This window comes from Desulfotruncus arcticus DSM 17038 (genome assembly GCF_900113335.1).
Classification (GTDB): Bacteria; Bacillota; Desulfotomaculia; order Desulfotomaculales; family Desulfallaceae; genus Desulfotruncus; species Desulfotruncus arcticus.
Genome location: NZ_FOOX01000001.1, coordinates 403699 through 461369 on the forward strand (window position 1 = coordinate 403699; position 57671 = coordinate 461369).

At 44.2% G+C, this 57671-nt stretch carries 51 protein-coding genes (1 of these 51 running past the window's edge); 43 read left to right on the plus strand and 8 right to left on the minus strand.

Going from position 1 to position 57671, the window contains the following annotated elements:
- From BM056_RS02040 to BM056_RS02075, 8 genes are all read left to right on the plus strand, one after another.
- Nucleotides 1-345, plus strand: partial view of a phenylacetate--CoA ligase family protein gene (locus BM056_RS02040; RefSeq protein WP_238456265.1) — the 3' portion only. Its footprint begins 954 nt before the window's first position; the window shows 345 of its 1299 coding nt (coding positions 955-1299); its start codon lies beyond the left edge, outside the window; the stop codon is at nt 343-345.
- Nucleotides 346-420: 75 nt separating this feature from the next.
- A complete protein-coding gene (locus BM056_RS02045) occupies nt 421-852 on the plus strand; it encodes an ACT domain-containing protein (protein ID WP_092468207.1) in 432 nt (143 codons plus the stop codon).
- A gap of 131 nt (nt 853-983) precedes the next feature.
- A complete protein-coding gene (locus tag BM056_RS02050; RefSeq protein ID WP_092468209.1) occupies nt 984-1559 on the plus strand; it encodes a 5-formyltetrahydrofolate cyclo-ligase in 576 nt (191 codons plus the stop codon).
- Nucleotides 1560-1747: 188 nt separating this feature from the next.
- On the plus strand, nt 1748-2233 hold the full coding sequence (gene nuoE / locus BM056_RS02055) for an NADH-quinone oxidoreductase subunit NuoE (RefSeq protein WP_092468211.1): 486 nt from the start codon (nt 1748-1750) through the stop codon (nt 2231-2233).
- Nucleotides 2234-2249: 16 nt separating this feature from the next.
- Nucleotides 2250-4202 (plus strand): NADH-quinone oxidoreductase subunit NuoF, encoded by a 1953-nt coding sequence (gene nuoF / locus BM056_RS02060; protein ID WP_092468213.1) that lies wholly within the window; start codon nt 2250-2252, stop codon nt 4200-4202.
- 49 nt (nt 4203-4251) lie between these two features.
- The gene (locus BM056_RS02065) at nt 4252-5175 is read left to right on the plus strand and encodes an NADH-quinone oxidoreductase subunit G (RefSeq protein WP_092468215.1); all 924 of its coding nucleotides are present in this window, start codon (nt 4252-4254) and stop codon (nt 5173-5175) included.
- A gap of 24 nt (nt 5176-5199) precedes the next feature.
- Nucleotides 5200-7887 (plus strand): formate dehydrogenase subunit alpha, encoded by a 2688-nt coding sequence (fdhF, locus tag BM056_RS02070; RefSeq protein ID WP_092468218.1) that lies wholly within the window; start codon nt 5200-5202, stop codon nt 7885-7887.
- A 291-nt stretch (nt 7888-8178) separates the two neighbouring features.
- The gene (locus tag BM056_RS02075) at nt 8179-9798 is read left to right on the plus strand and encodes a long-chain-fatty-acid--CoA ligase (protein WP_092468220.1); all 1620 of its coding nucleotides are present in this window, start codon (nt 8179-8181) and stop codon (nt 9796-9798) included.
- Nucleotides 9799-9882: 84 nt separating this feature from the next.
- Here the strand turns inward: BM056_RS02075 and BM056_RS02080 are convergent, their stop codons facing one another.
- Nucleotides 9883-11001 (minus strand): HD-GYP domain-containing protein, encoded by a 1119-nt coding sequence (locus tag BM056_RS02080; RefSeq protein ID WP_092468222.1) that lies wholly within the window; start codon nt 10999-11001, stop codon nt 9883-9885.
- A gap of 203 nt (nt 11002-11204) precedes the next feature.
- Between BM056_RS02080 and BM056_RS02085 the strand changes: the two genes are divergently transcribed.
- The 7 genes from BM056_RS02085 (at nt 11205) to BM056_RS02115 (ending at nt 20060) form a co-directional block, all read left to right on the plus strand.
- Entirely contained in the window at nt 11205-12908 is a 1704-nt protein-coding gene (locus tag BM056_RS02085; RefSeq protein WP_092468224.1) for a Na/Pi cotransporter family protein, read from the plus strand.
- A 365-nt stretch (nt 12909-13273) separates the two neighbouring features.
- A complete protein-coding gene (gene acs, locus BM056_RS02090; RefSeq protein WP_092468226.1) occupies nt 13274-15292 on the plus strand; it encodes an acetate--CoA ligase in 2019 nt (672 codons plus the stop codon).
- 188 nt (nt 15293-15480) lie between these two features.
- A complete protein-coding gene (locus tag BM056_RS02095; protein WP_092468228.1) occupies nt 15481-16797 on the plus strand; it encodes a histidine kinase in 1317 nt (438 codons plus the stop codon).
- On the plus strand, nt 16787-17566 hold the full coding sequence (locus BM056_RS02100; RefSeq protein WP_092468230.1) for a LytR/AlgR family response regulator transcription factor: 780 nt from the start codon (nt 16787-16789) through the stop codon (nt 17564-17566). The genes BM056_RS02095 and BM056_RS02100 overlap by 11 nt, the downstream gene beginning before the upstream one ends.
- Nucleotides 17567-17667: 101 nt before the next feature.
- Nucleotides 17668-18006, plus strand: coding sequence for a hypothetical protein (locus BM056_RS02105; RefSeq protein ID WP_092468232.1), 339 nt, complete (start codon nt 17668-17670; stop codon nt 18004-18006).
- Nucleotides 18007-18120: 114 nt separating this feature from the next.
- The gene (gene acpS / locus BM056_RS02110; RefSeq protein WP_238456266.1) at nt 18121-18510 is read left to right on the plus strand and encodes a holo-ACP synthase; all 390 of its coding nucleotides are present in this window, start codon (nt 18121-18123) and stop codon (nt 18508-18510) included.
- Complete coding sequence (locus tag BM056_RS02115) at nt 18507-20060, plus strand: NAD(P)H-hydrate dehydratase (RefSeq protein WP_238456267.1); 1554 nt, start codon at nt 18507-18509, stop codon at nt 20058-20060. Before acpS ends, BM056_RS02115 begins: the two co-directional genes overlap by 4 nt.
- A gap of 47 nt (nt 20061-20107) precedes the next feature.
- On the opposite strand, the gene BM056_RS02120 is transcribed toward BM056_RS02115, so the two are convergent.
- Nucleotides 20108-20791 (minus strand): 4Fe-4S binding protein, encoded by a 684-nt coding sequence (locus BM056_RS02120; protein WP_238456268.1) that lies wholly within the window; start codon nt 20789-20791, stop codon nt 20108-20110.
- A gap of 148 nt (nt 20792-20939) precedes the next feature.
- On the opposite strand from BM056_RS02120, the gene BM056_RS02125 reads away from it, so the two are divergent.
- From BM056_RS02125 to BM056_RS02140, 4 genes are all read left to right on the plus strand, one after another.
- Complete coding sequence (locus tag BM056_RS02125) at nt 20940-21284, plus strand: hypothetical protein (protein WP_092468236.1); 345 nt, start codon at nt 20940-20942, stop codon at nt 21282-21284.
- A 350-nt stretch (nt 21285-21634) separates the two neighbouring features.
- Nucleotides 21635-22636 (plus strand): ABC transporter substrate-binding protein, encoded by a 1002-nt coding sequence (locus BM056_RS02130; protein WP_092468238.1) that lies wholly within the window; start codon nt 21635-21637, stop codon nt 22634-22636.
- A gap of 41 nt (nt 22637-22677) precedes the next feature.
- On the plus strand, nt 22678-23628 hold the full coding sequence (locus tag BM056_RS02135; RefSeq protein ID WP_092468240.1) for an ABC transporter permease: 951 nt from the start codon (nt 22678-22680) through the stop codon (nt 23626-23628).
- Nucleotides 23625-24419, plus strand: a complete 795-nt coding sequence (locus BM056_RS02140; protein WP_092468242.1) for an ABC transporter ATP-binding protein — start codon at nt 23625-23627, stop codon at nt 24417-24419. Before BM056_RS02135 ends, BM056_RS02140 begins: the two co-directional genes overlap by 4 nt.
- A gap of 316 nt (nt 24420-24735) precedes the next feature.
- Here the strand turns inward: BM056_RS02140 and BM056_RS02145 are convergent, their stop codons facing one another.
- Nucleotides 24736-25251: a hypothetical protein gene (locus tag BM056_RS02145; protein ID WP_092468244.1), complete on the minus strand. Its 516-nt coding sequence runs from the start codon at nt 25249-25251 to the stop codon at nt 24736-24738.
- A gap of 266 nt (nt 25252-25517) precedes the next feature.
- Here BM056_RS02145 and BM056_RS02150 point away from each other — a divergent pair, with 266 nt between their 5' ends.
- The 14 genes from BM056_RS02150 (at nt 25518) to lpdD (ending at nt 42475) form a co-directional block, all read left to right on the plus strand.
- A complete protein-coding gene (locus BM056_RS02150) occupies nt 25518-25706 on the plus strand; it encodes a ferredoxin (protein ID WP_092468246.1) in 189 nt (62 codons plus the stop codon).
- Nucleotides 25707-25915: 209 nt separating this feature from the next.
- Nucleotides 25916-27064 carry a glycosyltransferase family 4 protein gene (locus BM056_RS02155; protein WP_092468248.1) on the plus strand — a complete coding sequence of 383 codons (1149 nt, stop codon included), beginning with the start codon at nt 25916-25918 and terminating at the stop codon, nt 27062-27064.
- 19 nt (nt 27065-27083) lie between these two features.
- Nucleotides 27084-29354 (plus strand): hypothetical protein, encoded by a 2271-nt coding sequence (locus BM056_RS02160; RefSeq protein WP_092468250.1) that lies wholly within the window; start codon nt 27084-27086, stop codon nt 29352-29354.
- A 211-nt stretch (nt 29355-29565) separates the two neighbouring features.
- Nucleotides 29566-29946 carry an adenosylmethionine decarboxylase gene (speD, locus tag BM056_RS02165; protein WP_092468251.1) on the plus strand — a complete coding sequence of 127 codons (381 nt, stop codon included), beginning with the start codon at nt 29566-29568 and terminating at the stop codon, nt 29944-29946.
- Nucleotides 29947-30098: 152 nt separating this feature from the next.
- Complete coding sequence (locus tag BM056_RS02170; protein ID WP_092468253.1) at nt 30099-30869, plus strand: polyprenyl synthetase family protein; 771 nt, start codon at nt 30099-30101, stop codon at nt 30867-30869.
- Nucleotides 30870-30997: 128 nt separating this feature from the next.
- The gene (locus BM056_RS02175) at nt 30998-31876 is read left to right on the plus strand and encodes a UbiA-like polyprenyltransferase (RefSeq protein WP_092468255.1); all 879 of its coding nucleotides are present in this window, start codon (nt 30998-31000) and stop codon (nt 31874-31876) included.
- An 11-nt stretch (nt 31877-31887) separates the two neighbouring features.
- Nucleotides 31888-32985, plus strand: a complete 1098-nt coding sequence (gene mqnE / locus BM056_RS02180; protein WP_092468257.1) for an aminofutalosine synthase MqnE — start codon at nt 31888-31890, stop codon at nt 32983-32985.
- A complete protein-coding gene (locus BM056_RS02185; protein WP_092468259.1) occupies nt 32982-33821 on the plus strand; it encodes a menaquinone biosynthetic enzyme MqnA/MqnD family protein in 840 nt (279 codons plus the stop codon). The genes mqnE and BM056_RS02185 overlap by 4 nt, the downstream gene beginning before the upstream one ends.
- Entirely contained in the window at nt 33814-34908 is a 1095-nt protein-coding gene (gene mqnC, locus BM056_RS02190; protein ID WP_092468261.1) for a cyclic dehypoxanthinyl futalosine synthase, read from the plus strand. The genes BM056_RS02185 and mqnC overlap by 8 nt, the downstream gene beginning before the upstream one ends.
- A gap of 203 nt (nt 34909-35111) precedes the next feature.
- Nucleotides 35112-37262, plus strand: a complete 2151-nt coding sequence (locus tag BM056_RS02195) for an acetate--CoA ligase family protein (RefSeq protein ID WP_092468263.1) — start codon at nt 35112-35114, stop codon at nt 37260-37262.
- 277 nt (nt 37263-37539) lie between these two features.
- Nucleotides 37540-38982, plus strand: a complete 1443-nt coding sequence (gene selA, locus BM056_RS02200; RefSeq protein ID WP_092468265.1) for an L-seryl-tRNA(Sec) selenium transferase — start codon at nt 37540-37542, stop codon at nt 38980-38982.
- Complete coding sequence (gene selB / locus BM056_RS02205; RefSeq protein ID WP_092468266.1) at nt 38979-40898, plus strand: selenocysteine-specific translation elongation factor; 1920 nt, start codon at nt 38979-38981, stop codon at nt 40896-40898. The genes selA and selB overlap by 4 nt, the downstream gene beginning before the upstream one ends.
- 24 nt (nt 40899-40922) lie before the next feature.
- Nucleotides 40923-42077, plus strand: coding sequence for a class I SAM-dependent methyltransferase (locus BM056_RS02210; protein WP_092468268.1), 1155 nt, complete (start codon nt 40923-40925; stop codon nt 42075-42077).
- A complete protein-coding gene (gene lpdD, locus BM056_RS02215; protein ID WP_092468270.1) occupies nt 42074-42475 on the plus strand; it encodes a prenylated flavin chaperone LpdD in 402 nt (133 codons plus the stop codon). The genes BM056_RS02210 and lpdD overlap by 4 nt, the downstream gene beginning before the upstream one ends.
- 60 nt (nt 42476-42535) lie before the next feature.
- Here lpdD and BM056_RS02220 read toward each other — a convergent pair whose 3' ends face one another.
- Entirely contained in the window at nt 42536-42766 is a 231-nt protein-coding gene (locus BM056_RS02220; RefSeq protein ID WP_092468272.1) for a hypothetical protein, read from the minus strand.
- 94 nt (nt 42767-42860) lie between these two features.
- On the opposite strand from BM056_RS02220, the gene BM056_RS02225 reads away from it, so the two are divergent.
- A complete protein-coding gene (locus tag BM056_RS02225; RefSeq protein WP_337833477.1) occupies nt 42861-43346 on the plus strand; it encodes a DUF456 domain-containing protein in 486 nt (161 codons plus the stop codon).
- Here the strand turns inward: BM056_RS02225 and BM056_RS25960 are convergent.
- Complete coding sequence (locus BM056_RS25960; RefSeq protein WP_165613322.1) at nt 43343-43516, minus strand: hypothetical protein; 174 nt, start codon at nt 43514-43516, stop codon at nt 43343-43345. The two genes, BM056_RS02225 and BM056_RS25960, sit on opposite strands and share 4 nt — an antisense overlap.
- Before the next feature lie 239 nt (nt 43517-43755).
- Nucleotides 43756-44265, minus strand: a complete 510-nt coding sequence (gene rnhA / locus BM056_RS02230) for a ribonuclease HI (RefSeq protein ID WP_435050941.1) — start codon at nt 44263-44265, stop codon at nt 43756-43758.
- A gap of 223 nt (nt 44266-44488) precedes the next feature.
- Here rnhA and BM056_RS02235 point away from each other — a divergent pair, with 223 nt between their 5' ends.
- From BM056_RS02235 to BM056_RS02275, 9 genes are all read left to right on the plus strand, one after another.
- A complete protein-coding gene (locus tag BM056_RS02235) occupies nt 44489-45580 on the plus strand; it encodes a BMP family ABC transporter substrate-binding protein (protein WP_092468436.1) in 1092 nt (363 codons plus the stop codon).
- A 163-nt stretch (nt 45581-45743) separates the two neighbouring features.
- Nucleotides 45744-47267, plus strand: a complete 1524-nt coding sequence (locus BM056_RS02240; RefSeq protein WP_092468274.1) for an ABC transporter ATP-binding protein — start codon at nt 45744-45746, stop codon at nt 47265-47267.
- Between the two features lie 149 nt (nt 47268-47416).
- On the plus strand, nt 47417-48343 hold the full coding sequence (locus BM056_RS02245; RefSeq protein ID WP_337833480.1) for an ABC transporter permease: 927 nt from the start codon (nt 47417-47419) through the stop codon (nt 48341-48343).
- A gap of 6 nt (nt 48344-48349) precedes the next feature.
- The gene (locus tag BM056_RS02250) at nt 48350-49282 is read left to right on the plus strand and encodes an ABC transporter permease (protein ID WP_092468278.1); all 933 of its coding nucleotides are present in this window, start codon (nt 48350-48352) and stop codon (nt 49280-49282) included.
- A 21-nt stretch (nt 49283-49303) separates the two neighbouring features.
- Nucleotides 49304-49873, plus strand: a complete 570-nt coding sequence (locus BM056_RS02255) for a xanthine phosphoribosyltransferase (protein ID WP_092468280.1) — start codon at nt 49304-49306, stop codon at nt 49871-49873.
- 297 nt (nt 49874-50170) lie between these two features.
- Nucleotides 50171-53011, plus strand: coding sequence for a phosphoribosylformylglycinamidine synthase subunit PurL (gene purL, locus BM056_RS02260; protein WP_092468282.1), 2841 nt, complete (start codon nt 50171-50173; stop codon nt 53009-53011).
- Nucleotides 53008-53790 (plus strand): phosphoribosylformylglycinamidine synthase I, encoded by a 783-nt coding sequence (gene purQ, locus BM056_RS02265; RefSeq protein WP_092468284.1) that lies wholly within the window; start codon nt 53008-53010, stop codon nt 53788-53790. Before purL ends, purQ begins: the two co-directional genes overlap by 4 nt.
- A gap of 217 nt (nt 53791-54007) precedes the next feature.
- On the plus strand, nt 54008-54466 hold the full coding sequence (locus BM056_RS02270) for an N-acetyltransferase (protein ID WP_092468286.1): 459 nt from the start codon (nt 54008-54010) through the stop codon (nt 54464-54466).
- A 66-nt stretch (nt 54467-54532) separates the two neighbouring features.
- Nucleotides 54533-55285: a thiamine pyrophosphate-dependent enzyme gene (locus BM056_RS02275; protein ID WP_092468288.1), complete on the plus strand. Its 753-nt coding sequence runs from the start codon at nt 54533-54535 to the stop codon at nt 55283-55285.
- On the opposite strand, the gene BM056_RS02280 is transcribed toward BM056_RS02275, so the two are convergent.
- A complete protein-coding gene (locus BM056_RS02280; protein WP_092468290.1) occupies nt 55282-57171 on the minus strand; it encodes an NADH-ubiquinone oxidoreductase-F iron-sulfur binding region domain-containing protein in 1890 nt (629 codons plus the stop codon). The genes BM056_RS02275 and BM056_RS02280 overlap by 4 nt on opposite strands.
- Entirely contained in the window at nt 57110-57664 is a 555-nt protein-coding gene (locus tag BM056_RS02285) for an NADH-quinone oxidoreductase subunit NuoE family protein (protein ID WP_092468292.1), read from the minus strand. The genes BM056_RS02280 and BM056_RS02285 overlap by 62 nt, the downstream gene beginning before the upstream one ends.
- Between the last annotated feature and the right edge of the window lie 7 nt (nt 57665-57671).

Consider the following 57671-nt stretch of genomic DNA (forward strand, 5'->3'; position numbering starts at 1 on the left):
ATGCAGCGCGTGACCGGGCGTACTGATGACATGTTGATTATCAGGGGAGTTAACGTTTTTCCGTCTCAGATTGAAAGTGTATTGCTTGAATTTGGCGACACGGAACCACATTACCTGTTGGTGGTCGATCGCAAAGGCACGTTGGACGACCTGGAAATTTGGGTGGAAATTAGTGATAAATTTTTCTCAGATAAAGTAAGGGCATTGGAGGACCTGGAAAAGAGGCTTAAAGCCCGGATTCTTAGCATACTGGGCATTTCCGCCCGCATCAAATTAGTCGAACCGCGGACAATCCCGCGCAGTGAAGGTAAAGCCAAAAGAGTTATGGATAAACGGGAACTATAAGGAAATGGGACACACCTCTTCGGGGAATGTCCCCAACGTATGAATATCCCAAACGAATAGAAAGGGGGATGTCAGGTGAAAGTTAAGCAGATATCAATCTTTTTAGAAAATAAATCGGGCCGCCTGGCACAGGTAACCAGGGTTCTTGGCGATAATAACATCAATATTAGAGCCCTTTCCATTGCCGACACCACCGATTTCGGTATTTTGCGCCTAATAGTAAATAACCCCGACACAGCTTACCAGATCTTGAAGGAAGCCGGTTTTACCGTTAGCACCACCGATGTTATAGCAGTAGAAGTTAAGGACGACCCGGGTGGATTGGCTAAAGTTCTGGAAATATTGCAAAATGTCAGCATTAATATAGAATACCTTTACGCTTTTTTACAAAAAGCAACCAATGCGGCCCTGGTGGTTTTCCGAGTTGAACAGCTTGACGAGGCAATCAAGGTTTTACAAGAAAACAATGTTAGCATTCTTGAAGACAGTAAAGTATACTCGTTATAGACTACCATATCGGACGTCGTTATAAATCCTTTCTAATGTATTTTATAGGAAGGATTTATTTTTTTACAGAAGAATAATAACCATAGAAAATTGAAAAATTTCTCTGGAAAAGTATTTATGGAGGAATTAACGTGTCTAAAAACGAATTAAGAAATAATGTTATCGCAATACGTAACGCCCTTTCAGCCCAAGAAATTGAACAGAAAAGCAAGACAATTATCAAAAAATTATTTACTCTTTCGGAATATCAAAATGCCAACACCATCATGGCTTATGTTGATTTCCGCAATGAAGTGCCAACATCCGGCATAATTCAGGACGCACTGGCCAACGGCAAAAAGATAGCTATACCGATAACCGATATTAAAAACAAAAAGCTCACTCCTTCATTGCTGCATGATTTCCCGGGCGATCTGGCACCCGGGGCATGGGGGATTCTGGAACCCAGGCCGGAATGTATCAGACCCATAGATCCCGAAGAAATTGACCTGGTGATAATTCCCGGGGTGGCTTTTGATGAAGCTGGGAATAGGCTTGGTTATGGCGGTGGCTTTTATGACCGTTTTTTACTGCGTACCCGCAGGGACGTCATTCTTTTAGCACTGGCATTTGAATTACAAATTCAGTCTCATGTGTATCCTGATAAACATGATATTCCGGTACAGTTGCTTGTAACTGAAGAGAGATTAATGGATTTTCGCTGTTAATAACTTATGAACCTTTTAGAAGTCAGTAGTCAGAAATCATATTCCGAGAACCTGTTCGGGACATGCCAACCGCTGGATTCTAAATTCTGACTCCTGACTCCTGAATTCTGAATTCTAATAATTATAGCTCGGGCTAAATATCCTGGGCTAATGTATTGTTGTCGAAACAATGAGAGGAGGGAAATGGTTTGTCGGCATGCAAGTGTGAGCAAAACCTGGAAGCCAACTATCAGAAATTGCAAGAAGTGTTTGACAAATACCGAAATGTAAAGGGTGCACTAATTCCTCTGTTGCAGGAAGCGCAGGAAGTTTTTGGCTACCTGCCCGGTGACGTCATGAAAAAAATCTCACAGGAAATTGGAGTGCCTTTCAGTAAAACTTTCGGTGTAGCGACTTTTTATTCCCAATTCCACCTGAAGCCCCGCGGGCGCAATATTATCAGGATGTGCCAGGGTACTGCCTGCCACGTGCGTGGTGCTGCCAAGGTATTTGATGCGGTTTCCACAGACCTTGGGGTAGGCAAAAATGAAACAACCGAAGATCGCCGCTATACGCTTGAAACTGTGGCCTGCCTGGGCGCATGCGGTCTGGCTCCGGTTATGATGGTTAACGATGACACGCATGGCCGCTTAACCCCTGACAAGGCCGTTTCTGTAGTTAAAAAGTACGAATAGGAAGGAGGCCTGGCAATTGAATAACTTACTGGACAAATGTTGTGAAAAATGTACCCATGAGCCACAAAATCCGTGCCGGGACTTCATCAAGTGCCGCAAAGAAGGTCCGATTTGCCACGAAGACGAATCCTGCCGGAATAAAAGGACGGATATGTTAGCTGGTATGCACATGTCTGAAGGATCAGAGAAGAAAAATATCTTGATCTGCGCCGGTACAGGCTGCACTTCGTCAGGCTCAAGGAAACTGGTTGATGTACTGAAAGAGGAACTGCAAAAACATAATCTTACCGATAAAGTTAAAATCACTATTACCGGCTGCCACGGTTTTTGTGAACAAGGCCCGCTGATGATTGTGGAACCAGATAAGACTTTTTATGTACGGGTTCAGGATACAGATGTGCCGGAAATTGTTGAGCAAAACCTGCTAAACGGTCAAATAGTAGAAAGGTTGCTATATAAGGACCCGACCACCGGAGACCTGGCCAAAACTTATGAGACTGTGCCTTTTTACGCTAAACAACAAAGGCTGGTATTGCATAACTGCGGGCATATCAATCCCGAAGATGTTGCTGAATATATTGCCAACGACGGTTATGCCGGCTTTGCTAAAGCCCTGCTTGAGCTCAAACCCGAAGAAGTGGTGGAGGAAGTTAAAAAATCCGGTTTGCGCGGACGCGGCGGGGCCGGTTTCCCTACGGGCATGAAGTGGGGTTTTGTCAGACAAGCACAAGGCGATAAAAAATACGTGGTCTGTAATGCAGACGAAGGCGACCCGGGCGCATTTATGGACCGCAGTGTTTTGGAGGGCGACCCCCACGCAGTGATTGAAGGTATGTTAACCTGCGCTTACGCAGTGGGTGCCGATGAAGGTTATATTTATGTCCGGGCTGAATACCCGCTGGCTATTGAGCGTTTAAAAATAGCCATAGCCCAGGCTGAAAAGTATGGCATCCTCGGCGACAACATTTTTAATTCAGGCTTTAATTTCCACCTTAAAATCAAGGCCGGTGCGGGCGCTTTCGTCTGCGGCGAAGAAACCGCGCTGCTGACCTCAATAGAAGGCAACCGCGGCATGCCCAGGGTCAGACCGCCGTTTCCCGCCCAAAGCGGCTTATGGGGCAAGCCAACCAACTTAAATAACGTTGAAACTTATGCCAACGTGCCTTACATTCTTCGCAACGGCGGAGATGCGTATGCCAAGCTGGGTACCGAGAAAAGCAAAGGCACCAAAATTTTTGCCCTAACCGGTAAAGTAAATAACACCGGACTTGTGGAAGTGCCTATGGGCATGACCCTGCGTGATATCATTTTCACCATCGGCGGCGGTATTCAAGACGGCAAGAAATTTAAAGCCGTGCAAATCGGCGGTCCTTCCGGCGGCTGTATCCCTGAGGAAAATTTAGACCTGCCGGTTGATTACGATTCTCTGACAGCTGCAGGAGCCATGATGGGGTCCGGCGGCCTGGTGGTAATGGACGAAACCACCTGTATGGTTGACGTGGCCCGCTTCTTCCTGACTTTTACCCAGGCTGAGTCCTGCGGTAAGTGTACACCTTGCCGTGAGGGCACCAAGCGGATGCTGGAAATTCTCACCCGCATTTGTGAAGGTAAAGGCGAGATGGAAGATCTGGATACTTTAGAACGCCTTGGCCGCGTAGTTAAAAACACAGCCCTTTGTGGTTTGGGTCAGACCTGTCCGAACCCAATTCTCTCAACCATGCGCTATTTTAAAGATGAATACCTTGCCCACATTCAAGACAAACGTTGTCCGGCTGGAGCCTGTACCAGCCTGCTGGTATACATGATTGATCCGGAAAAATGCAAAGGCTGCGGCAAGTGTGCCAAAAACTGTCCGGCCGGCGCCATCTCCGGTGAAAAGAAAGAACCGCATACTATTGATACCGCAAAATGTATCAAATGTGGCTCTTGTATCCTAGGCTGTAAGTTTGAGGCAATTTACAAAGCCTAAAATTTATTTGCTATAAGTTGTACAACTCTCTGCAAAGGAGGGAAATTAGTTGTCATATATATCCCTAACTATCAACGGGGTTAAAATATCAGTTCCCAAAGGAACCACGGTGCTGGACGCAGCCAGGCAGGCAGGAATCTTCATCCCTACTTTCTGTCACGACCCCGAGATCACGCGTTTTGGCGCTTGCCGCATCTGCGTAGTGGAAATCCCTGGGATGCGCAACCTGCCGGCATCCTGCGTTACCGAGGTCACCGAAGGTATGGTAGTACACACCGAATCCCCCGCAGTGGTGGAAGCGCGCAAAACTATCCTTGAACTGCTGCTGGCCAATCACCCCCAGGATTGTTTAACCTGTGAAAAGAACGGGGACTGCAGGCTGCAGGATTACGCCTTCCGTTACGGCGTCAAGGAGTCAGGCTTTAAGGGAGAACGAAAAGATTATCCCCTTGATGATACCAACCCGTATATAATCCGTGATGCCAATAAATGTATTCTTTGCGGGCGCTGTGTACGCACCTGCAACGCCATACCGGAAAGAAGCATCATTGATTTTGGTTACCGCGGCTTTGCCACCAAAATTGTCACTGCCATGGATACCCCGCTGGGAGAATCAGATTGTGTTTACTGCGGCCGGTGTATAACAGTTTGCCCGGTGGGAGCGCTAACCTGGAAACCGCTGGCCGGCAAAGGTCGCGTTTGGGAAATGCAAAAGCAGGAAGTAACGTGCACTTTTTGTGACAGTGGCTGTTCATTTTACGTGTTAAGTAAAAATGGTCAAAATATTGGTGTAGTGCCCAAGGCGTCCGGCAATGGCAGACCCCTTTGCCTTAAAGGCCGGCTGGGACTTGAATTGAAGTACCTGGATGCTCCTCCGGCACCTCAGATGAAAAAAGACGGCCAATTTGTAGAAGTGTCCTGGGGCGAAGCACTGGGGCTTCAAGATATCATCTCCAAGCTAAACAAAGATTAGTAAAGGAAGGAGGGATAACTTCCGGTGGCAGAAGTAACTTTAACCATTAACGGTGTTCAGGTGACCGTAGCCAAAGGGACAACCGTGCTGGAAGCCGCCAGGCAAGCCGGGCTATTTATTCCCACTTTTTGCCACGACCCGGAACTGACCAAGTTTGGCGCCTGCCGCATGTGCATTGTGGAAATTGCAGGCATGCGCAATTTGCCTGCTTCCTGTGTTACAGAGGCTACAGAAGGCATGGTGGTGCATACCGAATCAGAGGCAGTAATTGAAGCCAGAAAGACTATTCTGGAACTAATGCTGGCCAATCACCCAACAGACTGCTTGACCTGCGGCAAAAACGGCGAGTGCAGCCTGCAGGATTATGCGTACCTGTACGGTGTTAAAACAGAAACGTTTGATGGCGAAAAACATGCTTATCCCATTGAAAATGATAACCCATTCATTGTCAGGGACATGAATAAGTGTATTTTGTGCGGCAAATGTATCCGTGCCTGTGCTGAAATTCAAGGTAAAAATATAGTAGATTTCGCGTATCGCGGGTTTGATGCCAAGATAACTCCCGCGATGGATGTTCCTCTTTCAGCATCGGAATGCGTTTTTTGCGGCAACTGCGTCGCTGTTTGCCCGGTGGGAGCGTTACAGGAAAAGCGTCTGCGTTCGACAGCCAGAACATGGGAAGTAGAAAAAGTAAAAACAACTTGCCCCTATTGCGGTACTGGTTGCAGTTTTGAATTGAACGTCAAAGACAATCAGGTTGTTGGCGTTACCTCTTGTGACGGTGACGTCAACGGTAGGGCGCTGTGCGTTAAAGGACGTTTTGGTTACGGGTTCATTCATCACCCCGACCGCCTGACCAGCCCGTTAATCAAGAAAAACGGAAAATTTGTGGAGTCTTCCTGGGAAGAAGCCATCGGCCTGGTAGCTGCAAAATTAAGCGGAATAAAAGCCAATTACGGCTCGGACTCGCTGGCCGTCCTAAGTTCGGCCCGCTGCACCAATGAAGAAAACTACCTGATGCAAAAATTTACCCGCGCAGTACTCGGTACCAACAGTATCGACCACTGCGCCCGTCTCTGACACGCTCCGACAGTCGCCGGTCTGGCGGCTTCATTTGGAAGCGGAGCAATGACCAACAGCATCAAAGAGATTTCCGGAGCTGATTTTATCCTGGCTATTGGCACCAATACCACGGAATCGCATCCCATCATCAGCTTGCAGGTAAAAAAAGCCCAGCGCAGCGGGGCAACTCTGGTAGTGGCTGATCCCAGGCGCACTGAAATTGCAGAACTGTCCAACATTCACATGCAATTGAAATCAGGCTCTGATATCGCACTGTTAAACGCCATGGCCAATGTTATTATTACAGAGAAAATCTGGAATAAAGAATTTGTTTCCACCAGAACAGAGGACTTTGAAGCCCTTAAAGAAACAGTGGCTAAATACACACCGGATTATGCCGAAGACATAACCGGGATTCCGGCTGATGTAATACGTGAAGCAGCCAGAGGTTACGCCAAAGCTAATAATGCCACAATTCTTTATACCATGGGCATTACCCAGCATATCTGCGGTACCCATAATGTATTTGCCGTTGCCAACCTGGCCATGTTATGCGGCCAAATAGGCAAACCCAGCAGCGGCGTCAACCCCCTGCGCGGGCAAAACAACGTTCAGGGCGCCTGCGATATGGGGGCCCTGCCCAATGTTTACACCGGTTACCAGGCTGTAACCGTGGACGATAACCGCAGCAAGTTTGCCAAAGCATGGAACGTAAACCAAATGCCGGCCAAACCTGGTTTAACCGTTGGAGAAATGATGGAGGCTGCAGCCGAAGGTCAAGTCAAAGGCATGTATATCATGGGGGAAAACCCCGTACTGTCTGATCCTGATGCCCGGCATGTGGAGCATGCACTGGAAAAACTGGACTTTTTAGTTGTTCAGGACATTTTCCTGACTGAAACTGCAGCACTGGCGGATGTGGTTTTACCGGCAGCCAGCTTTGCTGAAAAGGACGGCACTTTCAGCAACACCGAACGCAGGGTCCAGCGTGTGCGTAAGGCCATTGATCCCGTAGGCAATGCCCGGGCCGACTGGCAAATCATCTGTGACGTAGCCACGGCTATGGGGTATCCAATGAACTATGCGTTCGCCTCAGAGGTATTTGATGAAATAGCATCGGTAACCCCTTCGTATGCCGGCATCTCCTATGAACGCCTGGAACAGGGCGGCATCCAGTGGCCCTGCCCCAATTCCGAGCACGACGGCACGATGTACCTGCATCAAGATAAATTCGTGCGAGGTCTCGGTAAGTTTAACCCGGTGGAATACATTCCACCCGCAGAGCAACCGGATAGCGAATTCCCGTTTGTTCTCAGCACCGGTCGGCGGCATTTTCACTACCATACAGGTACGATGACCCAGCGCACCGGAGCACTGGAAGTGCATTACGGCACAGAATACCTTGAAATCAATCCAGCCGATGCAGCTGCGATCAACATAACGGAAGGTGAAATGATTAAAGTTCAATCCCGTCGCGGGGAAGTTATGGTTCAAGCCCGCCTTACCGATATCGTGCCGAAGGGAATGGTATTTACATCGTTCCATTTCCCGGAAGTAGCTATTAACAAGCTGACAAACTCTGCCAGGGACCCGGTTGCCAAAATACCGGAGTTAAAAGTTTGCGCAGTAACAATAAAAAAAGCAAGTTAAGTCAAATATTAGGACATGGGGACAAGGGGACAAGCACCTTGTCCCTATTTTATTTAAAGATCCAAGTATAGTATTTTACCAGTCAGACATCCATGCCGCTGACACGTTAACCAACAGGGGAAAAAGAGGTGCAGGGAAGGTATTTAATAATTTAACGAATTAATTTGTTTTAGAATAATATAATTTTTTTAAAAAATATAAAAAGTCTAAAGGTATTGCTCAAAAACTTGTCGAAATGTAAGTATACAAAAAATTGTGAATGAATACTCATTTATTAAGGAGGTGTGCATTTTGACTGAAAGCGATAAGATCTGGTTAAAAAGCTACCCAGCTAAAATCCCGGCTCAAATTGACTATCCCGATTTAACAATGCCCCAATTTCTTGATAAAATAGCTGCCGAATTTCCTGAACGCGAGGCCATTATTTTTTCAGGGATCAAAATAAGCTTTCAAATGCTGCAAGGTATGGTTAATCAATGTGCCAACGCCCTTGCTGATCTAGGTGTAAAAAACGGTGACCGGGTAGCAATTATGTCTCCCAACAGCCCACATTACGTTATGGCTTTTATGGCTATTTTAAAGCTTGGAGGCATTGTGGTACAGGTAAACCCCATGTATGTGGAACGTGAATTAGAACACATTTTAAACGATTCCGGCGCGGAAATAATTATTGCCTATGATGCATTTTACCCGTTAATTAATAAAGTGTGTGATGTCACTCCGCTGCAAAAAATTATTCTTTTTTCACTTGGGCAGCCTGCAGAAAAAGATGATAGCGTTATTAAAGCAGAGGAGCTGTTGTTAAAATATCCTCCTGTTTTTTCTCAGGTACCTGTGGAAATGGATGATGTGGCTGTTTTCCAATACACCGGCGGCACAACAGGGGTTTCCAAAGGAGCCATGTTAACACATCGCAATATAACCGCAAACGCTCTTCAAGTAACATACTGGTTTGAAAACATGGAATATGGCCAGGAAAAAGTTCTGTGCGCATTGCCCTTTTTCCATTCTTATGCTATGACCACCTGTATGAATTTCAGTATCGTAAATGCTGCAACAATGATTGTAATGCCACGCTTTGAAATTAAGCAATGCTTGGAATTAATCAAAGTATACCAGCCGACTTTCTTTCCTGGAGCTCCAACCATGTATATAGCTATCATTAACCACCCAGATGTACAAGAGTATGGGATTAATTCAATTAAAGGTTGCATTAGCGGGTCAGCTCCCCTACCGATAGAAGTAGCGGAAAAGTTCGAACAATTAACCGGTGGTAGCCTTGTTGAGGGCTTCGGGTTATCTGAAACATCGCCGGTTACACACTGCAACCCTGTATCGGGAACCCGTAAAGCTGGTTCGATTGGAATTCCACTGCCGGATACTGACTGTAAAATTGTAGATCTTGAATCTGGTGAAAGAGAGTTGCCTCCGAACGAAATCGGTGAATTAAGTATCAAAGGTCCTCAAGCGATGAAAGGATATTGGAATATGCCCGAGGAAACAGCTAAAACTCTACGAGATGGTTGGATTTATACCGGAGACATTGCCAAAATGGATGAAGACGGCTACTTTTATATTGTTGACAGAAAGAAAGATATGATTATTGCGGGCGGTTTCAACATTTACCCGAGAGATATAGAAGAAGTATTATTTGAGCACCCCAAAATTATGGAAGCTGTTGTCGCAGGTGTTCCCGATCCTTATCGCGGAGAAACCGTAAAAGCATTTATTGTGTTAAAAGAAGGCCAACAGGTAACAGAAGAAGAGATTATCGATTACTGCAGAAACAACCTAGCCAAATACAAAGTACCTAAATTAGTTGAATTTCGTACACAACTTCCCAAAACAATTGTTGGTAAAGTATTAAGGCGCACATTGCGAGAAGAAGAGATTAAAAAGCAGAAAAGTTAAGTCAGCCCCAAAAACCAAACCCCATCCTTAAGGGTTGGGGTTTGGTTTTTTACTCAGATGTTATAACTTATAAATTATATTATTTTAGACCAGGTTGATTTTTATATGCTTACTTTTTAGCAAATCCAATTCGATAGTGTCATTTAGGACTTGAGTGATGGTTAAATTATTCACCTCTGCCAAGTCTATTTCTCTTTGGCTTGTGCATGGTTTATTATTTGCTAGAAATAATATTCTCAATTTAGGTCTAAGAGAAAACCCTGGCCGGTTTTCCACAACAACAGCAATTTCGCCCGTATTAAGCTTAACCAAACTTCCCATAGGGTATGCGGCAACATGATGTAAAAACGCTTTAACAATATCAAATTCAAATAAGTAATCACCACTGGCGGCAAGCATTTCAAAAGCTTCATGGGGTAGATAGGCATTGCGGTATACCCTGTCGGCTGTCAATGCATCATACATGTCAGCCAAACCTACAATGGCCGAATTCTGCGGAATTTGGTTTCCCGCAAGACCATGGGGATATCCGGTACCGTTATACCTTTCATGGTGGTGAAGAACAACAAGCCTGGAGGCATTTTCGAATTGAGTATTTTGGCATAACAATTCAAACCCATACTCAGAATGTTTTTGAACTATGTTGTATTCCTCGGCTGTCAGTTTACCGGGCTTGTTCAATACTTCCGGTGGTATCAACGTTTTGCCCAGATCGTGCAAAATCGCACCTATTGCCAGCAGCCGCAGCCTATTAGGACTGTAGCCCAACCGAATAGCAGTTATCATTGATAAAATACAGGTATTAACACAATGGCCAAAAGTATATTCATCATTGCTGCGTATGTCAACTAAATTAACCATGATATTTTTGCTATTTAGCAGCTCATCAATAATTTCATCAACTATAGTTGCTATTTTATCTAACCCAACCAAAGATTTTGTATAATGAAAATCATTAAAAACCTTCTTAGTTTGCTGCATTGCTTTATATCTGACCTTTTCGGATATAACATCTTCAAATTGCATATCAGGCAAGAAGCCGTCGTCGACATATATGGAAGGAATGTTTAATTTTTGCAGCCGGGTAATAAATGTTTCAGTTAGTAAAGTACCCGCGGCCAATAAAACATGTTCATTTGCATTAATAACAGAACGGCCGACTCTCATACCCGGTTTTAGCATTTTTGTCGGTACCCTGCGCATATTTGATCCACCTTCAGCTGCTGGTATATAAAGTATTGGTATTTAAAGGTAGTTTTTCGACATTATTTACCCGAATCCTTTTTATTATTAAAAATATAAACTAATAAATTAATTAAATGTTGAAAAAAAAAGTTAATTAATTTACAATTAGCTAATATCAACTTAACATTATCTTAACATAGACCGACTTGAGGTGAGTGAACTTGGAGCTTTGGGAATCTATTACGCTGGGGCTTATAGGAGGCATGGGCCTTTTGCTTTATGGTATGTACATCATGAGCGAAGGCTTGCAAAAAATTGCCGGTCACAGATTGCGCAACATACTCAGCACCTTAACTCACAACAGGCTAACAGCCTTGATAGTTGGGGCTTTAGTTACAATTCTTTTCCAGAGCAGCACCGCTACAACAGTTATTCTTGTGGGCTTAACCAGCGCATCAATAATGACCTTAAAGCAAACCCTGGGGGTAATACTGGGTGCCGATATAGGAACAACAGTCACCGCCCAGTTAATTGCACTTAACGTAACCGAGATTTCTTTACCTATAGTTGGTATTGGGGCAACAATCATTTTTTTCAGCAAGCGCGATAAATATAAACGAATAGGCCAGGCTCTTCTGGGATTTGGTTTATTGTTTTTAGGTTTAAAAATAATGTCCGATACTATGCACCCGCTACGCGATGCGCCGTTTTTCAAACAAATGCTGATGAGCGCCAGTGACTATCCACTGTTGGCTATAGCCGCCGCTGCAGTATTTACCTTTCTAGTACACAGTAGCGCAGCTTCTGTTGGTATAATTATGGTTTTGTCCATGCAAGGGATGGTATCCTTACATTCCGCCATCTACCTTTTATTTGGCGCCAATATAGGAACATCTTTCACGGCGATACTTACAAGCTTAGGTTCATCCAGAGAAGCTCAGCGTGTAGCCACAGCTCACCTGCTATTTAAAATGGCCGGGGTTTTGCTGTTGTTTCCTTTTGTTACTCCTTATGCTGTTTTACTTGCCAAATTAACAGCTTCACCGGGTTACCAAGTGGCAAACGCCCATACATTGTTCAACATTGGTATTGCTATAATTTTTCTACCCTTTACCTCTTATTTCGCCAGGTTATTGCAAAAAATCGTGCCCGAAAAGCATGACAAAACAAGCAGCACAGTCGAACTAAAGCCAAAGTTTCTTGATACCAAGCTTATTAACACCCCATCAATAGCCTTGGGTCTCGTTTCAAAAGAAATTAACCACGCTTCCGACCAGGTTTTTGATATGACAACTTCGGTTATAACCATATTTGAGTTAAGCAGCGTTGAACTACTTGATAAGATTAACAAGAAAGAAGATTACCTTGACGTATTATATAAAGCTACTACCCGGTATTTAACGGACATTATGCGCCAGCCCCTTTCACGCCAGGAATTTTACCGTTCTATGAGCTACATGCATATTGTAAATGACCTGGAACACATTGGTGACATCATCGAAAAAGACATTACCTATATTGCAAGCTGTAAAATTGCAAGGGGCTGCAAGTTTTCCGAGGCCGGCTGGGAAGAAATTAAAGATATGCACAATTACCTGTGCGATATGGTAAGAATGTGTAACCTGGCCCTATTCTCCAATGATAAAGAATTAGCCTCTAAAACAGCCAAGATGTACCCGGAAATATCACGTATGGAAAGACGCCTCAGGGCGAAGCACTTTAACCGTCTCAAAGACGGCACGGCCCAATCCATATCAACCAGTTCACTACACTTGGATTTAATAAATTCATTTCTTAGAATAAGTGAGCACATTAAAAATATCTGCCAAGAAATTCTTATTCATGATAGTTCACAAAACTATCAAAGTCATCATATGAGTTACGATATAAACGACGAAGATTTAACAGAAAGCGTAGACTTCTAACATTTATTCGGAACTTGTTATTAACCGGGAAGCAACCCCGGTTTTTTTTATTTTAGGGAGAGTATTCCACCTTTTTAACTAACCTGGCTCAGTTTTCCCTGAACGGATGATTATGAGTTTAAATGGTTAGTCATATAATTAAAAACCATTCAGTATAAAAATAATACCACTTGGCTGAATTTTCTTAATATTTTTACAAATAGCCTTTATTATATATTACAGACGGTATTATTTTGATATTAATTTTCTTAATAAACGCAGCACCTTATCAATTTGCCTAGTAGGGAGGTGAAATCACCCCAAAAAAGCAAGTATGTCCTTAATTCTGAATTAGCTTTTATTTATAATAAAAGGGGGTTTGTTTAGTGTCCGAAGAAAAAAGCGCTCACTATTCAGTGACATGGCAGGAGGAAGAATATATTCACCCACCGAATGATTTTGTGGGGCAGGCTAATTTAACCGATCCTAAAATATTTGAAAGATTTAGCCTGGAAAATTTCCCCGAGTGTTTTAAGGAATTTGCAGATTTATTAGACTGGGACCAGTACTGGCATACCACATTAGATACCAGTGACGCCCCTTGCTGGAAATGGTTTGTGGGTGGTAAGATAAACGCCAGCTATAACTGCGTGGATAGACACCTGGATAAATACAAGAATAAAACTGCAATTCACTTTGTCCCCGAGCCTGAAGATGAGCCCATTGTGCACTTGACCTACCAGGACCTTTACCGAAGAGTAAATGAAACAGCTGCCGTTTTAAGAGATTTTGCAGGTTTAAAAGCCGGTGACAGGGTAACCCTACACCTGCCGATGACCCCGGAACTGCCAATTACCATGCTAGCCTGTGCGCGTCTTGGCGTAATCCATTCCCAGGTTTTTGCCGGCTTCAGCGGCCAGGCCTGCGGCGAAAGAATCTGGGATTCTGAAAGCCGTGTACTAATTACCATTGACTCTTATTACCGCAGCGGTAAACTTCTTGACCACAAAGCAATTGGCGATGTCGCCGTAGAAGTTGCCAAGAAAGAAGGACAGGATGTAGACAAGGTACTGGTTTGGAGACGCTACCCGGGTAAATATTCTTCTGCGGCTCCGGTAGTTGAAGGCCGCGACTTTTTCATGGATGAACTTTTAAAGGAATACCGGGGTAAAACAGTTGAGCCTGTATCAATGCCCGCTGAAGATATACTTTTCCTAATGTACACCAGTGGCTCCACCGGCAGGCCCAAAGGCGCCCAGCACAGTATCGGTGGATATCTGGCCTATGTCACCTGGATGTCCAAAAATATTCAGGATATTCACCCCGAGGACGTTTACTGGTGCATGGCTGATATCGGCTGGATCACCGGACACTCCTTCATTGTTTACGGTCCTCTCGCCTGCGCAGCCAGTTCAGTTATTTATGAGGGTGTACCCACCTATCCGGATGCCGGTCGTATCTGGAGAATTGCCGAAGAATTGGATGTTAATATATTCCATACCTCACCTACAGCGATTCGCCAGCTCAGGAAAGCCGGTCCCGACGAGCCGGAAAAATATAATTATGATTTTAAACACATGACCACTGTAGGTGAACCTATTGAGCCCGCAGTTTGGAGATGGTATTACGACGTAGTTGGTAAGAAAAAGGCAGCCATCGTTGATACGTGGTGGCAAACTGAAACCGGCGGTTTCCTGTGCAGCACGGTACCGGGTCTGGCTCCCATGAAGCCCGGCAGCGCCGGACCCGGCGTACCCGGCATTCACCCTGTTATTTTTGACGACGAGGGCAATGAAATACCAGCCGGGGCTGGTAAAGCCGGCAATATCTGCATTAAAAACCCCTGGCCTGGATTGATGCAAACCATCTGGAAAGACCGGGATCGCTTTGTCAGCACTTATTACGGAAAATATAACACTAACCCGGACAGCAAGGACTGGAGAGATTGGCCGTACATGGCCGGCGACGCAGCCGTTTTAGCCAAGGATGGCTATGTAAGGATACTTGGCAGGGTTGACGACGTGATCAATGTGGCCGGTCACAGACTGGGGACCAAGGAAATTGAATCTGCCGCCCTTACCGTACAAGAAGTAGCTGAAGCTGCGGTAATTGCTGCCAAAGACGAAATCAAAGGTGTTGTTCCGGACCTGTACGTTGCCTTAAAGCCCGGGTTTGAGGCAAGCGACGAGTTGGCGGCAAAAATTTCCCAGGCTGTTTCAACAGTTGTTGGTAAAATTGCCCGGCCCAGGAGCGTACACATCGTTCCCGACATGCCCAAAACCCGTTCCGGTAAGATTATGCGCCGCATTCTCGCTTCTATATCTAACCAGACAGAGGTTGGCGATGTAACCTCACTTGCCAATCCGGACGTTGTAGAATTAATTCTCAAAAAAGTTCAAGGTTAAATAGTTGTATCAATTAAATAATTAGGAATTAAAAAAAACGGGGCAGGACCCTTCATGGTTCTGTCCCTTTTTCCCATTATGTACCTGTTTTTTTATTATGTTACTGCAGGAATAGTTGCTATACCGTCGAATAGTATTTTATGAAAACCAATATTTAGAAAATTAAAATAATTAAGGCGGGACACCACATGCCCAATATGGGGTACGATACCAAACGATCGCTTTTTACCTGGGCTGTAGTTTATTCAGCCACTTTATGCTTGATTTACTTTATCCGGCCGCAACCATGGATTTCGGCAATTTTATTAACCCTTGCAGGACTTTTAACAGTTGTTATTATATTATTTAATTTCAAAATTAATCCGGCAAGTGAAGCCAATTCTGAGGAACCTCTTGACCCAACACTGCAGATTGCCAACCAAACACTGCCCTTTTTACGCCGGGGGTTAAATGAGGAAACAGCCTGCAATACTGCTGAAGTTATTAAAAAAATAGCAGATGTAGCTGCAGTGGCCATTACGGATCGCGAAAAAGTGTTGGCATATATCGGGGCGGGATCGGACCACCACAAAGCAGGCAGGCCAATTATGACCATCGCCACCAAAGAGGTAATCAAAACCGGCCAAATGAAAGTAATCCGGGACGGATACGGGTTGGATTGCCCTGTCCCCAATTGCCCGCTTCAATCAGCCGTAATAGTGCCTTTAATTTGCAGGGGTGAGGTCACAGGAACAGTTAAACTTTACCAAACCCAACAGGGTGAAATGCATACTTCCATAATCAGACTAGCGGTGGGGGTTGCCCAAATTCTAGGCATGCAGATGGAGTTGGCTGAATTAGACAGGCAGGTCCAATTGGTTACCAAAGCGGAGCTTGATGCACTGCAGGCTCAAATCAACCCCCACTTTTTATTTAACACCTTGAATACAATTATTATGTTTAGCAGGACTAATCCCGAAACAGCAAGAAGACTGCTGATAAAACTGGCAGCTTTTTTCCGACATGCTCTCAAAAGACATGGGCATTTTAATACACTAAAAGAGGAAATTGAATACCTGAACACGTATCTTATTCTTGAAAGAGCCAGGTTCAGGGATAAGCTTAGAGTGGTAAGAAATATTGATGATGAAATCCTTGAATATAAAGTACCCGTTTTAACCATTCAGCCACTGGTAGAAAATGCGATAAAACACGGAATTTTACCCAAACCGGGACAAGGTACGGTTGAAATTACTGTGCGTAAGCTCAATAACGAAATGTTAATTGTGATAAGAGACGATGGTGTTGGCATGACCTCAGAGATACAGCCAAAGGTACTTACACCGGGTTTCGGGTCCGGAAACGGAGTTGGACTTAGCAATGTACATGAACGATTAAAGGGGCTTTTTGGTAAGGAATACGGTCTTCGCATAGTTAGCGTACCGGGAGAAGGTACTTCTGTATATGTAAGAATACCTCTTGCATGTCACACCATGATAAAGGAAGGTGCAGCCAGTGAAGCTTAAAGCTTTAATTGTTGACGATGAATATCCGGCGAGGCAAGAGCTGCGTTTTTTATTAAACAATTTTGACAATATTGAAATTGTTGGTGAGGCTGCCAATGCTCAGGAAGCGTTGGCCCTGATCAAGGCTCTTGATTACCAAATTTTATTTCTCGATATATCTATGCCCGGCATGACTGGTCTTGAGCTGGGTGCAGCAATTCAGGGGTTGCCTCAACAGCCCCACGTGATATTTGTTACTGCTTATGATGAATATGCGGTACAGGCTTTCGAGGTAAATGCCGTGGATTACTTGTTAAAGCCAGTTGAACCTGGACGGCTAAAAAAAGCGATTGACAAGGTAGTAAAAGCCAACCATGAAAATTCCGGTACTAATACTGATAAGGCTGGCAACGATACCGATAAAGCAAAAGCTAAAATTGATCCGTCCAAAATCAGGATTGATAGGATACCAGCTGAAAAACAAGGTAAAACAGTTTTAGTTGCCGAGTCGGATATTTTTTATGCTTTTACTGAACAAGATTACATTTACATCAAAACTTTTACTGATAAGCTATTAACCCGCTTTACCTTAAAAGAATTGGAAGCCAGGTTGAATCCTCAGGTTTTTTTCAGAACCCATCGCTGTTATCTGGTTAACCTGCATAAAGTCAGGGAAATTGTCCCATTCTTTAATGGAACTTACAACCTTGTCGTGGAGGATAAAGAAAACAGCGAAGTACCTGTCAGCCGGGCCCAGGCCAAAAAACTTAGAAAAATTTTAGGTTTTTAAAAAACCTTCCTAAATGGAAGGTTTTTTATGTATAAACAACTAAATTTTAGTAAATAATCTTGTATTAAATTGATTTTAAAAGGTATTTCCGGAGGTATCTAATGCAAGTTGTGTGGGATATGTTAAGCGACAAAAAAATTTGGTCCATACTTGGAGACATTAACCGAGAAATTGACCAGGACTTTACAAGATTGATGCTGATAGAACTTTTTAGCCGGCTAAAAACACTGGAAGAAGAAAACCTTGCACTACGTCTATTATTAATGGAAGAAGAAATTGTAGACCGCGATTTTTTCAATACTTACCGACTGGCGGTTCATGATTTTATAGAACAGAAAGAAAAGCAAAACGCCATGGAAAGTGATTTTTTTGCTAAAACCGGTATATCCTTTCCAGAATGGGTTAACTTTAAACTTTCAGGAACGTTTAATAAGGATTAAGATAACTATATAACTTATAATTATCGGCATCTAAGTCTACCTGCAAAGCAGGTTTTTTCTTTTTGACTGTGGAATTAGAAACCAAATTTATTAACTTAAAGTGAGTTGTCTAACTTGAATATAGACTTAGTTGGTGTCGGCACTGATATTATAGAAATAGCCCGTGTTCAAAAAGCTGCTGCCAATAAACAAAACAGTCGATTTATCAATCGCGTGTTTACCGAAAATGAAATATCTTTCTGTACGGCCAGACGCAACCCCTGGCCATCCTTTGCTGCCAGATTTTCAGCTAAAGAAGCAGTTTTTAAAGCATTAGGTACGGGATTAACAAATTGGCAGGAGGTTGAAATTTTAAACGGGGGCGACAAACCGCCGGTAGTAGTATTAAGCGGAACAGCGGAACAAATAGCCAGATCGCTGGGTATTGGCAAAATATTGGTATCAGTTTCTCATGACAAAGAACGGGCTGTGGCATTTGCAGTTGCCGTCGGAAAGGAGATATGACTTTGCGCCTTGTAACCGGCAGTGAAATGGCCGCCATTGATCATGCTGCAATTAATGATTATGCTATTCCAGGAATTGTCCTCATGGAAAATGCTGGGATTAGGACTGTAGAAATTATAAGTCAGTTATTGGAGAGTACCACTAATACAAATATTGTAATTCTCGCCGGCAAAGGAAATAATGGCGGTGATGGCTTTGTTATAGCAAGGCATTTGTATAACAAAGGAGCCCGCGTGCAACTGTTCCTTTTTGGCGAGGAGAATAAAGTCAAAGGAGATGCCTTAACCAATTTAACCATCTGGAAGGGTATGGGGCAAAAAATCTACCCCTTAAATAGTACCCACGATGTTAACATGGTCAAGATGGCTGTCAACAGCGCGGAACTTATCATAGATGCTTTATATGGCACGGGATTCAAGGGAACCGTAAGCGATTTATTGGCTTCAGTTTTCAAATCCATAAACTTGAGCGGTAAAACCGTCATAGCAGTGGATATTCCGTCAGGAATTGAAGCGGATACCGGTAAAATAAACGGACCCTGTATTCGGGCAGACCATACGGTTACTTTTGCCTACCCCAAACTTGGACTGGTTTTATATCAGGGATGTAACTATGTGGGAAAGCTGCATGTAGTTGATATATCCATTCCTGCCGCGGCTTTATCAAAGGTCGCCAGCAGCAGATACCTTACCACCTCTGAATTAATCAATGAGATCTGGCCCAGCCGCAAGGGGCCTGAACATAAAGGGGATTTCGGACGTGTCCTGGTTGTTGCCGGATCAAGAGGAATGTCTGGTGCCGCGGTTCTTGCAGCAGAGGCAGCTGCAAGAATCGGCGCCGGTTTGGTAACCCTCGGCGTTCCCTCCGCAATTCATGACATTGCGGAGAATAAATTAACTGAAGTTATGACTTTTCCATTGGCTGAGACAGCTAAGGGCAATATTAGCCATACAACTCTTAAAGATATTCTTGACCGATGTCACAGCAGTGACGTCATAGCTATCGGGCCAGGTTTGGGAACCGGCACAGAGACATCTACGCTGGTCCAGGATATTATCATGAATATTACTATCCCCTGCGTTTTGGATGCAGATGGTTTAAATGCCATGGCGGGTAAGGCCGGTTTGTTTAAATCAGTTAAATCAAACCTTGTCCTGACACCCCACCCGGGTGAAATGGCTCGTTTAACCGGTCACAGCGTGAAGGAAATTCAGCAAAACAGAATAGGAATAACTGCCCGGAAGGCTAAGGAATGGGGCTGCTCAATCCTGCTAAAAGGGGCAAAAACAATCATCTGCGGCCCCGATGGTTCAATTTACATTAATGGAACAGGTAATCCAGGCATGGCCAGCGGAGGGTCCGGGGACGTTTTAACGGGCATAATCGCGGGATTAATGGCCCAGGGGCTGACACCGGTAAATGCCGCGGTTGCAGGAGCATTCATACATGGCCGGGCAGGTGACGTTACCGCACAAGAGATGGGCATGTCTGGTATGCTGGCAGGGGACTTACTGCAAAGGATACCACATGTTACCAAAGAATATGAGTAAAAATGGGGAATAAATCCGCGGTAAAAAACCGCGGATTTATATTTACTTTAGGCCGCAACGCGACAGCTTTTTTCTTTGTCATTTGATTCAAATGAAAGTGCCTTTTTAGGGCAGCTGCTGATGCAGGATGAGCACTTTAAGCAATCGCTGTAATCAAAAGAATCTCCCGTACCAATTGCACTTGGGTTTAACTGCATGGGGCATGCCTTGGCGCAGAGCCCGCAGGATACGCACTTATTACTTGCATGCAATTTATTTTTACTCCGGGCTATCCAATGTGCCACAGTTCCCATAGGACATATGCGGCACCATGTTCTGGGATGAATCCCCCAGCCAAGCAGTATAGCAACCACTGTTGTTATTGTCAACACCCTGACCAGAGCCATACCCATAGCTTCAATATTACCCCAGGAAAAATAAAACTGAATTCCAATAACAGTAAAAATTAACATTACCATAAAAGCGCGTACAAATTCATGTTTAAAGAACTTGGGAATTTGGACGTTACGGCTTAATCTGCCCAGTGCCAAATCAAGGAAGGCCCCCCTGGGACACATCCAGTCACACCAATTACGCCCTCTAAAAAACGACAGGCCAACTGCGCCGACCATGCAGCCAAACAGAAGAAAACCCATAACAGGGAAGAACCAACCACCGATAGCTACCAACGGTAACCCAACCCAGGTAAAGGCCTGTAAATTTGTTCTAAAAGCAAGGTTATTAGGTTTCACTTTAATACAACCCCCAATTGTTTTATTTATATATTTGATTATACGGATATTTACTAATTAGTCAATAGAAAAATTTTAAATCATGAAGGATTAGTCTTTAACGCGAAGAAATAATATTTAAAGAGAACTAAAATGGGGAGGGAGTTATTTGGCAAGCCCGCGCTTAAAGAATAATTATCAGGAAGCAGCTCTTAGTATCATTAGAATACTGACATTTACTGCTGTAACGCTTATTGTCGGACTATCAGTTTGGCTCACAGCAGTTGTCGCGGGGGCATCCTGGGGTTTGGCAGGTGCAATTGGAGGAACTATAGCTGGAATAACCGGATTCTGCATACTCGTTTGCGGTTCTTTATATGAAGTAAAAAATTTCACCTGTCCATCTTGCGGCAAATCAGACCATACGCTAAAACAAATCGGTTACTATAATTGCAGTGAGTGTGGAACTAAGTACCATATCTATGACAAAGAAATCAACAGTATCAGTGCTTGATTTAGACTTATAGCCCCTAAAAACCGCGGTTTTTAGGGGCTATTTAATTTTAGCAGCTCTGGCAATTCGCATCATAAATCATGGTAATATGCGTTTAATTGACAGTTTCTTTACGTAGGTGATATAATTTTTCAGTGTATACATAAAACGAATCTTATTGAGCAGAGAAGAGAAAACCATGAAAATGACGAGGAGAGTTGAGATGAGCTTGTCGCTGTTGATTGAAAGGCGGTGCTCATTTGAGTGCCGTTTTGTTATTTCTCCTCGCTTCAGGGAGGTGAATTAACAAATTTCTGTGATATAATAATCGGCTATTTAATTGACTTATTAAATAGGAGGGTTTAATTCTGATGAGAATACCTAAAATGATCTTCACTTTGCTTGCAGCGTTAGTATTTATAATAACCGCGTCAGGATGCGGTGCCGAAAAAGAACAAACGACTCAAGAAAAAATTCTAAAGATTGGGGTCACTCAATTTGTTGCCCATCCCGCCCTTGACCTGGATCAAAAAGGGTTTTTGGATCAAATGAAGGAAGAAGGCTTTATTGATGGGCAAAATGTTAAATTTGACATCCAAAATTCCCAGGGTGATCCCAACCTGGCCAAAACGATAGCAGATAAATTTGTTGGTGACAAAGTTGATGCAATCCTTGCCATTACAACTCCCAGTTCGCAAGCGGCGGCTCAGGCTACCAAAGGAACCGATATACCGGTTGTATTTATAGCGGTGTCTGACGCAGTTGGCGCAGGCTTGATTAAATCTCTTGATCAACCAACTGGAACTAATATTACCGGGGTGTACAGCGCTGACCCGGTTGAACAGCAAATGGACCTGGTGATGGAAATGGTGCCGGACTTAAAACAAGTCGGACTCATCTACAATGCCGGAGAGGCTAATTCAGTAAGCAACATTAACAGGGCCAAGCAATATTTAGAGAGTAAAGGTTTTAAAGTTGTTGAAGCGCCGGTTGCCAGCAGTAACGAAGTCCAGGCTGCCGCACAGTCACTGGTTGGGAGAGTTCAAGCTGTTTTTGTTCCCCAGGACAACACTGTTATATCTGCTCTTGAAGCACTTTTGAAAGTATTGCAGGATAACAAAATACCGCTGTTTACCGGCGATACCGAATCCGTAAAACGAGGTGCCGTTGCCACTATCGGCAATGATGAATACGATTGCGGCCGCCAAGGAGCAACGATGCTGGCAAGAGTGCTAAAAGGTGAAAAATCCGGCGAGGTAAAACCGGAAGAAATTCGCAAACGCACTTTAATGATTAATAAAGCTGCAGCCGCCAACATTGGCTTACAAATACCTGAAGCAGTTTTAAGCCGTGCAGATGAAGTAGTAGATTAGCCAATACTTTATAGCAATTTCTAAGGAGAGAAGTTTGGCCTATGGAAAGCATCATCACAAGTGCTTTACAACAAGGATTAATATTTGCGTTTATGGCCCTGGGTGTCCTATTGACTTTTGAACTGCTGGGGTTTCCGGACTTAACCGTTGAGGGAACATTCCCTCTCGGGGCTGCCGTAACTGCACGGGCAATTATAGAGGGTGTTAACCCTCTATTAGCCGTATTACTGGGAGCTTTAGCCGGAGGATTGGCAGGAGCAGCCACGGGATTAATGCATACCAGGCTTAAGGTCAATAACATTCTGGCCGGCATTTTAACCGCCAGCGCAATCTACACTATGATGCTGCGTACAATGGGCCGTCCCAACATCCCTCTGTTGGCTAACGAAAACATTTACGGTCAAATTTCCGGCTGGTTCAATCTCTCTGAAAACAATTTTTCAGTTATTATGATATTGGCTTTAATGGTTTTATCAGTACGCATTTTGCTGGGTTGGTTCTTAAACACTGACCTCGGCTTGGCCATTCGTGCCACTGGCAGCAACGAGCGCATGATCAGGTCTTTGGGAGTAAACACAGACAATACTAAATTATTGGCGCTAATAATTTCTAATTCCCTTGTTGGCTTATCCGGAGCCATGGCTTGCCAGTTCCAGGGTTTTGCCGATGTGGGCATGGGTATTGGAGTACTTGTAGCAGCAATTGCATCGGTAATCGCAGGAGAAACAATCTTTGGGGGTAGGGGCAGCAGTCTCGGACGATTGTTAACAGGTGTAATACTTGGATCAATAGTTTACCGTGGCTTGCTGGCCCTTGGGTTACGATTAGGCCTGCCGGCCGAAGATTTTAAATTAATGACTGCGGTTTTAGTATTACTGGTTCTTTGCTTACCTAACTTGAAATTTAAAAAGAACTTGCCCGGCATACCTACAATTTCTATGCGGAAAAAGTGTATTCCCTCCGAAAAGACAAGTCAGGAGGGAGATATATGATTAGTTTGGCGGGAATTGATAAATATTTTTTTGCAGGAACGCCCAATGCTATTAAAGCACTTGACAATATCAACCTTACAATAAAACAAGGTGATTTTATAACCCTGATCGGCAGTAACGGTGCCGGGAAATCAACCCTGTTAAAAGCCATCGCCGGTGTAAATAACGTAGATGCCGGCACAATAGAAATTGAGGGAAAAGATGTCTCAGGATTAGCGGAGCATGTTCGGGCTAGGGATATTGGCCGGATTGACCAGGATCCCATGGCTAGCACATCTGCTGAGCTTAGCATCGAGGAAAACCTGGCCATGGCTTACATCAGAGGCCAAAAGCGTGGCTTACAAAAGGCGGTATCCTCACGGCGAACAACAATTTTTCAAGAAGCGCTGAAAGTTATAGGACTTGGACTGGAAAATCGTTTAAAAGTGCCGGTTGGCACCCTGTCCGGCGGGCAGCGCCAGGCACTTGCGCTGGTTATGGCTACAATCGCCCGTCCTAAATTATTATTGCTGGACGAACATACCGCCGCCCTTGATCCCAATGCCGCCAAACTTGTCATGAAAATCACTGAACAGATAGTAAGCAGCAGCAAACTAACAACTATCATGATTACCCATAACATGGAACAAGCAATAAAATACGGCAACCGTTTGATCATGATGCACCGGGGCCGGATTATCATTGATTTTGATGCTAATGAAAAGAAAGACCTGACGGTTGCGGAACTTGTGAACAAATTTACCTCCATCAGCGGGACAGTATTTGACGACGATAGAGTGCTGCTCGCCTAGTCTATTAAATTGCGATTACCACGTCACTTTGCTCCTCGCAATGGCAAGGATGATAAATAGATAACGTAGGCACGGCGATCCGGTGGCTTCCCGGAGCAAGCGGAGCACTGGATGCGGTTCATAGCCCGTCAAATCCCCAGAGCTTGACCCCGAAAGGGCGTAAAGTTACACCGGACTGTCTATTGCAAGCGTTATGTACAAGTAGCTACACGAGCTACAAGGAAAATTGCGCAGCGCGCGGAGCGGAACCACCGGAGCGCCAGACACAAGTAACGATAAAATTTTTCTAGCTAGATGGAATAAAAGAAGGAGCCTTTTAGGCTCCTTCTTTTATTCTCCAGGTTAATTCAGGCTTGTTATTTACCTGAAAATAATAATACCCGGCTCCTGTTCGAACCTTAAACAAGTACAGGTAAATATTTTTTGCATCCATACCAAAATTTTTGGCGATAATGGAGCTGTCAACATCAAGTGGACGAAATACATTACCGTCTTGGGAGATAACAACTACATCAGGCCTGTCACCGCTATCGGCAGCTTCCAGCCCCAGCCCCAGAAAAATGGCACCTGGTTCAGCTATAGCAACATTATTCTTTAAATCAATCCGGTCGGTAAATAGCTGGCTGCCTTTGCGGGCAGTGTACAACGTATTGTCAGCCCGGACTGACTGCCCAATGGTTTCGAATTTCGCCGGAGGCTTAATTTTATTCGGCAAAGCATGGTTATTGCCTGATTGTATGGCAAACCAGTAAATAATAAAAAAGATCCCCGGTGCAAAAATCATTAATATTAACATTTTTCTTTTAGCCTGATCAGATGTATTTGGAGACAATCTACCTCACCTCGATTTATCTCGTTAACCGCCGCTAAGACTCCCGCCTCTACAGGCGGGAGTCTTAGCGGCAATAAACTCGAAATAAGTGCGACTAAGGTTCAGGTGGGGTCAAAACACCACCTGAACCAAGTCTTCTTTATTATTTTATGCCATTTCTTAAATTTTTCAAAATAAATAATTGATGCAAAGCGCAGGCATAATATTCTCAAAAATAGCCAAACTAATATTGCTTCAGTCAGTATATTGTCAGGAGGTGCATTATTTTGCATGCAGAAGTTGATCAAGATCTGTGCATCAGTTGTGGCGCATGCATAGATACCTGTCCGGAAGTGTTTGATTGGAATGATGATGAAAAGGCCCATGCTGTTGTTGACGAAGTGCCTAATGATTTGGAAGAGCAGGCTCAAGAAGCAGCAGGAAATTGCCCGACGGACGCAATCCAAGTAAATTAATAATACCCTTACAAGACACGGCGGGAAATGAGTAAGCCGTGTCTTTATTTCACTTTGGAAAAGTATAACTTACCATATATATGGCAAGTGCTAAGGTATAAAGTATTAAAACACGCGCGCTAAGGGAACTGATTAAGCGCGTGTTTTATATGGGGATAATGACTAATAAGGAGTGAACAGCCCTGCTACCAAATATTCCGGTATTACAAGTGGTCAGACCAACAGAAGGCGGTATTGGCAAACATATATCAGTACTTACCGAAAATTTAATTGATTACTTTGATGTTACAGTTGCTTGTCCAGAAAACAGCACCTTGGAACAAAAACTAAAATTATCGGGAATTAAAACCCTGTCCCTGCCTTTAAAAGGCACCGTTTCCCGGCAGGATTTAAGCACATTAAAAATTCTTTATCAATATATGCGCAGTAAAAAAGTCAAACTGGTGCATTCCCATGGAGCCAAAGCTGCTTTACTGGCCAGGCCGGCAGCTGTATTGGCCAAAGTTCCGGTTAATATCTATACAGCACACAACTCAATTATAAACAGTAATTGGCCTTCTTGGAAGAATAATCTGGCTGCAATGGTTGATTATGTGCTTTCCTGGCCAACAGATTCTATCATTACTGTTTCAGGTGCGCTTGGTGAAGAAATATCTAAGTTTGAAAGAATTCCCCGCTCAAAAATTAAAGTTATTCCCAACGGCATTGATTATAAAGCTTTTAATAAAATATTGGACAGAAAAAAACTAAAATCTGATTTTGGTATACCTTGGGACCGCCAGGTAATAGGAACTGTTGCCAGGATGGCACCACAAAAAGGACTGCATATTTTAATTCAAGCCGCTGAATTGTTGGTAAAAGAATTTGACCTGCACTTTTTAATGGTTGGCGACGGTCCGTTAAAGAAAACTCTTCAAGAACAGGTACAGAACAAAGCGCTGGGAAATCGTTTTATCTTTACAGGAGCACTGGAGGATGTTTCAGCAGCATATTCGGTTATGGATTTTTTTGTCCTGCCCTCTTTAACCGAAGGCTTACCCCTTTCTTTATTAGAGGCGATGGCCTTTAATTTACCGGTTTTGGCTTCCAGAGTAGGCGGTATTCCTGAAGTTATTGACGATAAAGAGTGCGGGATGCTCGTTGCCCCGGGAGATTTCCGGGACCTGGTTCAATCCATAGCATATCTGTTAAAAAACCCGGGATTGGCCCGTCAATATAGTACCAAAGCAAGGCAAAAAATAGTCAAGGAATTTTGTGTTACCCGAACAATTAAGGAAACTGTGAATTTGTATTTACAACTCTTGCAGGAAAAAGTTGAAATACCTAGTAAAAGATATATGTTATATAATCGCACTTGATTGCTGAGGAGAGGTTTTTTTGCGTAGAGTTAGGCTGTGGATTGTATTTCTTCTTGCCATTGCTGTTTTATTTATTTCTATTTCCTATTCTTTATCACAACCGAAACACCAGCGACTATTATTAAGCCTTTATGGTTTAAAGCAACCAGACCCGATAAGCATAGAAAGCCCGGCCGCCATGGGAAACCTTGTGCTTATTACAGTTGACCGGCTAACCTTAAATGATATACTTAATGACGACAAGCTGCGTCAGGAAGTTGCCAAATTGGGCGCAATGGGTATTATGAATACCGGAGTTGAGGGAAGCGTAAACCCTGCAAGCACTTTCGCATCTATAGGGGCGGGCGCGCCATTAAATGCATCGGGGTCTGACAAGCATGGTGTTAATGCAGAAAGCCAGTTAAACGGTTTTTCTGCGGCTCAGATATTCCACCAAAGAACCGGCCTGGCAACAGGTGCTGATTCTGTATTACAATTGGATATTGCCCGTATTAAAGAACTAAATAAAGATAACAGGTATTCAGCAGTACCAGGCAACCTGGGCACTTTGTTGGAACAAAATAATATTGATGTCAGGGTTATTGGTAATTCGGATATTATTGATCAACCAAATAGACCTGCGGTAGCATTGGGTATGAATACACAAGGAATTATACCGGAAGGCGACGTAGGCGATGAACTAACTATTAAGGATGTTAACTTCCCTGGAGGGCTACGGACTGATTATAACGATTTGGCAAATTCTCTAGATAATTACCTGGGCAAACCAGGCTTAACCATAGTTGAACTGGGAGATCTTTATCGTTTGGAGAGGCTTGGGGCCTATACAACAACAGACGTATTGCAGAGTAATAGAATTGAATCCAAAGCCAGGATAACCAATATGATAATTGGCACTGTTAATAAGCTGGACCTCAGCAAAGATTTATTAATATTGGTGTCACCTACACCAAAAGGAAACTATCTGCCAGACTCAAATTACCTTACACCAGTTGTGGCCATAGGCAAAGGCGTAACAGCCGGCATATTAACCTCACCCACAACTAAGCGGCCGGGGATAATTAAGAATACTGATATTGCCCCTGCAATTTTAAACTACTTCGGTATTGCTATCCCTACAAGTATGTCTGGACGCAGTATCCAGATAATACCAACAGAAAACACGCCAACACTGTTGTCTTCTCTTTATGCAAAACTTGAATTAACAAATCAGGCCAGGCCTCCTGTGCTCCGCTACTATGTTTTAATACAATTGCTTTTGGTACTGTTGTCGCTTGCTGCAATTTTCCTGCCCCAGAGTTATTTTCTAATGACTATTTTAAAACCGCTTCTTTTAGCGGTTATGTCGGTCCCGCTTGCGCTGTTGCTGGTGGCTTTAGTACCACAAACTTCAATATTAATAACTGTTTTGGAAATAATCAGCGCCACTGTTGTAATCGTATCGTTATTACACCTTTGGCTTGACAAGTATGCCAACGGCCTTGACCCGTTTATTATTATTAGCCTGTTAACTTCACTGTGTATTTTTATTGATTTATTGCTTGGAGCCCCAATGCAAAAAAACTCTCTCCTGGGATATGATCCTATAGTTGGGGCGCGTTTTTACGGGCTGGGTAATGAATATATGGGCGTTTTGATTGGCTCAACTATCATCGGCACGACCGCTTTAATCAACCGCATAAAAAAGTACAAAACGATGTTATTGTTTCCCATCGGACTTTACTACATGTTTACATTTTATGTTATCGCTGCTCCACAATTAGGAACTAATGTCGGTGGTTCTATTACAGCTGCATTTTCTTTTTTAGTAACAATTTTGTTACTGGCAGACACCAAATTCAACTATAAAACATTACTTAAAATAACAGCGGCAGTAGGCATCCTGCTTATCGCCTTAATTGCCTATGACATCCGCCGCCCGCTGGAAAATCAATCTCATATAGGGCGCACAGCAACCCTCATTATTAATGGAGGCGCAAAAGAAATAATTTACGTTATTACTAGAAAATTAAGCATGAATATTAAACTGATCAAATACTCCATTTGGGGCAGAATTTTTCTGGCAAGTCTCGCCAGCCTGGCTATTCTTTTTTACAGACCGACGGGAGTCATGCAGTCTTTAAAATTTCAGTACCCGGTGATGTATAAAGGGTTTATCGGCGTAGTCACAGCCAGTTTTGTAGCACTGATTTTTAACGACTCCGGCATCGTTGCAGCAGCTACAACAATGATATTCGGTGCTCCTCCGCTTCTTTATTTAGTAATAAGAACATTGAAAACCAATTGTTAAATATCAGGCGGGAGGATAACGCATTGCCCAGTTAAATAGAGATATTTAAAGGTTTTAAGGCAAAAACCGCAACTAATCCCTTTAAATCATAAACTAAAATAAAATATTGTTGACATCAATAGATTTTATGCTAAAATTGAGTTTGATTGGAATTCGGCAGGTACTTGCGATGTCGATCCAAATAAATTTATAAAGGGGGAAGATAATTAGAATGAAACCTTTGGGCCGCCATGTTTTAGCAGAAATTTATGGATGTAAATTTGATATCCTAAATGATATCAAAAAGGTTGAAAAAATTATGGTGGATGCGGCACTCGAAGCGGGTGCGGAAGTTAGAGAATATGTATTCCATAAATTTAGTCCTCAGGGAGTTAGCGGAGTAGTAGTAATTTCCGAATCTCACCTGGCAATTCATACTTGGCCCGAATTAGGATATGCAGCTGTCGACGTGTTTACCTGTGGAGAAAAGGTGAATCCATGGGATGCATGTAATTATCTGACCGAAAAATTCGGTGCAGAGCATCTAACTGCTAAAGAGACCAAACGGGGAATTCTGCCGGAGATATTTACTCGGGAAGCCGTAAATCTTTAGGAGGGATTTTTATTAGTACCAACTTAAGTGAAGATTAGTGATGACCTTGCAGTTTTAATACAAACAGCAAGGTCATTGCTATTTCAAAAAGGAAATTACGACCTAGCAACGAATATATAATTGTTTGAGGCAAAGGAGGGCTTCCCCCGCACATGAATATATTTCAATTGATTAATGAAGATTTAACCAAGGTGCAAGCGCTGATGGAAAAAAAATTTAAAATTAGAGCTGGTCACTTAAATGAATTTGTAACTTTGGATTTTAATTATTTTGATCAAAATATGCGCCCTGCTCTGGTATTATTAAGCAACCGGCTATTCAGCCCGGTAACGGAAAAAACTATTGCGCTGGCCGGGGTTTTGCAGTTTATATATATGGCTTCACAAGTACACTTGAAAGTCCAGGAAAGTATCAATAACAAAGAAAATTACGGTGATAGCCGTAACAAATATCAATTTCCGGTACTGGTTGGTGATTATCTTTATGGGAGGTTTTTTACTACCCTGTGCGATGCGGGTATTGTAAATTATCTTAAAAATTTGGCGGGGCTTATTTGTTCAATAAACAAAGGCGGAATATTAAGTCCTAAATACCCTAACGTTGAGCTGCTGGACACGCAGCAGTATCTAAATGTTATTAAAAAAGAAACAGCCGAAATGTTTGCTTATTCAGCATATCTTGGAGCAGATGTTGCTGGCGCGGGGGAAGAGGATAAACAGCATTTATATGACTTTGGCATTAATATTGGTATGGCGTATGGTCTTTTGGAAAGAGGAGCTTCCGTCAAACAAATTGCTTATTACCTTAATTCTGCCGAAGCAGCAATTAAGCATTTTCCGCCCTCCCGTGAAATTAATCTTTTCAAGGAACTGCTCATTTTGTTGGCAAAAGAAAACAGTATTGCCTGCAATATGGTTGTCTAACAGTTATAAAATTCAGGAGTCAGGACTCAGAATTCAGTAAGGATTTTAGCATTCCTTTTTGGTTTTAATCCCTAGAATCGTACCCAAAATTATTCCGACTACTGAGTTGATAGGAAGTGGCGTTTATTATGGAGTCGACAATAACCAATAAAACAAAAATATTTCTTGATATGATTCGTTTTGAACACACCATCTTTGCATTGCCATTTGCTTTTATTGGAGCGTTACTGGTTCAAAAAAAGGTTCCCGACGGAAGCGAAATACTATGGATTACCCTGGCCATGATTGGTGCCCGCACGGCTGCCATGTCTCTTAACCGAATTATCGACAGGCATATCGACGCCCAAAACCCAAGAACAGCAAATCGAGCGTTACCTAAAGGATTGCTTAGAGTAGGAGAAGTGTGGGGATATGCGTTGCTTTCCTTTGCGCTGCTGCTGTTGTCGGCATATCAACTTTCACCGCTGGCCTTTAAGCTATTCCCCATAGCTGTTGTGGCTTTAAGCTTTTATTCATATACTAAAAGATTTACCTGGACCTGCCACCTTTTTTTAGGACTGACACTGGGGCTGGCCCCTTTGGGAGCATGGGTAGCCATTGCCAACAGTTTCCACTTGGCCCCAATTCTACTGGGGATAGGCGTGCTCTTTTGGGTAGCCGGCTTTGATATAATTTATGCCTGTGATGATTATTCATTTGACACCAGTAACAGAATTCATTCCATACCGGCGCGGTTTGGCATTGCCAGGGCGCTTAAAATATCAGCTTTATTTCATATCCTAGCACCGGCCTTTTTTATTGCTGTTGCAGTTGTTATGCACATGGGCCTGTTCTATCTTGCGGGCCTGGCAGTTGCGGTTGGTTTATTGTTCTACCAGCATAAACTGGTGTCGCCTGAAGATTTGAGCAGGGCAGGTGTGGCTTTTTTTAATCTAAACGGTACATTAAGTATACTAATGTTTTGTTTTACCTTACTCGATATAATCTACACAATTCATGTTTTTTAAGGAGAGTTCACATGCTTGATCAAAATATCCTAACGGGAATTGCGGCCAAAGTTGCCTCGGGCGAGCGCTTGACAAGAGATGACGGCATCGCATTATACCATTCAAACGATTTATTAACCATCGGCAAGCTGGCGTCTCTGGTCAGGGAAAGAAAAAACGGCAAAAAAGCCTTTTTTATTGTCAACAGGCATATCAATCATACCAATATTTGCATAAACAGGTGTAAACTTTGCGCCTTTGGCAGAGATGCCGATGACCCTGCAGCATATGTAATGAGTATTGATGAAATTGAGGCCAAAGTCGCAGAATCGGCTGACCAAAACATTTCGGAGATTCATATCGTTGGCGGGCTAAACTCCGACTTAAAACTGGATTTTTATGTTGAAATGATGCAAAGGGTGCGCAAAGTCTTGCCCGGTGTTGTCATCCAGTCCCTCACCGCCGTAGAAATTGAATTTCTGGCGCAAATCCACAACATGACCTATCAAGCAGTTCTTGAAACACTGCATAAAGTCGGCCTTGATTCCCTGCCTGGCGGGGGAGCGGAAATCTTTGCTCCACGGGTAAGAGAAATTATCTGTCCCAAAAAAATTGATGGAGATAAATGGCTGGCCGTTCACCGGGCAGCTCATGAAATTGGTATGAGGACTAATGCCACCATGCTTTACGGGCATGTAGAGACAATTGAGGAAAGGGTCGACCACCTGATCCAATTACGTGAATTGCAGGATCAAACCGGCGGTTTTCTGACCTTCATTCCCCTGGCCTTTCATCCCAAGAACACTGCTCTGGAATCAATGGGGATAAATACAACAACAGGCTATGAGGATTTAAAGACCCTGGCCATAGCCAGGCTTATGCTTGACAATTTCGACCATATTAAAGCTTACTGGATAACAGTCGGTCCCAAGCTGGCCCAGGTTTCCCTTGCATTTGGTGTTGATGATTTGGACGGTACAGTAGTCGAAGAGAAAATTGCACACGATGCGGGAGCCCAAACAGATCAAGCCATGTCCAAAAACAAACTTATCAAGATGATTAAATTTGCCGGTTATATTCCCGTTCAAAGGGATACACTTTATAACGTGGTGGAGGAGGGCTTTAATTGACTCGCTTACGCGTCGGCCAGGTTGAATATTTGAATTGTATTCCCGTATACCACGCCCTAGAAGACGGACTGCTTGATGCCGATATTGAATTAATCAAGGGTCCCCCTACAAAACTAAATAATATGTTCCTTAACGGGGAACTGGATATTACGCCTATTTCATCTATTGAATATGCAAAATACAAGGACAAATGTATTATTATTCCCAATATGTCCATTAGCGCCGACGGTAATGTCGAAAGCATACTTTTATTCAGCCATTGCCCGCCAACTGAACTTGAGGGTAAAACCGTAAATGTAACCACATCCTCAGCTACATCCGTTGTTCTTTTACGTATTCTATTTGAGCATTACTACCATGTACAGGTAGAATTCCACCGCTCCGAACCCAATCTTGACGCCATGCTGGCCTCGGCTGACGCTGCGCTGCTGATCGGTGACGATGCCATGCTGGCCCATCAAGCTGTTATGCAAAACAAACCCGATATTAATGTTACAGATCTGGGCAAAGAGTGGAAAAACTTTACCGGAGAGAAAATGGTTTATGCCGTTTGGGTAGTACATGCAGAGCTTGCTGAAAATAATCCTGAAATTGTTGAACAAATCAGCCGGTTATTTAATCAAGCAAAGGCTATCGGGCTGGCCAATCGTGATGATTTGGTGAACAAAGGGCATAAACGTTCTCATTTGCCACATAGCCTGCTTAACCATTATTTTGACACAATCCACCACGATTTGGGAGAAAGCGAACGCAGAGCCCTTTTAACCTATTATGATTACGCTTACAAAAGCGGCATCATTGAAGAAAGGATTAAACTAACAATCTGGGGTGAATAATTTGACTAATGCTGGAGCCCTTTTAGACAAAGCCGTAGCAGGAGACAGACTTAGCCGGGAAGAAGGAATCGAATTATTAGAGCAGGGCAATCTAATTGACCTGGGTATGGCTGCCAATGCCATTAAAAACAAACTGCACCCTGAGGGGATGGTCACTTATATTATTGACCGCAACATCAATTATACTAATATCTGTGCCTGCCAGTGCCGGTTTTGCGCTTTTTACAGGCAAGTGGAAGATAAAGACGCGTATGTAATAGAAAAAACTGTATTACATAAGAAAATTGAAGAAACTATAGATGTAGGCGGAACCGAATTATTAATTCAGGGAGGCTTACACCCTGATCTTACCCTGGAATACTACACAGACATGCTTCAGGATATTAAAAAAAGATATGATATCCATATACATTCATTTTCCCCGCCGGAAATTGCCCATTTTTCCAAGCTCTCGGGTTTATCTGCAGCTGAAGTTCTTACAAAACTTAGAGATGCCGGGCTCGATTCACTTCCCGGTGGCGGTGCGGAAATTTTAGTCGACCGGGTGAGAAAACAAATCAGCCCCAACAAAATAGGCTGGCGCCAGTGGATGGACGTTATGGACACTGCCCACCGGCTGGGCATGAAAACAACTGCTACAATGGTGTTTGGTCATATCGAAACCAGTGCAGACATTATCACCCATTTAATAAGAGTGCGTGACCAACAAGACGTCACCGGAGGATTCACCGCATTTATCCCCTGGAGCTTTCAACCGCGCAATACCGACCTTGGAGGTGTGACAGCCGGTGGTTATGAATACCTTAAAGTATTGGCAGTTTCTCGAATTATGCTTGATAACGTTCCCAACTTGCAAGCTTCATGGGTTACTCAGGGCGCTAAAATAGCCCAGGTTGCACTAAGTTTTGGAGCTAATGATTTTGGCAGCACCATGCTGGAAGAAAATGTGGTTAAGGCTGCAGGAGCTAGTTATCGAATTGCCTTAAAAGAAATCCAACGCTGTATAGCTGATGCCGGTTTCATCCCGGCCCAACGAAAAACCGATTACAGCATAATTAAAACTTTTCCGGACCTCCGATCTATTTAAACGGTTGGAGGCTTATTTTTTGCCACGTCTCTTCGCTCCTTATAAATGACAATTTACGGGAGCCACTGGTCCTCGAACATTGATTTTTCATAATATTTACAAGCACCGATTTTATAGTAATAAGTGTTAACGATGTGGTTAAATTTATGGTAAAATAGAACATGCAGAGTGAATATTCATTCATTTTTCAAGGAGGAATTCTTTTGAAAACCATTAATTTTGAACAAGAAATAAAAAGCCTTCTGCCGCTTTTTCAGCCGGAATCGTTGGCCATAATAGGCGCCTCTGAAAACCCTTTTAAACCAAGTGGACAACCGCTTGTATCTTTGATAAATGCAGGCTTTAAAGGCAAAATATATCCTGTTAACCCCAAGCACACCACCCTGTGTAATCTGCCCTGTTACCCTGCGCTTATAGATGTTCCAGGCTCCGTTGACCTGGCTATAATTGCCGTACCCGCCAAATATACTCTCGATCAATTGCAGCAATGCGCAGATAAGGGAGTAAAGGGGGTAATTATATTTACCTCGGGTTTTGCAGAAGTAGGACCGGAAGGCGCCAAAATTCAGATGGAAATAACTGAACTGGCCCAAAAAACAGGTATGCGCGTCTGCGGCCCCAACTGTATGGGCATCTTCAGCTCACGTAACGCGCTTATGGCCAACTTTTCTGTAACAGAACTGCCGGAACAGGTTTTAGTTCCCGATTTTTTGGGCTTTATCAGCCAGAGCGGGGGATTTGGGGCGGCCATTTACCAGATGATTAAAGAAAAGGGCTATGGCTTCAGTCATTTCGTAAGTACCGGCAATGAAGCAGATGTTGATTTTTCACAGTACATGGGTTTTATGGCCCGGGACAACTACACCAGGGTAATTGGGGGTTACCTGGAAGGAGTGAAGGACGGTCAAAAGTTTATAAATGCGACCGACATGGCCTTGCAGAATAATAAACCCATACTATTGATCAAAGCCGGGCGTTACCCTGCCGCTGCCAAAGCTGCCGCTTCCCATACCGGCGCACTGGTTGGCTCGGATAAAGTCTATAGCGCGGTTTTTAAACAAAAGGGCATTATTCGCATCGAAAGTCTTGAAGAATACCAGATTGTTTTGTCGATACTGGCAAGCAATAAATGTCCCAAAGGTAAAAGAATTGCAATTTTAGCCACTTCCGGAGGAAGCGGCGTGGCATTAACGGATAAATGTTCCTTCTACGGCCTGGAAGTTGCCCCCCTGCAAGCAGAAACCAGGGCTAAATTAGATAATGTCCTGCCGGCTTTTGCTTCCTCTGCCAACCCGGTCGACATTACCTCAGCTATATTGACCCAGCCGGGCTTATTAGAGCAATGTGCGGAAATAGTAATAAATGATCCCGGAATCGACATGCTTATCACAGCTTATTGGGCGCTGCACGGCGACCGCACTAACCTGGAACAGATGGTGCGGGTGAGTAAAAAAACTGACAAACCGATTTTTAATATCGTGTGGGGACCGGAAGAAGCAGCTCTGCAGGCATTGCATTTTTTAAACGACAATCTCATACCGGCCGCCAAGGAAGTTGATTTTGCCATCAGATCACTTGCTGTACTGGCAGATTACAGTGAATTTAAAACCGCTCGAAGTAATAAAAACAATGAAGACTATTCTATACAAGCACCCCCAAGCGCCAAAAAAATGGCAGGGGAAATATTAAATAACTTAAAACCCGGTGCTAAGTTAACTGAATATGAAGCAAAACAGGTATTACGGGCTTATGGCATTAGCACCACCCGGGAAGTACTGACCAAAACAACAGAGAAAGCTGTTCAGGCAGCCAAGGAAATTGGTTACCCGGTGGTCATGAAAATTATGTCCCCGGACATTTTACACAAAACTGAAGCCGGTGGCGTATTATTAAACATTGCTACTGACCAGGAGGTCGTCGAAAGCTTCAACAAGATTATCGAGAATGCACGGAAATATAATCAGGACGCTCTGGTGCAAGGTGTTCTGGTACAGGAGATGTTAAGCGGCGGGACTGAAATTATTGTAGGTGCCGGCAAAGACCCGGTATTTGGCTCAACAATCATCGCCGGTCTGGGTGGCATTTTTGTCGAGGTATTGGAAGATGTCGCACTGCGCGTAGCCCCTGTCTCTAATTTGGATGCCCGGGAAATGCTGGAAGAATTAAAAGGTAAAAAAATATTTGAGGGTGTGCGCGGTAAAGAACCCGTCGATAAAAACGCTCTGGTTGAGATCATTCAAAAGGTTTCCAGGCTGGTTGAGGATTTCCCGCAAATTGCCGAGCTTGACATTAACCCACTGCTGCTTTTTCCCAAAGGCGCAGTGGCAGTAGATGCATTAATCGTGCTGCAATAACTTGCTTATTTTTAAACAAATCATGTTTATGCCATAAAAAAAGAGTGTTGCCCCGCAACCTCTTTTTTTATGGTACAGTCTATTATGATAAAGAAGACTTGGTTCAGGTGGGGTTTTGACCCCACCTGAACCTTAGTCGCACTTATTTCGAGTTTATTGCCGCTAAGACTCCCGCCTATAGAGGCGGGAGTCTTAGCGGCAGTTAACGAGATAAAATATTTGCCTTATTGGCATGGGCTGCCATATAATGTTTACGATGATGATGCTGGAGGAAAATATGTCCGGAAAAAATAATTATAGCATGCTTAAGCAAATTCCCGCAGTTGACGAAATCTTGCAAAGAACGGAAATCAAAGAACTTCCATCCCAAATCCCAAAGGTTTTAATTTTGGAGGCAGTGCGGGAAATTGTGGCCGAGATTAGACAAGATATTTTAACAAATCGTATTAAATTATCACCGGAGAATAACCCGCGACAGTACCTGTTGGACATAATCACCACTATTGCAGCGGAAAGGGCTCTGGAAAAAAACCGCCCCAATCTGCGCAGGGTTATCAACGCAACCGGTGTAGTGCTGCATACCAACCTTGGACGGGCAGTACTTTCAGAACGAGCCCGCGAGGCTATTGAACAGGCCGCTTCGGGATATTCCAACCTTGAACTTGACCTGAAAACCGGTAAAAGAGGCTCTCGTTATGCCCCGGTGGAAGACTTATTGACAAAACTTACCGGAGCGGAATCAGCACTGGTTGTGAATAACAATGCAGCCGCAGTGCTGCTTGCACTTAGCACCATAGCCAGAGAAAAAGAAGTGATTGTTTCCAGGGGCCAGCTTGTTGAAATTGGCGGCTCTTTTCGAATTCCGGAAGTTATGGCTCAAAGTGGAGCCAAACTGGTGGAAGTTGGCGCAACAAATAAAACCCATCCCGGGGACTACCAAAAAGCCGTCACTTCAGAAACAGCACTTCTTCTACATGTACATACCAGCAACTACCGCATTGTCGGGTTTACCAGGGAAACATCAGTAGCCGAGCTGGTTTCTATTGGAGAGGAATTTCAGCTGCCGGTGATGTCGGACCTGGGCAGCGGGTCACTGATTGATCATTCAACCTTCGGCCTGCCGGAAGAACCTACCGTACAGGAAACTGTTAAAGCAGGCTGTGATGTTGTAACCTTTTCCGGCGATAAACTTTTAGGCGGACCACAGGCGGGAATTATTGTGGGAAAAACGAAATACCTTGAAAAAATGAAAAAAAACCCGCTCACCCGGGCTGTGAGAATTGATAAATTCACAGTCGCAGCGCTTGAAGCTACATTACGAGAATACCTTGAGCCTGATAAAGCAATTAAAAATATACCAACTTTGCAAATGCTCTATTCAAAAAAACCCGAACAGGAACAAAGAGCCTTGGAATTATGCCGTAAATTGACAGAAAAAGCAGGCCTGCGAGCGAGGTTTGAGATAGTGGAAATAGTTTCGGCGGTTGGCGGCGGTGCGCTTCCAACGGCGGAATTACCTTATTTGGCAATTGAAGTAGTTCCTTTTGCAATTTCAGTAGCAAGTTTAGCCCAAAAACTGCGTTGTTCTGACCCGGCTGTCATTGGGCGACTCCAGGAAGACAGGCTAATTCTTGACCTTCGCACCATTTTAACCGGGGAGGAAGAGGTGCTGGTGGATATCCTCTGCAGGTTGTTGAAACAGGGAGGAATTTCCGAATGAAACATATTATTATCGGCACAGCCGGTCACGTGGACCATGGCAAGACAGTATTAGTCAAAAAACTTACCGGTGTTGATACCGATAGGCTCAAGGAAGAAAAGGAACGCGGAATTTCTATTGAGCTGGGTTTCGCCTACATGAAACTGCCCGGCGGGCAAACAGCGGGGATAGTGGATGTACCCGGTCACGAAAGATTTATCAAGAACATGTTAGCCGGAGTTGGCGGCATAGATCTTGTCCTGCTGGTTATTGCAGCGGATGAAGGAGTCATGCCACAAACCAGGGAACACCTTGAAATTATTCAACTCCTGCAGATTGATAAAGGAGTTGTAGTTATTACCAAAAAGGATCTGGTCGACGATGAATGGCTTAAAATGGTCTATGACGATACTAAAGAGTTTTTGAGCAATACCGTACTGGAAAAAGCTGATATCATAGCTGTCTCTGCAGTAACCGGCGAAGGGTTGCCGGAATTAATCAACGCTGTAAACCAGATAGCAGCGGGTATTGAAGAAAGAAAGACAACCGGTCCGGCCCGCTTACCTGTTGATCGTGTATTTTCCGTAACCGGTTTCGGGACAGTGGCAACCGGAACATTGATTTCAGGCCAAATTCAAACCGGTGAAAGCTTACAAATATACCCGGGTGAAACCGTCTCCCGGGTTCGCAACATGCATGTGCATGGTAAAAAAGTTGAACTGGCCGAATCAGGTCAACGAGTGGCGGTCAATTTATCCGGTATAGAAACTGATGATATCAAAAGAGGTAATGTGCTGGCGTTGCCTGCAAGCTTAAAACCTTCACACAGGTTAGATGTAAGTTTTAAATATCTTTCCAGCGCGCCCAAGGCTTTAAGGCACAGGGCCAGGGTCAGGGTTTATTTAGGAACAGCTGAAATCTTGGGCCGAGTTATTTTATTTGATCGTGAAGAATTGCAACAGGGTGAACACGCCTATGTTCAATTACAACTGGAATCGCCTATCGCAGCGGCCAGAAAAGACCATTTCGTTGTCAGGTCTTATTCCCCAATGCGTACTGTGGGGGGAGGAACAATTATCGATCCATTCCCCAATAAACATAAGCGTTATCGAAAAGAAATAATTGAAGCCCTTGCCACTGCCGAAAAAGGCTCGGCAGTTGATTGGGTGGAACAATATTTAAATGCAAATGCTAAGTTGCACACCGTTACCGGTTTAACCTCCACCCTTGGCATGAGTAAAAACGATATGGCTATGGCCCTGACAAAATTAACGGAGGAAAGGCAAGCGGCCAAGTTCGCCACTGAAGGAGAAGATTATTTTGTATCTGCTATGGTGCTTCAGCAGTGGGAAAACAGAATAATTTCAGCACTGCAGGATTACCACCGGAAATTCCCGCTGCGGGAAGGATATCCCAAAGAAGAATTAAGATCACGCTTTTTTTCTGCATTAACCGCAAAACAATTTCAGATATTGTTAAACCATTTTGAAAAAAACCAAAAGATTTCCGGGATGGGACACAGTGTGGCCATTTTTGAGTATAAACCGTTACTATCCAAGGAAATGGGCCAAGTTCTACATAAATTTGAGAACATTTTTCTGACCAGCAAATTTCAGCCTCCGTCCTGGAGCGAAGCAACTGCGCAAACCGGTATTAAACGTCCTGCGGAAAGTCAGGAATTTCTCAACTATCTACTGGGACAGGGTAAGCTGGTTAAAATAACAGAAGGTATCTTTTTCCACCGCCAAGTTTTAGATAAAGCAATCTCAATGATTAAAGAACACTTTAAACAGAAAAGCGAGCTTTCACTGGGAGAACTGAGAGACTTGCTGCAAACTTCCCGCAAATACGCGCTGCCTTTACTGGAATATACAGACCGGGAGAAAATAACCCGCAGGGTTGGCGACTTACGGGTTGCCGGTAAATTGTTAATTTGATAACACCATCAGTTGGAGGTACAAATGTCCGAGCTTGTTTCTTTAATAAAAGATAAAATTGCCAATCAGGGTCCCATGACATTTGCAAGATTTATGGAACTTGCCCTTTATCACCCGCTGTATGGCTACTACTCAACCGCAACTACCATCGGACCACAGGGTGACTTTTATACCGCGCCCAATACAGGCTCTTTGTTTGGAAGCATGTTGTCCAAGCAATTTTATGAACTGTGGTGTCTTTGCGGCTGCCCGAAACAATGGTCTCTGGTGGAATATGGGCCGGGTTCCGGCGCGCTTGCAAGGGATGTTTTAGACTCAATAGCTAAAAATTATAAAGACTTTTATGACGCCACAGATTATTATTTAGTTGAAATCAGTGCGGAGCTAAGGAAAAAACAACAAGCAGCCTTGCTCCCAACGCATTACCGTAATAAGTGCAAATGGGTTACTGATATATCCGAAATAACACCTCAGGGAGAAATCACAGGATGTATCTACGGGAACGAATTGATTGACGCTTTTCCAGTTCACCTGCTGATCGCAGACGAGGGTGGATTAAATGAGCTGTATGTGGCTTTTGACGGTACTGAATTATATTTTAAAACAGGGGCTCTTTCGACAGCCAAACTGGCAGATTACTTGGAGCTGCAAGGCGTGCAATTAAAAAACGGGCAAAAAGCGGAAGTGAACCTGCAAGCCCAAGATTGGTTAAATCGTGTCGCGGAAAACCTGAAAAAAGGATTTATTTTAATTATTGATTATGGTTTTACCACGCCGGAAATGTATTCGTCCCAACGCTTTAACGGGACATTAAGATGCTATTACCGCCACCGCTTAATTGAAGATCCGCTAATTAATATAGGTCACCAGGATATTACAGCCAACGTGAATTTTTTCGTGCTCGCAACCTGGGCCGGTAAAGCCGGATTAAATACCATAGGACTTGTCACCCAGCCGGATTTTCTATTAAATCTCGGGCTATTGGAGACAATTAAAGGACAGGCAGATTACAATCTGACGCCGGATATACTGAAAAAAACCGCGGCAATTAAGCAACTGCTGCTGCCCGGCGGAATGGGCGGGATATTTAAGGTACTGGCTCTGTCAAAAGGGTTTGATACAATGCCTAAGCTGGCTGGATTTAGCGCCGGAAATATTTTCAAGGGGCTTGAAACATGATTGATTTGTACCATTCCAAAGCCGGCTCTGCTTCGTTTAATGTTGAAATAATGGTAACACAAACACCATCTGGGGTTATCGTTCAGTTGTTAGGTGGCGATAAACCTCATATCGGGGCAACTGTGATTAGTCATCCACGTCCCAGCCTTGCCCTGGAGGGACAGATAAGCTGCAATACCATAGTGATTCCCGAGCTTGGCCATAAAGAAGACGAATTGGCCAAGCCTCTGGCTGAAAATATAGCGGTTGCTTTAAATTGCACTGTTGTTATGATTGCAGGTATCCATATCGATAATGCCGGCAAGTTCGAAATTAATGAAATTAATAAAATTTGCAAACAACTTGTGGATGAGTTTTTAACCTTTGCCTCCAAAGGGTTGCAAAACCAGGTAATATAGCTGCTTTAATGGGCAGAATAATGTCCAGGAGGTGATTGATTTGAGCAAATCTTTTAGTTCCTACCGCAGTTCCAGCTCTAGTTCCAGTTCCAGTTCCAGTGACTCAAAAATTTGTAGCTCATCAAAATGCCCCAAAGATGATTTATCTACAGAATTAACGGGAAGAGAGTCTGTTGACAGCTTAGATTCAAAGAACAGTAAAATAGAAGAAGATATATAATGATTAAAGGTAATGATTAAAGGGGCATTTGCCCCTCTTTTCTTTTGAAATTGCGAGCGTGGCGCATGCAAGCTTAAGCTATATCTTTTTACTTTTTACTTGACCGGACTTACATATGCTTGATAAGCTTTGGGTAAATAGGTAAAATTGTAAAAGGGGGGGAGCATGTTGGCTATTTTAGCTTTAATTCTGGCCATTTTATTCTTTATTGCCGGTTTGGCCGGCTCGGTGCTGCCGGTTTTACCCGGGGCTATACTCATTTGGCTGGGCATGCTTGTCTATGGTATCCTTACAAAGTTCAATACAATTAGTGTTATTTTTCTTATAGGCCAGGCGCTGGCGGTCGCCACAGTATATTCCGTAGATTATTTTGCAGGTATATTAGGAGTAAAAAAATTTGGAGGCTCTCGCGCAGCTGTCTATGGCAGTATTGCCGGCACAATTATTGGTATAATTGTTTTAGGTCCGGCCGGCCTCATTTTCGGACCATTTATTGGTGCCATTACGGGAGAGTTGATTAGTAATAAACCTCTTGATAAGGCAATCCGCTCTGGCTGGGGTACTCTTATTGGTCTGCTTGGAGGAACTATTGCAAAACTAATTATAGAAATACTGATGATTATATGGTTCTTTTGGGCTATTTACCATTAATCAGCTTCATCGAACTCCTCGCCCAAAGGCCCGCCTGCCTCATTAAGCTGGAAATCCGTAATATCGTTACGGCTTTTGTTTACGTTCCTTAAGACCTCTTCGCCAATTTCTTCAGCATCAGTTCTGTTTTGTACCTGACTAACAGCCTTTAAATTTTTTATCCTCCGCACCAAACTTTCACCTCTGATCGATTTATACTTGTTCGCGGTTATCCGCTATACTTTAATGAAAACTATATCTGTCGCTGAGGAGTGGAACGACGTAGCAACCTCTGCTTTTGAGATTGCTGCGCTATGCTTGTAATGACAGTATTAATGCTATGATTGCAATAACAAATTTTTAATTATTATTTGAATTAACCCGATCATTTATCCCAATAGCAATTTTTGTTCCGACGTTTTTTGAGTTTCTATTCCCACTTATCTTCCAGACGTAAACTGTTTTTGATCGCAGTTACAGCCAATTGGTCGCATCGATTATTGAATTCATTATCGGCATGTCCCTTAACCCAAACCCAGTTGACCTGGTGTTTCTGCCTTAATTCTAAAACTCTTTCCCACAAATCAACATTTTTTGCCCGCTCCTTATCATTTCTCATCCATCCTTTGGATTGCCACTTTAACACCCATCCTTTGGTTATGGCGTCTATAATATACTTGCTATCGGAAAAAACAGTTACCCGACATGGTTCCTTTAAACTTTCCAAGCCTTTAATTACAGCCATTAATTCCATTCTGTTATTAGTTGTGTTCTCATATGCACCGGACATTTCCCTGGTATGAGGCCCATATTTCAAAATCACTCCGTAACCGCCGGGGCCGGGGTTACCGCTGCAAGCGCCGTCCGTATATATTTCAACTTCCTTGATAAAGATCACCCCAATATTTAAGTTTTCACCTTTGCCCGGTAATTTTATCATGACTGTTAATTAACGGCAATAATATGGCAATTGCCATACGCATGTTTTTTTTGTCGGAACAGGCAGGATTTTATATAGACAGAAAGAATAATTTTTAGGTATGTCAAACCTCATTCCAGAACGGGAGGGATGTTCGAAGTTTTTTTTATTTAAATTTTCGGGGAGGTATAAAATATTGAAAAATTTTAATTCTAAAATTTTACTTGCTTTTGTTGTATTATTAATGGTTGCTTTATTGACTGCCGGTTGCGGTGGAAGCAAAGAGGAAGACAAAACCGACGGACAATCCAGCGAACAGGAAAAGCTGAAAGTCGGTTTTGTTTACATCGGCCCGGTAGACGATAACGGCTGGACAACTGCCCATGATAATGCCAGAAAATACTTAGAAGAGAAACTTGATTATGTTGAAACAAGCTATGTGGAAAACGTTCCTGAAAACCCGGCGGATGCGGAAAGGGTAATTACCCAGCTTGTAAATGAAGGCAATAAAATTATTTTTACCACCAGTTTTGGTTACATGGACCCTACTATAAAAGTAGCTGAGAAATTCCCTGATGTTACTTTTTTACACTGCTCAGGTTATAAAACTGCTCCCAACGTTGCCGCTTATTTCGGCAGAATGTACCAGGCTCGCTATCTATCCGGTATTGCTGCAGGAAAAGCTACCAAGGACAACCTGATTGGCTATGTTGCAGCATTCCCGATTCCCGAAGTCATTCGCGGTATCAATGCTTTTACACTTGGTGTTCAAAAGGTTAACCCCGATGCCAAAGTAAAAGTAGTTTGGACCCATACCTGGATTGATGCCGCAACTGAAAAAGACGCCGCCGTCGCGCTTCTGGATTCCGGCGCTGACGTTATTGCCCAGCACCAGGATTCCCCCGGCCCTCAGCAGGCAGCTGAGGCAGTCGGCAAATTTGGGGTAGGCTATAACAGCGACATGGGTAAAATGGCTCCCAAAGCTGTTTTAACTTCACCGGTATGGAATTTGGGTCCCTATTATGTTGAAGCTGTGCAAGCTATTAAGGATGGGACATTTGATACCACTCCCAAATACGGATCGCTTACTTACTGGGGCGGTTTAGCAGATGGTACTATTGGACTTGCTCCTTTCGGCCCAATGGTTACAGAAGAAACCAAGCAGCTGATTGAGCAGGAAAAACAACGCATCGTCAGCGGAGAATGGGATGTTTTCACCGGCCCGTTCAAAGATCAGCAGGGTGAAGTAAAGGTTCCGGATGGTCAGAAAATGACCGATGATGAAATACTTAATATGGACTGGTTTGTTCAAGGTGTCGAGGGCTCGACCAAGTAAATGAATAGGAGTCAGGAGTCAGAAGACAGGAGTCAGAATGAAAAAGTTTTCATGTTTTCTTGGAGTATTTTAGAATTCTGACTACTGAATTCTGAATTCTAAATATCGTGATCCGGTTGCTGGCAGTTGCACTGCCAGCAACCATTGCTAAGGGGCATATAGTATGAATGATACTTATTTAGTGGAATTAAAAAACATAATCAAAAGATTTCCCGGCGTTATCGCCAATGATAATGTCGATTTTAATGTTAAAAAGGGTGAAATCCATGCCCTGCTTGGAGAAAACGGTTCGGGCAAAAGCACTTTAATGTCTGTTTTGTCCGGGCTTTACAGACCGGATGAAGGTGAAATACTCATTAACGGCACCCGAACGGTTTTTAAGTCGCCCCGCCAGGCCATAAATGCAGGCATTGGCATGGTGCACCAGCATTTTAAACTGATTGACTCTTTTTCGGTAGCAGAAAATGTAATATTAGGCGATGAGCGCATACCCAAAATGCTCAATATGAAGGAAATTGAAAAAAACCTGGCGCAGCTTACCTTGCGTTACGGATTACATATAAATCCTGCTTCAATGGTTTGGCAGCTTTCCGTAGGCGAAAAACAAAGAGTTGAAATAGTAAAGATGCTTTACCGCGGTTCCCAGGTGCTTATCCTTGATGAACCGACTGCGGTACTGACACCACAGGAAACAGACGAGCTTTTTAGAAATCTTAAGGAAATGGCTAAATCCGGCAGGGGTATTGTGGTTATAACCCACAAATTGCATGAAGTTGAACAAATAGCTGACCGTGTTACGGTTCTCCGCAAAGGTAAATCACTGGCTACCCTGGAAAGAGAACGGATTAACCGGCAGGACTTAGCCCGGCTGATGGTGGGACAGGATATAACTACTCAATGTAAAAGGAATACTCCGCCCGGCGCCGGGAAAGTGCTTGAACTTAATAATGTCAGTTGTCTAAACGATCTGGGACTATCCGGTTTAAAAGATATTACTTTTGAAGTCCACAGTGGTGAAATATTCGGCATTGCCGGAGTGGCGGGAAATGGGCAAAGGGAACTGGCCGAGGTCATTTACGGTCTGCGCAAAGTCAGCTCGGGAAGTATTTTAGTAAATGGCACCGACATTAGAGGTTTTACACCCCGCCAGTTGATTGACTGCGGCGTGGCCCTGGTACCGGAAGATCGCCTGGGTACGGGACTCATACCCAATCTTGGCACCATCGACAACCTGATACTTAAGGATTACCGTAAGCATGATATGAATCGGGGTCCATTTATCAACTGGCATAAAGCCAATAAAAAGGTCAGTAGTTTAGTGGGTAGCTATGAAGTTAAAGTAAGCAGCCTGGAAGCCCCGGTCAAACTGCTTTCGGGTGGTAATTTGCAAAGACTGCTGCTGGCCAGGGAAATTTCCGCGGAACCGCAACTGTTAATAGCGGTTTATCCCGTCAGGGGTTTGGATATAAAAGCCACCGAAGCGATCCATGAATTGCTTATGGCACAGCGGGAAAAAGGAACGGCGATTCTCTTGATTTCCGAAGACCTCGATGAAATTTGCAAGCTTAGCGACCGCATCGGCGTCCTGAGCAATGGAAGTATTGCCGGAATTATTTCTTCTGATCAGGCAGACATAAATGAAATTGGTTTATTGATGATGGGTGAAACAGGAGCAGAAGCAATATGATCTTATCACATTACTCCATAGAAAAGCGGCTAGTACCTTCTTCCACAGCTTACATCTTTATCCCCCTTTTATCTGTTTTTTTGGCTCTTATATTTGGCTCTGTATTTTTAAGTCTATCCGGTTTTGATTTTATCAAAATTTATACCAAAATGTTTTCCGGCGCGTTTGGATCTTCCTATGGCCTATCCGAAACCATAGTTAGGTCGATACCCTTAACCTTAACCGGTTTGGGGGTTGCACTGGCATTTCGCATGCAATTATGGAACATCGGGGGGGAGGGCCAGCTATATATGGGCGCATTTGCGGCCACCTGGGTGGCTTTAACCTTTCCCAGCGGCAGTGCCTGGTGGGTACTGCCTTCGATGATGCTGCTGAGCATGCTTGCCGGAGGGTTATGGGCGCTATTGACGGCCATCCCCAAAGCACTATGGGGTGTTAATGAAATAATCACAACTTTAATGCTGAACTATGTGGCCATATTTTGGGTGGATTACCTGGTTTACGGCCCATGGAAAGATCCCGATGGATTTAACTTTCCGCTTACCGCCCCGTTCGGCCCCGGTGCGATTTTGCCCGCCCTGGGAAGTTCACGAATTCATACCGGCCTGTTCTTTGGACTGGTACTGGCTGTATTGTTCTATGTGATCATTTACCATACCCGCTGGGGTTATGAAATCAGAGTTACCGGTGAAAACCCCAACTCTGCCAAATATGCCGGTATGAACACATTTAAAAATATTATTCTGGTGATGGTTGTAAGTGGTGCCATATGCGGTCTCGCAGGCATGTCGGAAGTATCGGGAATCGGGGGCCGGCTTCAGCACGGCCTCAGTCCGGGCTACGGATTTACCGCGATAATCGTGGCCTGGCTAAGCAGGTTAAATCCGTTTGCCATCATTATTGTAGCTTTCCTTCTGGGCGGTTTGGAAGTTGGCGGTTATATCGTTCAAACTAGCGGAATCCCTTCTTCAATGGTTTCCATGCTGCAGGGAATGCTTCTCTTTTTCGTTTTGGGGGGAGAATTGCTGACCAACTACAAGATATCGAAAAAACCAGTAACTACGTTACGGAGTTGATAACAGATGAACCACGATATTTTTATCGCCATCCTGGCCACAGCTGTTACAGCGGGTACGCCAATTCTCTATGCGGCGCTGGGAGAAATTTTGGCTGAAAGAGCCGGCATTTTGAATCTTGGCGTTGAAGGGATGATGCTGGTAGGAGCAGTTTGTGGATTTATCATTGCTTTAAAGACAGCAAGCCCGTGGTATGGAATTTTAATTGCAATGCTGGCCGGTGGTGCCGTTGCTTTAATTCACGCTTTCCTTACAATTACATTAAAAGCTAATCAAGTTGTCAGCGGCCTGGCCCTGACTATGTTTGGCGCCGGTTTAAGCGGTTATATCGGCAAATCTTATGTTGGCATGCCGCTGCCTGTACCATTCCATAAAATGCCGCTGCCCGGACTAAGCGATATACCTGTTTTAGGACCTGTGTTTTTTAACCAGGACCCGATGGTCTACCTGAGCTATATTTTAGTGGCCGCGCTATGGTTTTTGACCTTTAGGACCCGTTCTGGACTGCACTTGCGGGCAGTCGGTGAGAACCCGGCAGCAGCTGATTCGATGGGTGTCAACGTTTTCCGCATCCGTTATATTTACGTTGTCATAGGAGGCATGCTGGCCGGCATAGGAGGAGCTTACCTTTCCCTTTACTATGTACCAAGTTGGATGGAGAATATAACGGCAGGTAGAGGTTGGATAGCGGTGGCGCTGGTTATATTTGCTACCTGGAACCCTGTTAACGCGCTTTGGGGCTCCTATTTATTTGGTGGCATTGACGCACTGGGATTCCGGCTCCAGACCTTAAATGTTACTGTATCACCATATTTTTTAAAAATGCTGCCATACATATTTACTGTCGTGGTGCTGATACTGGTCACCAAACGGAATATGGTCAAACGGATCGGTTCACCGCAAGCGTTAGGATTGCCTTATGACCGGGAAGAAAGATAACAGCAGAGGAGGTTCATAATTTTGCAAAAATTAAAAGAAAAGATTCTTTCGGAGGGACAGGTCTTATCAGATAAAATACTAAAAGTGGACTCTTTCCTAAATCATCAGGTTGACCCGGACTTTGCAATGGAACTGGGAAATGAACTGGCAGACAGGTTTAGCGCAGACAAAGTTACCAAAGTGTTAACCGTTGAGGCGTCAGGCATTGCCGTTGCCTTAACCACCGGATTGGCATTAAAGGTACCCGTTGTTTTCGCCAAAAAGAAAAAAGCCGCGACGCAGGAACCGGGCTCATATTGCAGCAATATTTTTTCTTTTACCAAGCAGGAGTCGGTGGATATTTATGTTAACAGCAAATTTATTTCGAAAAACGACCGTATCCTGATCGTTGATGATTTTTTGGCCCAAGGGGAGGCCCTCAGGGGCATGATCGAAATAACGGAGCAGGCCGGGGCGACTCTGGTTGGTGTAGGCATAGTTATTGAAAAAGTTTTTCAGGGCGGAGGCAAAGCGCTGCGCAAAATGGGTATCCGGATAGAATCGCTGGCGCCGGTTCAATCCCTGGCCGGCGGCAAGGTGCAATTTTTATAGATTAAATACAAGTTGTCTTTTAGGATCAGATATTATAAAATAATTAGGTGGTAGTTATAAAGGTGTTTTCGGTCCTTGAAGCGGGCCGGAAATTTTTATTTTTTAAAGAAGACTTGGTTTAGCGGTCATGGGACATTCCTCGACCCAAAAGTTTGACCTATAAGCAGAGGTGTGTCCCATGACCGCTAAACCTTAGTCGCACTTATTTCGAGCTTACAGCCTGTTAATCACCGACCTAAGAGGGCGGGGTTTTACAGGCTGTGCGAAGATAACGCAAAATGATCGGGGGGTGGAGCAATGGCAGTTCAGGAAGTACGTGTTATGAACCTGCCCCAGCTTGATGATTCAAGGGGTAACAGCTTATTATATGAAATACGGACAGCTTTGAATATTACCAGCATCAATAAAGTTTTAACAGCCAAAGTATACCGTCTTGAAGGCATTTCAGCGGGAGAGGCTGATTTTTTGGCGCGTGAGCTGCTATCTGAAAAAATCTTTCAGATATATTCTGTCAACGAGGCAATTATTAAAGATGCCAATAATCTGGTAGAAGTTGCTTATAAGCCCGGGGTTATGAATCCTGAGGTAAGTTCTATTTTAAAGGCGGCGGCAGACCTTGGAGTAACGGGACTTTTAGCAGCTGATTCAAGCTATGAATACGCATTTTACGGTTCCTTTTCCGAAGGCGAATTAAATCAAGTTTTATCCAAACTTTTAGTTAATGAAACAGTGGAACGGGTTATCTTGGAAAAACCTGCCATTTTATTAATCGAGGGGCAGACCGGTATTACAGAAATCGTCCCTATCAGGTGTATGAACGACGAAGAGCTAATGAAATTAAGCCGGGACAAACTTTTTTTAAACCTTGAAGAAATGAGGGCGATAGCTGATTACTTTAAGCAAATAGACCGTGATCCTACTGATTGCGAAATTGAAACCCTCGCCCAAACCTGGTCAGAGCACTGCGGACACAAAACTTTTAAATCACATCTCATAGTCAACGGCCAGACGAAGAAACCTTTACTGAAAAGGTTACAGGAATCTACCGCCAGTGCCAATCATCCGCTGGTTTTATCCGCTTTTGAGGACAATTCCGGGGTAATTGCCTTTTATGATGACCTGGCCATTTGCGGTAAAGTTGAAACCCATAATTCGCCATCCGCTATTGAACCATATGGCGGCGCGATGACCGGAAGCGGCGGCGTGTTCAGGGATATTATGGGAACAGGCAAAGGTGCCAAGGTAATATCATCTACCGACATGTTTTGTTTTGCACCGCCTGATACCGTTCAAGAAGACATTCCCGTCGGGTGCCTGCATCCCGGTTATCTATTCAGGCGCGTAGTCGCCGGCGTGCGGGATTACGGAAACCGCATGGGTATACCTACCAATAACGGTTCTGTTCACTTCCACCGTGATTTCAGAGCCAAACCAACTATCATTGTTGGAGCTTATGGCATTATGCCGGCCGCGGCTGCCCAAAAAGGCAGCCCCTTAGCCGGTGACATCGCCATAATCGTTGGCGGCAGGACAGGTAAAGACGGAATTCACGGAGCAACCTTTTCCAGCGGTGAAATGACACACCGCACGATGAATGTAAACTCCAGCGCCGTTCAAATCGGTAACGCCATTGAAGAAAAGCGCCTCAGTGACGCGCTGCTGATAGCGCGGGACGAAGACTTAATCAATGCCATTACTGATTGTGGCGCCGGCGGTTTTGCCTCGGCTTTTGGAGAAATGGGACAGGATATTGGGGTGGAGATTCAACTTGACCGGGCTCCCTTAAAGTATTCCGGGCTGGCCCCCTGGGAAATATGGCTTTCCGAAAGCCAGGAAAGAATGGCATTGTCCGTTCCTCCCGAAAAACTGGACCGCCTGCTGCAAATATGCAGGGACCATAATGTTGAAGCCACCGCCGTGGGTAGATTTACCGGCAGCGGTAAATTGGAAGTGTTCTATGGCGGTAATTGCGTATGCAATCTTGATATGAACTTTTTGCACAACGGTCTGCCGGACCGCACCATGATCGCCAAACAGAAAGGACTAAAGCAGGCGCCCAAGGAACCATGTTTTCCCAATGGAAACTGGGATGTGGTTTGTTCAGAAATTATGCAGCACCATAATGTTTGCTCCAAAGAACCAATCGTCAGAGTTTACGACCACGGCGTACAGGGGAGTAATGTACTGCCTCCTTTTGCAGGGGTTACCGGCAAAGCGCCCAATGACGCGGTAATCCTGGCCCCGGTGCCGGGGAAAAAATACGGTGCCGTAATTGCTCACGGCATGAACCCCGTGTTAAACACCATTGACCCCTATGCCGGAAGCATCTGGGCGGCAGCCGAAGCTGTATCCAACGCCGTGGCTGCCGGTGCCAACCCCGATGAGTTGGTTTTAATCGATAACTTTATTTGGCCTTATCCCGATGAAGAGTCATTATACGACCTTGACAGGGCGGTTGACGCCTGTACGGACTTTGTTCAGGCCACCGGCATGCCTTTTATCTCCGGAAAAGACAGCCTGAGCAGCACTTACCGCTCCGCCGACGGATCTGTGATTAAAATACCACCTGTTTTGTGCGTATCCTGTTTTGGCCGGATAAACGATATATCAGCAACAGTTTCATCAGATTTTAAAAACCATAACGGTAGGGTATATCTGGTAGGTCTGCGTGATATCAAGCAAATGGGAGGTTCAACCTACTTCGATATCACTGACTCTTTTAGCCCGGATGTGCCCCTGGTTGACGTTAAACAGTTCAAGCAAACCATAGCTGCGCTGCATCAAGCCGGTATTGACGGCGCTGTGCAAAGCTGCCATGACATCAGTGAAGGCGGGCTTTTGGCGGCACTTGCGGAGATGTGCTTCGGGGGCAATATGGGCATATCAATCGATATTCCCGGCGATAACCGGGCCGATTACTTTTTATTCAACGAAACCGCGGGATGTTTCGTAGTAGAGTTAACTGACGACGTCAACCCCGAAGAAATATTCAAAGGGACCAGCTTCCTGCAATTGGGGCATACCACCACCCAACTTGACTTAACGGTGAACCAGGCCGGCCAAAAATTATTTGAAGTAAAAATTGAACAATTATTTGAAACCTGGCAGAAACCGATGAAGGAGGTGTTTGGCGCTTGAAACCGAGGGTTTGCATCATCAGAACAGATGGCACCAATTGTGACTTGGAAACCGCTTACGCCTTTGAAAAGGCAGGCGGAAAATGCACACTGGTTCATATTAACCAGCTAAGAAACGGAACCGAGAAACTTGATGATTATCAGATCATGGCCATCCCCGGCGGTTTCTCTTATGGTGATGATATTCATTCCGGAAAAATCTTATCAGTCGAACTGACCTCGTTTCTAAAAGAGCAGTTGAACAATTTTGTTAGTGCAGGAAAGCCTGTTATCGGTATTTGCAACGGGTTTCAGGTATTGGTTCGTACAGGCTTGCTGCCCTGGAATGAACTTGGGACTATCCGGGCCACTTTAATGCATAATGACAGCGGACATTTCGAGTGCCGCTGGGTTAGTTTAATATTGGAGGAGACAAACTGTGTTTTTACCAAAGGGATGGGGGGCACCATTGTTGAGTACCAGGTGGCCCACGGAGAAGGTAAGTTTTACGCCAGTGAAGAGGATTTAATGGAAATTGAGCAATCAGGGCAAGTAGTTTTCAGATATGCCGACCCTGTGCAGCAAAAACAAACCATGCTTTACCCTCACAACCCAAACGGTTCATTGCATGCCATTGCCGGTATCTGTGACAGGACCGGAAGGGTGCTTGGCCTGATGCCGCACCCGGAAAGATTTGTCGAATTTTATCATCACCCTAACTGGCGTCGCCATAAGATTAACGAGCCGCACGGCACCGGCTTATTCCGAAACGCTGTGGAGTATGTAAATAAACAGCTATAGTAACTATTGTAATAAAAGCGCTCAATATAATTCACTTAGCGCATGAATCAATCCGGCCAATATGGCCAGTCATGCTTTGTTAAATATCGCAAGCGGGTGGACAGGGTTGTCGGCCTGTCGTCCGCCCCTACTCAGATATTGACGATATCCCGGGTTCTAGCATTCTGAATTCTGACTCCTAACTACTGACTCCTAATACAAAGGTAGGTAGATTGTTTTGTTATTTCGCAAAGCCAAAATTTCTGATATAGAAACCATCCACAAATTTATAACTTATTTTGCCGAAAAAGACCTAATGCTGGCACGGTCCCGCTCATCTTTATACGAATGTTTAAGGGAATTTACAGTTGCCGAGGTTAATTCGGAAATTGTCGGGGTGGGCTCACTACACATAATTTGGGAAGACCTGGCCGAAATCCGGGCTCTCGCCGTGGACGAAAGCTACCAGAAGCGGGGCATTGGGCGCGGACTGGTGGATGCTTTTCTGGCTGAGGCAATTGACCTGGAAATACCCAATATTTTTGCCTTAACCTATCAGGCTCCTTTTTTTGAAAAATGCGGTTTTAATATCATTGCCAAGGAAGACCTGCCCCAAAAGGTATGGAAAGAGTGCATTAATTGCCCCAAGTTTCCCAAATGTGAAGAGGTGGCTGTATTTAAAGTGCTAAAAATATGAATAGCAGGGGCATTACCGGGTGATATTTAAAGGATGAATGGATGAATCAACAAAGGAGGAAAAAAAATGCCTCAACCGGTAATGCCCCGCTGCTGGCGGGTAGAAACCAAGCCGCACAAGTTTTGCCCGGGCTGCGGTCACGGGCTGGTGTTAAAGGCGCTGGGAGAAGCTATCGACGAACTGGATATTCAGGGACGCACCGTGTTTGGCTGTGATATTGGATGCTCATTATTGTCATGGGATTTCTTTAATATCGACAGTGTACAAACCCACCACGGGCGGACAACCCCGGTGGTGACCGGAATCAAAAGGGCCAACCCGCAGCTGATAACGATAGCCTACATGGGTGACGGAGGCGGCTACGCCATTGGTTCCCAACACCTGGTCAACGCCGCTGCCCGCAATGAAAATATAACGGTAATTCTGGCCAACAATACTGTTTATGCCATGACCGGCGGGCAAATGGCGCCGACCACCATGCCCCGGCAAAAGACGGAAACCAGCCCTTACGGCAGAGACCCTGAAGTAACCGGGCCGCCCATGCAGGGACCGGAAATGGTTGCGGCAATAACCGGGCAGGGCGCATACGTTGCCCGGGGAACAGTGTCCAATTTGAGGCAGCTGAAGGGTTACCTTAAAAAAGCCCTGCTTAATCAAATAGAAGGTAAAGGTTTTTCCTTTGTGGAAGCATTGTCTGCCTGCCCCACCAACTGGCGGACCAATGCCGAAGAAACCTGGAAATTTGTAGAACAAGATATGGTTAAATACTTTAAAGTGGGCGAAATAAAAAACCCTGCTTCCGCAGAGAAAGCAGGTTAAGAAGCATAAATAGCATCCTTGGGACAACGGGCCTCACAGGAACCGCACTTTAAACATTTTTGCCGGTCGATAAAATATGGCCGGCCTTTTTGTTCACCTATAATTGCATCCGCAACACAAGCCTTGGCACAAAGCCCGCAAGATACACATTTATCTTCATCTATGGTGTAATCCAGCAGAGCCCGGCATACCCCTGCGGGACACTTTTTATCTTTAATATGGGCAATATATTCGTCTTTGAAATAGTGCAGGGTGGATATTACCGGATTAGGAGCCGTCATACCAAGCCCACAAAGGGAAGCGTCTTTGATTTCGGCCCCTAATTCTTCAAGCGTTTCAAGGTCTTCCATTTGACCTTTACCTTTAGTTATGCGCTCCAGTAACTCAAGCATCCGCTTGGTGCCAACCCGACAAGGAGTGCACTGCCCACAAGATTCATCCTGGCTGAAATGCAGGTAGAACCTGGCAATATCGACCATACAATCTGTTTCATCCATCACAATTAGGCCACCGGACCCCATCATAGAGCCTTTTTCCTTTAATGATTCGTAATCTATTGGCGTGTCTAATAATTCTGCGGGAATACATCCTCCTGAAGGGCCACCCGTCTGAACCGCCTTAAACTCCCTGCCTTGGGGAATGCCCCCACCGATATCAAATACAATTGTACGAAGCGTCGTACCCATAGGAACTTCAATTAAACCAGTATTATTCACCTTACCGGCCAGTGAAAATACTTTGGTTCCTTTACTGCCTTGTGTGCCCATGGAAGAATACCATTCCGGTCCGTAACGCAGTATTAATGGTATATTGGCAAAGGTTTCAACATTGTTTAATAAAGTTGGCATTCCCCATAAACCACACTGAGCGGGATACGGGGGACGGGGGCGCGGCTCACCGCGCTGACCTGCCGCAGAACGAAGCAGGGCGGTCTCTTCTCCACAAACGAACGCCCCTGCACCTAAACGCAAATCCAGGTCGAAACCAAATCCTGTATCTAAAATATTTGATCCCAAAAGTCCGTTGTTTCTTGCCTGGTCTATGGCTTTTTCCAGCCTGTCTATCGCAATCGGGTATTCAGCCCTGATATAAATATACCCTTGCTGTGCTCCAATACAGTACCCGGCAATAGCCATAGCCTCAATGACACTATGCGGGTCACCCTCCAGGATGCTTCGGTCCATAAAAGCGCCAGGATCGCCCTCATCAGCATTGCATACTACGTACTTTTTATCACCCGTGGCCGCGGCCGCTATAGACCATTTCTTACCTACGGGAAAACCTCCGCCACCTCGCCCCCTTAATCCAGATGCTTCTATTAACTTGATTACATCCTGCGGCGCCTTGTTCATTAACACATCAGCCAGCGCAAAATAACCGTCGACGGCTATATATTCAGCTATATCTTCCGGACTGATTAAGCCACAATTCCTTAAAACCACCCTGTTTTGTGCTTGAAAAAAGTGAATGTTTGATCTCTGTTTAATTCTATCACCTGTTTGTTCATCCTTGTACAGCAGCCTATCCACAACAATTCCTTCTTTTAAATGCTTTTCTACAATTTCTTTAATATCTTCTTTTTCAACCAGGCAGTAGAAAACATCTCCAGGGTGAACTGCAATTATAGGCCCCATCTTGCAAAAACCGAAGCACCCGGTTTTAATTACTTTGACTTGATTTTTAAGCTTGTTTTTGCTAACCTGTGTTTCCAGCTCATTTAGCAAGTCCAGGCTGTTGGAGGAAGTGCATCCAGTCCCGGAGCAAACAAGTACATGCTTCTTAACACTTTGCTTGTCACTGGCCGGTAATTGACCCGTTCTGATTTTAATATCCTGTAGGTGGCTGTTCCTGATACTTTCCAGGTCCTTCAGCGAATTTATCAACAGGCTTCACCTCCGCAAGTTTTTTACAGGATCTCAACAATTTGGGCACATCTTTTCTACCCAGCTTACCGTGTACATCATCATTAACAGTAAGCACCGGTGCAAGTCCGCAGGCACCAATACATCTAGTGCTTTTAACGGTAAAAAGCCCGTCTTCAGTAGTATTGGTCTCAGTTAAGTTCAACGATGACCTGAGGTCATCCAAAATATTTTGTGCGCCCTGCACGTAACACGCTGTACCGGTGCATACATTTATGGTAAACTTTCCCCTTGGCTCAGTTGTAAACAGAGAATAAAAGGTAACCACACCATTTACTTCACTAACAGGAATATCCAGCTTACCTGCAATGTAAGTTTGCACCTCTTCGGGCAAGTAGCCAAAAATATCCTGCGCACCTTGCAAAACCCTGATTAATTGACCCTTTTCATCCGAATAGTCATCGATAAGCCTGTCCAGTGCTATAAATTTTTCATCCTGTTCATTAATATCTGTCAAAAATATC

Bases quoted from the DNA above. Each gene is read 5' to 3' on its own strand.
- BM056_RS02080 (WP_092468222.1), bottom strand. From the start codon at position 11,001: ATGCGCAGGGTACCGACAAAAATGCTAAAACCGGGTATGAGAGTCGGC.
- BM056_RS02095 (WP_092468228.1), top strand. From the start codon at position 15,481: ATGCCCAATATGGGGTACGATACCAAACGATCGCTTTTTACCTGGGCT.
- BM056_RS02105 (WP_092468232.1), top strand. From the start codon at position 17,668: ATGCAAGTTGTGTGGGATATGTTAAGCGACAAAAAAATTTGGTCCATA.
- BM056_RS02115 (WP_238456267.1), top strand. From the start codon at position 18,507: ATGACTTTGCGCCTTGTAACCGGCAGTGAAATGGCCGCCATTGATCAT.
- BM056_RS02130 (WP_092468238.1), top strand. From the start codon at position 21,635: ATGAGAATACCTAAAATGATCTTCACTTTGCTTGCAGCGTTAGTATTT.
- BM056_RS02135 (WP_092468240.1), top strand. From the start codon at position 22,678: ATGGAAAGCATCATCACAAGTGCTTTACAACAAGGATTAATATTTGCG.
- BM056_RS02140 (WP_092468242.1), top strand. From the start codon at position 23,625: ATGATTAGTTTGGCGGGAATTGATAAATATTTTTTTGCAGGAACGCCC.
- speD (WP_092468251.1), top strand. From the start codon at position 29,566: ATGAAACCTTTGGGCCGCCATGTTTTAGCAGAAATTTATGGATGTAAA.
- BM056_RS02170 (WP_092468253.1), top strand. From the start codon at position 30,099: ATGAATATATTTCAATTGATTAATGAAGATTTAACCAAGGTGCAAGCG.
- BM056_RS02175 (WP_092468255.1), top strand. From the start codon at position 30,998: ATGGAGTCGACAATAACCAATAAAACAAAAATATTTCTTGATATGATT.
- mqnE (WP_092468257.1), top strand. From the start codon at position 31,888: ATGCTTGATCAAAATATCCTAACGGGAATTGCGGCCAAAGTTGCCTCG.
- selA (WP_092468265.1), top strand. From the start codon at position 37,540: ATGTCCGGAAAAAATAATTATAGCATGCTTAAGCAAATTCCCGCAGTT.
- selB (WP_092468266.1), top strand. From the start codon at position 38,979: ATGAAACATATTATTATCGGCACAGCCGGTCACGTGGACCATGGCAAG.
- BM056_RS02210 (WP_092468268.1), top strand. From the start codon at position 40,923: ATGTCCGAGCTTGTTTCTTTAATAAAAGATAAAATTGCCAATCAGGGT.
- lpdD (WP_092468270.1), top strand. From the start codon at position 42,074: ATGATTGATTTGTACCATTCCAAAGCCGGCTCTGCTTCGTTTAATGTT.
- BM056_RS02225 (WP_337833477.1), top strand. From the start codon at position 42,861: ATGTTGGCTATTTTAGCTTTAATTCTGGCCATTTTATTCTTTATTGCC.
- rnhA (WP_435050941.1), bottom strand. From the start codon at position 44,265: ATGATAAAATTACCGGGCAAAGGTGAAAACTTAAATATTGGGGTGATC.
- BM056_RS02235 (WP_092468436.1), top strand. From the start codon at position 44,489: ATGGTTGCTTTATTGACTGCCGGTTGCGGTGGAAGCAAAGAGGAAGAC.
- BM056_RS02240 (WP_092468274.1), top strand. From the start codon at position 45,744: ATGAATGATACTTATTTAGTGGAATTAAAAAACATAATCAAAAGATTT.
- BM056_RS02245 (WP_337833480.1), top strand. From the start codon at position 47,417: ATGTTTTCCGGCGCGTTTGGATCTTCCTATGGCCTATCCGAAACCATA.
- BM056_RS02250 (WP_092468278.1), top strand. From the start codon at position 48,350: ATGAACCACGATATTTTTATCGCCATCCTGGCCACAGCTGTTACAGCG.
- purL (WP_092468282.1), top strand. From the start codon at position 50,171: ATGGCAGTTCAGGAAGTACGTGTTATGAACCTGCCCCAGCTTGATGAT.
- BM056_RS02275 (WP_092468288.1), top strand. From the start codon at position 54,533: ATGCCTCAACCGGTAATGCCCCGCTGCTGGCGGGTAGAAACCAAGCCG.